This is a genomic window from Paracoccus sp. DMF (genome assembly GCF_004407025.1).
GTDB classification, from domain to species: domain Bacteria; phylum Pseudomonadota; class Alphaproteobacteria; order Rhodobacterales; family Rhodobacteraceae; genus Paracoccus; species Paracoccus aminovorans_B.
On sequence record NZ_SOKV02000018.1, the window covers coordinates 1 to 56,366 of the forward strand.

50 protein-coding genes and 1 tRNA gene (1 of these 51 running past the window's edge) are annotated in these 56,366 nt (G+C 68.4%); 18 read left to right on the forward strand and 33 right to left on the reverse strand.

What is annotated here, in order from left to right; all coding sequences use genetic code 11:
* Window positions 1–110: 110 nt before the first annotated feature.
* The 3 genes from E3D03_RS11195 to E3D03_RS11205 all read right to left on the reverse strand — a co-directional run bounded on the left by E3D03_RS11195 (window position 111) and on the right by E3D03_RS11205 (window position 3,836).
* Complete coding sequence (locus E3D03_RS11195) at window positions 111–791, reverse strand: D-lyxose/D-mannose family sugar isomerase (RefSeq protein WP_263567035.1); 681 nt, start codon at window positions 789–791, stop codon at window positions 111–113.
* Between the two features lie 100 nt (window positions 792–891).
* Complete coding sequence (locus tag E3D03_RS11200) at window positions 892–3,027, reverse strand: malate synthase G (protein ID WP_263567036.1); 2,136 nt, start codon at window positions 3,025–3,027, stop codon at window positions 892–894.
* 167 nt (window positions 3,028–3,194) lie between these two features.
* Entirely contained in the window at window positions 3,195–3,836 is a 642-nt protein-coding gene (locus E3D03_RS11205; protein ID WP_263567037.1) for a hypothetical protein, read from the reverse strand.
* Window positions 3,837–4,011: 175 nt separating this feature from the next.
* Here E3D03_RS11205 and pepN point away from each other — a divergent pair, with 175 nt between their 5' ends.
* Both pepN and E3D03_RS11215 read left to right on the forward strand, forming a co-directional pair.
* Window positions 4,012–6,555 carry an aminopeptidase N gene (pepN, locus tag E3D03_RS11210; protein ID WP_263567038.1) on the forward strand — a complete coding sequence of 848 codons (2,544 nt, stop codon included), beginning with the start codon at window positions 4,012–4,014 and terminating at the stop codon, window positions 6,553–6,555.
* A 53-nt stretch (window positions 6,556–6,608) separates the two neighbouring features.
* Window positions 6,609–7,514, forward strand: a complete 906-nt coding sequence (locus tag E3D03_RS11215) for a 1-acyl-sn-glycerol-3-phosphate acyltransferase (protein WP_062560665.1) — start codon at window positions 6,609–6,611, stop codon at window positions 7,512–7,514.
* Between the two features lie 144 nt (window positions 7,515–7,658).
* Here the strand turns inward: E3D03_RS11215 and proB are convergent, their stop codons facing one another.
* Together proB and obgE are read right to left on the reverse strand one after the other, a co-directional pair.
* Window positions 7,659–8,771, reverse strand: a complete 1,113-nt coding sequence (gene proB / locus E3D03_RS11220) for a glutamate 5-kinase (RefSeq protein WP_263567039.1) — start codon at window positions 8,769–8,771, stop codon at window positions 7,659–7,661.
* Window positions 8,759–9,790, reverse strand: coding sequence for a GTPase ObgE (obgE, locus tag E3D03_RS11225; protein WP_263567040.1), 1,032 nt, complete (start codon window positions 9,788–9,790; stop codon window positions 8,759–8,761). Before obgE ends, proB begins: the two co-directional genes overlap by 13 nt.
* Before the next feature lie 120 nt (window positions 9,791–9,910).
* Between obgE and E3D03_RS11230 the strand changes: the two genes are divergently transcribed.
* The 4 genes from E3D03_RS11230 (at window position 9,911) to eno (ending at window position 13,861) form a co-directional block, all read left to right on the forward strand.
* A complete protein-coding gene (locus E3D03_RS11230; RefSeq protein ID WP_062560667.1) occupies window positions 9,911–10,249 on the forward strand; it encodes a DMT family transporter in 339 nt (112 codons plus the stop codon).
* Between the two features lie 54 nt (window positions 10,250–10,303).
* Complete coding sequence (locus E3D03_RS11235; protein WP_263567041.1) at window positions 10,304–11,719, forward strand: protein adenylyltransferase SelO; 1,416 nt, start codon at window positions 10,304–10,306, stop codon at window positions 11,717–11,719.
* 15 nt (window positions 11,720–11,734) lie between these two features.
* Entirely contained in the window at window positions 11,735–12,514 is a 780-nt protein-coding gene (locus E3D03_RS11240) for an endonuclease/exonuclease/phosphatase family protein (RefSeq protein ID WP_263567042.1), read from the forward strand.
* A gap of 69 nt (window positions 12,515–12,583) precedes the next feature.
* Window positions 12,584–13,861 (forward strand): phosphopyruvate hydratase, encoded by a 1,278-nt coding sequence (eno, locus tag E3D03_RS11245; RefSeq protein WP_263567043.1) that lies wholly within the window; start codon window positions 12,584–12,586, stop codon window positions 13,859–13,861.
* Between the two features lie 48 nt (window positions 13,862–13,909).
* On the opposite strand, the gene E3D03_RS11250 is transcribed toward eno, so the two are convergent.
* The 3 genes from E3D03_RS11250 to cysS are packed head-to-tail and all read right to left on the reverse strand — an operon-like array spanning window position 13,910 to window position 18,019.
* Window positions 13,910–14,758 carry a squalene/phytoene synthase family protein gene (locus tag E3D03_RS11250; protein WP_263567044.1) on the reverse strand — a complete coding sequence of 283 codons (849 nt, stop codon included), beginning with the start codon at window positions 14,756–14,758 and terminating at the stop codon, window positions 13,910–13,912.
* Window positions 14,755–16,371, reverse strand: coding sequence for a citramalate synthase (gene cimA / locus E3D03_RS11255; RefSeq protein WP_263567045.1), 1,617 nt, complete (start codon window positions 16,369–16,371; stop codon window positions 14,755–14,757). Before cimA ends, E3D03_RS11250 begins: the two co-directional genes overlap by 4 nt.
* A gap of 28 nt (window positions 16,372–16,399) precedes the next feature.
* Window positions 16,400–18,019 carry a cysteine--tRNA ligase gene (gene cysS / locus E3D03_RS11260; protein ID WP_263567046.1) on the reverse strand — a complete coding sequence of 540 codons (1,620 nt, stop codon included), beginning with the start codon at window positions 18,017–18,019 and terminating at the stop codon, window positions 16,400–16,402.
* Window positions 18,020–18,175: 156 nt separating this feature from the next.
* Here cysS and E3D03_RS11265 point away from each other — a divergent pair, with 156 nt between their 5' ends.
* The gene (locus E3D03_RS11265; protein ID WP_263567047.1) at window positions 18,176–18,517 is read left to right on the forward strand and encodes an MmcQ/YjbR family DNA-binding protein; all 342 of its coding nucleotides are present in this window, start codon (window positions 18,176–18,178) and stop codon (window positions 18,515–18,517) included.
* Window positions 18,518–18,601: 84 nt separating this feature from the next.
* Here the strand turns inward: E3D03_RS11265 and E3D03_RS11270 are convergent, their stop codons facing one another.
* The 6 genes from E3D03_RS11270 to rmuC form a co-directional block, all read right to left on the reverse strand.
* Window positions 18,602–19,069 carry a pore-forming ESAT-6 family protein gene (locus E3D03_RS11270; protein WP_062562202.1) on the reverse strand — a complete coding sequence of 156 codons (468 nt, stop codon included), beginning with the start codon at window positions 19,067–19,069 and terminating at the stop codon, window positions 18,602–18,604.
* A 97-nt stretch (window positions 19,070–19,166) separates the two neighbouring features.
* Window positions 19,167–20,264, reverse strand: coding sequence for an ABC transporter ATP-binding protein (locus E3D03_RS11275; protein ID WP_263567083.1), 1,098 nt, complete (start codon window positions 20,262–20,264; stop codon window positions 19,167–19,169).
* A gap of 56 nt (window positions 20,265–20,320) precedes the next feature.
* Window positions 20,321–21,127 (reverse strand): ABC transporter permease, encoded by an 807-nt coding sequence (locus E3D03_RS11280; RefSeq protein ID WP_263567048.1) that lies wholly within the window; start codon window positions 21,125–21,127, stop codon window positions 20,321–20,323.
* Window positions 21,124–21,993 (reverse strand): ABC transporter permease, encoded by an 870-nt coding sequence (locus E3D03_RS11285; protein WP_062560674.1) that lies wholly within the window; start codon window positions 21,991–21,993, stop codon window positions 21,124–21,126. The genes E3D03_RS11280 and E3D03_RS11285 overlap by 4 nt, the downstream gene beginning before the upstream one ends.
* 93 nt (window positions 21,994–22,086) lie before the next feature.
* Complete coding sequence (locus E3D03_RS11290) at window positions 22,087–22,509, reverse strand: secondary thiamine-phosphate synthase enzyme YjbQ (protein WP_263567049.1); 423 nt, start codon at window positions 22,507–22,509, stop codon at window positions 22,087–22,089.
* A gap of 62 nt (window positions 22,510–22,571) precedes the next feature.
* Window positions 22,572–24,020 carry a DNA recombination protein RmuC gene (gene rmuC, locus E3D03_RS11295; RefSeq protein WP_062560676.1) on the reverse strand — a complete coding sequence of 483 codons (1,449 nt, stop codon included), beginning with the start codon at window positions 24,018–24,020 and terminating at the stop codon, window positions 22,572–22,574.
* A 141-nt stretch (window positions 24,021–24,161) separates the two neighbouring features.
* Between rmuC and E3D03_RS11300 the strand changes: the two genes are divergently transcribed.
* Entirely contained in the window at window positions 24,162–24,710 is a 549-nt protein-coding gene (locus tag E3D03_RS11300) for an NADPH-dependent FMN reductase (RefSeq protein WP_263567050.1), read from the forward strand.
* 71 nt (window positions 24,711–24,781) lie between these two features.
* Here the strand turns inward: E3D03_RS11300 and rpoD are convergent, their stop codons facing one another.
* From rpoD to E3D03_RS11315, 3 genes are all read right to left on the reverse strand, one after another.
* Entirely contained in the window at window positions 24,782–26,761 is a 1,980-nt protein-coding gene (gene rpoD / locus E3D03_RS11305; protein ID WP_263567051.1) for an RNA polymerase sigma factor RpoD, read from the reverse strand.
* Between the two features lie 150 nt (window positions 26,762–26,911).
* Entirely contained in the window at window positions 26,912–28,837 is a 1,926-nt protein-coding gene (gene dnaG / locus E3D03_RS11310) for a DNA primase (RefSeq protein WP_263567052.1), read from the reverse strand.
* A 154-nt stretch (window positions 28,838–28,991) separates the two neighbouring features.
* Window positions 28,992–29,576, reverse strand: a complete 585-nt coding sequence (locus tag E3D03_RS11315; protein WP_263567053.1) for a TetR/AcrR family transcriptional regulator — start codon at window positions 29,574–29,576, stop codon at window positions 28,992–28,994.
* A 100-nt stretch (window positions 29,577–29,676) separates the two neighbouring features.
* On the opposite strand from E3D03_RS11315, the gene E3D03_RS11320 reads away from it, so the two are divergent.
* Together E3D03_RS11320 and E3D03_RS11325 are read left to right on the forward strand one after the other, a co-directional pair.
* Window positions 29,677–30,027, forward strand: coding sequence for a hypothetical protein (locus tag E3D03_RS11320; protein WP_263567054.1), 351 nt, complete (start codon window positions 29,677–29,679; stop codon window positions 30,025–30,027).
* A gap of 10 nt (window positions 30,028–30,037) precedes the next feature.
* Window positions 30,038–31,201, forward strand: a complete 1,164-nt coding sequence (locus tag E3D03_RS11325; protein ID WP_062560682.1) for an alpha-hydroxy acid oxidase — start codon at window positions 30,038–30,040, stop codon at window positions 31,199–31,201.
* A gap of 12 nt (window positions 31,202–31,213) precedes the next feature.
* Here the strand turns inward: E3D03_RS11325 and E3D03_RS11330 are convergent, their stop codons facing one another.
* On the reverse strand, window positions 31,214–32,212 hold the full coding sequence (locus E3D03_RS11330; RefSeq protein WP_263567055.1) for an acyltransferase: 999 nt from the start codon (window positions 32,210–32,212) through the stop codon (window positions 31,214–31,216).
* Window positions 32,213–32,393: 181 nt separating this feature from the next.
* On the opposite strand from E3D03_RS11330, the gene E3D03_RS11335 reads away from it, so the two are divergent.
* The 3 genes from E3D03_RS11335 (at window position 32,394) to gluQRS (ending at window position 35,290) form a co-directional block, all read left to right on the forward strand.
* Entirely contained in the window at window positions 32,394–33,005 is a 612-nt protein-coding gene (locus tag E3D03_RS11335) for a 50S ribosomal protein L25/general stress protein Ctc (RefSeq protein WP_263567056.1), read from the forward strand.
* Between the two features lie 105 nt (window positions 33,006–33,110).
* Entirely contained in the window at window positions 33,111–34,463 is a 1,353-nt protein-coding gene (gene trmFO, locus E3D03_RS11340; RefSeq protein WP_263567057.1) for a methylenetetrahydrofolate--tRNA-(uracil(54)-C(5))-methyltransferase (FADH(2)-oxidizing) TrmFO, read from the forward strand.
* Window positions 34,451–35,290 (forward strand): tRNA glutamyl-Q(34) synthetase GluQRS, encoded by an 840-nt coding sequence (gene gluQRS, locus E3D03_RS11345; RefSeq protein WP_263567058.1) that lies wholly within the window; start codon window positions 34,451–34,453, stop codon window positions 35,288–35,290. Before trmFO ends, gluQRS begins: the two co-directional genes overlap by 13 nt.
* Here the strand turns inward: gluQRS and hisI are convergent.
* Window positions 35,279–35,638 (reverse strand): phosphoribosyl-AMP cyclohydrolase, encoded by a 360-nt coding sequence (hisI, locus tag E3D03_RS11350; protein ID WP_263567059.1) that lies wholly within the window; start codon window positions 35,636–35,638, stop codon window positions 35,279–35,281. The two genes, gluQRS and hisI, sit on opposite strands and share 12 nt — an antisense overlap.
* 60 nt (window positions 35,639–35,698) lie before the next feature.
* Here hisI and E3D03_RS11355 point away from each other — a divergent pair, with 60 nt between their 5' ends.
* On the forward strand, window positions 35,699–36,136 hold the full coding sequence (locus E3D03_RS11355; RefSeq protein ID WP_263567060.1) for an iron-sulfur cluster assembly scaffold protein: 438 nt from the start codon (window positions 35,699–35,701) through the stop codon (window positions 36,134–36,136).
* 359 nt (window positions 36,137–36,495) lie between these two features.
* Here E3D03_RS11355 and recG read toward each other — a convergent pair whose 3' ends face one another.
* The 4 genes from recG to E3D03_RS11375 form a co-directional block, all read right to left on the reverse strand.
* Complete coding sequence (gene recG / locus E3D03_RS11360) at window positions 36,496–38,610, reverse strand: ATP-dependent DNA helicase RecG (protein WP_263567061.1); 2,115 nt, start codon at window positions 38,608–38,610, stop codon at window positions 36,496–36,498.
* A complete protein-coding gene (ligA, locus tag E3D03_RS11365) occupies window positions 38,586–40,982 on the reverse strand; it encodes an NAD-dependent DNA ligase LigA (protein WP_263567062.1) in 2,397 nt (798 codons plus the stop codon). Before ligA ends, recG begins: the two co-directional genes overlap by 25 nt.
* 116 nt (window positions 40,983–41,098) lie before the next feature.
* Window positions 41,099–41,815: a response regulator transcription factor CtrA gene (gene ctrA / locus E3D03_RS11370; RefSeq protein WP_263567063.1), complete on the reverse strand. Its 717-nt coding sequence runs from the start codon at window positions 41,813–41,815 to the stop codon at window positions 41,099–41,101.
* Between the two features lie 83 nt (window positions 41,816–41,898).
* Complete coding sequence (locus E3D03_RS11375; RefSeq protein WP_263567084.1) at window positions 41,899–42,183, reverse strand: DUF1153 domain-containing protein; 285 nt, start codon at window positions 42,181–42,183, stop codon at window positions 41,899–41,901.
* Window positions 42,184–42,348: 165 nt separating this feature from the next.
* On the opposite strand from E3D03_RS11375, the gene mnmA reads away from it, so the two are divergent.
* Entirely contained in the window at window positions 42,349–43,518 is a 1,170-nt protein-coding gene (gene mnmA / locus E3D03_RS11380) for a tRNA 2-thiouridine(34) synthase MnmA (protein WP_263567064.1), read from the forward strand.
* Window positions 43,519–43,527: 9 nt separating this feature from the next.
* Here the strand turns inward: mnmA and E3D03_RS11385 are convergent, their stop codons facing one another.
* A complete protein-coding gene (locus E3D03_RS11385; protein WP_263567065.1) occupies window positions 43,528–43,935 on the reverse strand; it encodes a SufE family protein in 408 nt (135 codons plus the stop codon).
* A 163-nt stretch (window positions 43,936–44,098) separates the two neighbouring features.
* Between E3D03_RS11385 and E3D03_RS11390 the strand changes: the two genes are divergently transcribed.
* A complete protein-coding gene (locus E3D03_RS11390; protein ID WP_263567066.1) occupies window positions 44,099–44,581 on the forward strand; it encodes a hypothetical protein in 483 nt (160 codons plus the stop codon).
* Between the two features lie 918 nt (window positions 44,582–45,499).
* Here the strand turns inward: E3D03_RS11390 and E3D03_RS11395 are convergent.
* From E3D03_RS11395 to E3D03_RS11420, 6 genes are all read right to left on the reverse strand, one after another.
* Window positions 45,500–46,045: a GNAT family N-acetyltransferase gene (locus tag E3D03_RS11395; RefSeq protein WP_017997858.1), complete on the reverse strand. Its 546-nt coding sequence runs from the start codon at window positions 46,043–46,045 to the stop codon at window positions 45,500–45,502.
* 111 nt (window positions 46,046–46,156) lie between these two features.
* Complete coding sequence (gene rpmA, locus E3D03_RS11400) at window positions 46,157–46,429, reverse strand: 50S ribosomal protein L27 (protein WP_026155066.1); 273 nt, start codon at window positions 46,427–46,429, stop codon at window positions 46,157–46,159.
* A gap of 12 nt (window positions 46,430–46,441) precedes the next feature.
* The gene (rplU, locus tag E3D03_RS11405; protein ID WP_263567067.1) at window positions 46,442–46,825 is read right to left on the reverse strand and encodes a 50S ribosomal protein L21; all 384 of its coding nucleotides are present in this window, start codon (window positions 46,823–46,825) and stop codon (window positions 46,442–46,444) included.
* 188 nt (window positions 46,826–47,013) lie between these two features.
* Window positions 47,014–48,078, reverse strand: coding sequence for a CaiB/BaiF CoA transferase family protein (locus E3D03_RS11410; RefSeq protein ID WP_263567068.1), 1,065 nt, complete (start codon window positions 48,076–48,078; stop codon window positions 47,014–47,016).
* A gap of 18 nt (window positions 48,079–48,096) precedes the next feature.
* Window positions 48,097–48,172, reverse strand: a tRNA-Val gene (locus E3D03_RS11415).
* A 45-nt stretch (window positions 48,173–48,217) separates the two neighbouring features.
* Complete coding sequence (locus E3D03_RS11420) at window positions 48,218–49,084, reverse strand: NAD(P)-dependent oxidoreductase (protein ID WP_263567069.1); 867 nt, start codon at window positions 49,082–49,084, stop codon at window positions 48,218–48,220.
* 129 nt (window positions 49,085–49,213) lie between these two features.
* Between E3D03_RS11420 and E3D03_RS11425 the strand changes: the two genes are divergently transcribed.
* On the forward strand, window positions 49,214–51,667 hold the full coding sequence (locus tag E3D03_RS11425; protein ID WP_263567070.1) for a penicillin acylase family protein: 2,454 nt from the start codon (window positions 49,214–49,216) through the stop codon (window positions 51,665–51,667).
* Between the two features lie 73 nt (window positions 51,668–51,740).
* A complete protein-coding gene (locus tag E3D03_RS11430) occupies window positions 51,741–52,688 on the forward strand; it encodes a nucleoside hydrolase (RefSeq protein ID WP_263567071.1) in 948 nt (315 codons plus the stop codon).
* 187 nt (window positions 52,689–52,875) lie between these two features.
* Here E3D03_RS11430 and E3D03_RS11435 read toward each other — a convergent pair whose 3' ends face one another.
* The 3 genes from E3D03_RS11435 to rseP all read right to left on the reverse strand — a co-directional run.
* Entirely contained in the window at window positions 52,876–53,565 is a 690-nt protein-coding gene (locus E3D03_RS11435) for an OmpH family outer membrane protein (protein ID WP_263567072.1), read from the reverse strand.
* Complete coding sequence (bamA, locus tag E3D03_RS11440; protein WP_263567073.1) at window positions 53,565–55,901, reverse strand: outer membrane protein assembly factor BamA; 2,337 nt, start codon at window positions 55,899–55,901, stop codon at window positions 53,565–53,567. The genes E3D03_RS11435 and bamA overlap by 1 nt, the downstream gene beginning before the upstream one ends.
* A gap of 103 nt (window positions 55,902–56,004) precedes the next feature.
* Window positions 56,005–56,366, reverse strand: the end of a protein-coding gene (rseP, locus tag E3D03_RS11445) for an RIP metalloprotease RseP (protein ID WP_263567074.1). 964 nt of this gene lie beyond the right edge of the window; the window shows 362 of its 1,326 coding nt (coding positions 965–1,326); the start codon falls outside the window, past its right edge; its stop codon occupies window positions 56,005–56,007.

Below are 56,366 nucleotides of genomic sequence, written 5' to 3' on the forward strand. Positions count from 1 at the left end.
CAATGCGCCGATCTTCACGAGGCGACCTCCCTGTTAGAGCTAGCAGCGATCTCTTAGCATCGCGCAACAATCTTTCACAAGAGCGCGAGGGCGCGGCTCATCCGTAAATGTTACGTAGCGTCGGAATCGTAATCGCTGACTAGCAGGTGGGTCGGCGGCTCGTCCTCGACGACATGGGCGAAGCGGCCGATGGGGGCGGCGAAGATATTGTCGGTCAGGTCGTCGTTCACGGTCGAGACCTCGCCGATCAGCACCGGCCCGCCCTCGGCCCAGAACTCGTGCCAGTCGCCCGGGCGCAGGGTGACGGATTCTCCGGGCGAAAGCCGCAGCACGCCGCCGGGCGCGATTTCGCGCGCGATGCCGTCGCAATCGACGCGGACGGGCGCGCGCCGGTCCATGCGCCCCTGCCCGTCCGAGCCGCAGAGCCGGATCGCCAGCACCGCGCCCGAGCGGTTGATGATATCCTCGGTCTTGATGGCATGGGTATGCATCGGGCTGATCTGGTTTTGCTGGCTGATCAGCAGCTTCTCGGCATAGACCATGCCCCTGCCCGCCTGCAGATCGGCCAGCCGGCCGTTGCGCAGCGTGAACAGGAACAGGCCCAGCCGGTCGAAATCGCCCTGGCCGTAATCGGTGATGTCCCAGCCCAGCCTTCCCTTGCGGATCGCCGGGGTGGCGCGGGCGCGGAACTCTTCGGGCGACCAATGCGCGAAGGGCGGCAGGTGGAAGCCGGCCCCGGCGATCATCTCGGCCGCCTCGGCCATGATGCGGTTGATGCGCGAACGCTGCATGTCATTCCCTCCCCCGGTGCCCTTGCGGCCGATGCCGGCATGAAAAGGCCTGCCCGATGCGAAGGCAAGGGGCAGGCTGCGGCTTGATCGCAGATCGGGATCAGGCGGCTTTCTGCTCGGCCTTGGCTTGCAGGCGGCGGGCGTGCAGCACCGGCTCGGTATAGCCCGAGGGCTGGACCCGGCCTAGGAAGACCAGGTCGCAGGCGGCCTGGAAGGCCACGCCGTCATAGCCCGGCGCCATCGGCCGATAGGCCGGGTCGCCTGCGTTCTGGCGGTCCACCACCAGCGCCATCTTGCGGAAGGCGTCCATGACCTGGCCCTGGGTCACGATGCCATGATGCAGCCAGTTCGCCAGCGCCTGGGCCGAGATGCGCAGCGTCGCCCGGTCCTCCATCAGCCCGATGTCGTGGATGTCGGGCACCTTGGAGCAGCCGACGCCCTGGTCCACCCAGCGCACCACATAGCCGAGGATGCCCTGGCAGTTGTTTTCCAGCTCGCGGGCGATTTCCTCGTCGCTGTAGTTGCGGCCGCCGGCCAACGGGATGGTCAGCAGGTCGTCGAGCCGCGCGGGCCGCTTCAGCGCCGCGATCTCGGCCTGGCGGGCGTGGACATCGACGCGATGGTAATGCGTCGCATGCAGGGTCGCGGCCGTCGGGCTGGGCACCCAGGCGGTATTGGCGCCGGCCATGGGATGGGCGATCTTCTCGGCCAGCATCTCGGCCATGCGGTCCGGGATCGCCCACATGCCCTTGCCGATCTGCGCGCGGCCGGAAAGGCCGCAGGCCAGGCCGATGTCGACGTTGCGATCCTCATAGGCCGAGATCCAGGGCTGGCCCTTCATCTCGCCCTTGGCGAGCATGGCGCCCGCCTCCATCGAGCTGTGGTATTCGTCGCCGGTGCGGTCCAGGAAGCCGGTGTTGATGAAGGCCAGCCGGTGCTTCGCGGCGCGGATGCATTCCTTGAGGTTGGCGCTGGTGCGGCGTTCCTCGTCCATGATGCCCAGCTTGACGGTGTGGCGCGGCAGGCCCAGCACGTCCTCGACATGATCGAAGATCGCGCTGGCGAAGGCCACTTCCTCGGGGCCGTGCATCTTGGGCTTCACCACATAGATCGAGCGGGTGACGGAGTTCGCGCCCCGGTCGAGGTCGCGCATGGCGCAAAGCGTGGTGACCATGGCGTCGAGCAGCCCCTCGAACACCTCGTTGCCGTCGCGGTCCAGCACGGCGGGGGTGGTCATCAGGTGGCCGACGTTGCGCACCAGCAGCAGCGCCCGGCCCTTGGCGGTGACGGTCGCGCCGTCCGGCGCGGTGAATTCCACGTCCGGGTTCAGCCGGCGGGTAAAGCTCTTGCCATTCTTCTGAACCTCTTCGGCCAGCGTGCCGTCCATCAGGCCCAGCCAGTTCGCATAGGCCAGCGTCTTGTCCTCGCCATCGACGCAGGCGACGGAATCCTCGCAGTCGATGATCGCGGACAGGGCGGATTCGATGACGATGTCGGAAATGCCGGCCTTGTCCTGCCCGCCGACCGGAGTCGCGGCGTCGATGACGATGCGGATCAGCAGGCCGTTGTTGCGCAGGAAGATGCTGGCGGGGCTGGCGGCATCGCCGATATGGCCGGCGAATTTCGCCGGATCGCGCAGCGCCGGGACCAGCGCGCCGTCCTTGACCGACAGCGCCTCGATGCCCGCCCAGGACCCTTCGGTCAGCGGCGCGGCGGTGTCGAGGAACTCGCGGCCCCAGGTGATCACCCGGGCGCCGCGGGTGGCGTCATAGCCCTTGGCCTGCGGCAGGTCGCCCATGGCATCGGTGCCGTAGAGCGCATCGTAAAGGCTGCCCCAGCGGGCGTTGGCGGCATTGAGCACATAGCGCGCATTGGTGATCGGCACCACCAGCTGCGGGCCGGCGATGCGGGCAAATTCCGGATCGGTCGCCGGGGTCTCGATCTGGAAATCCTCGCCCTCGGGCACCAGATAGCCGATCTCGGTCAGGAAATCACGGTATGCATCGGCATCCGCCGGCTGGCCGCGATGCGCGATATGCCAGGCGTCCAGCGCCGACTGGATCTCGTCGCGCTTGTCCAGCAGCGCCCGGTTCTTCGGCCCGAAATCGTGGATCAGCGTCGAGAGCCCTTCCCAGAAGCGGCGCGGCTCGACGCCGCTGCCCGGCAGCGCGTGATCGTTGATGAAGCTGGCCAGGGTCTGATCGACCCGCAACCCTGCCTTTTCGACGCGGCCCATCGCAGTTCCCTTTCCGTCTGTCAGTCGATTTGGTGCACCGTGGTATGCCAAAGCCGAGCAGCATTCAACCGGGCTGGGTTTATCCGAAAGCTATATTCACAGTTGCGCCAAAATTGAAAATCCGCCGCCCGGGATGCGGGCGACGGAAGCGATGCAAAGCCTTGCGATCAGTTGGTCGAAGGCGTGGTCGTGGTGTCGGTGCCGGCCGGCGGCGGGGTGGTCGGCGCGGTGGTCGCCGGTTCCTCGACCGAGACCGCGTCGTCCATCGCCTCGCCGGCGTTCTCGACGGCCTGGCCGGCGGCATCGGCCGCGCTATCGGCCGCGTTGGTCGCGGCATCGGCAGCCTCGCCCGCGGCATTGGCGGCGTCATTCGCCATGTCCTCGGCAGCCTCGGCGGCGTCCTGGGTGGCGTCGGTCACGGCGGCTCCGGCCGCTTCGCCGGCGTTCTCGGCGGCGGTAGCGGCCTCGCTCGCGGCCTCGCCGGCAGCGTCGGCCGCATTCTCGGCCGCGGCCGCGGCATCGTCGGCGGCAGCCTCGGCCTCGGCGGCCGGGGCGGTCGTGGTGGCGGTATCCGCCGGCGCGGTGGTGCTGGTGTCGGCCGGCGCGGTCGTGGTCACGGCGGCATCCTCGCCGGTGGTCGCGACCTCGTTGCGGCCCATGAAGTATTGCAGCACGAAATAGGCGATCGCCAGGGCCAGCAGGATGCCGATGATCAGCGGCAGCGGCGATGCGCGGCGCTCGACCGGTTCGACATAGGTTTCGGGCTTGCCGGCCGGGCGCTGGGGATCGTTCGGGTCGTAATTGGCCATCGGGAGTTCCTCGTTTTCGGGGTCCGGGTTCTTGTCTTCCGGTCTTTGCGACGACATGGCCAAGGGCAATCTGCACCCCGGGTTGCGAGCCGGCGCTTCCCGCACTAACACTTGGGTTTCGCACAAGTTCCCCTGTGCCAGCGATTTTTTTCACCTGCGGAAAGGTGCCTGGGCCATGACCGTCACGCAATATCTCGCCGACTGGCGTCCCTATCCCTTCGCGATCGGCGAAACCCGGCTGGAATTCGACCTTGCGCCGCGCGCGACGCGGGTGCGCTCGCAGATCGACTTCCGCCGCAGCGGTCCGGGCGATCTGGTGCTGGACGGCGCCGGGCTGAAGACCCTGTCGCTGGCCCTGGACGGCAAGCCGCTGGACCTCGGCCTGGCCGGCGCGGACCGCCTGATTATCCCCGCGGCCGACCTGCCCGACGCCTTCACCTTCGAGGCCGAGGTCGAGATCGACCCCGAGGCGAATACCGCGCTGGAGGGGCTTTACCTGTCGGGGGGCATGTTCTGCACGCAATGCGAGGCCGAGGGCTTTCGCCACATCACCTGGTATCCCGACCGCCCCGACGTGATGGCGCCCTTCCGCGTCACCATCAACGCGGACCAGCCGGTGCTCTTGTCGAACGGCAACCCGGTCTCGCAGGCGCCCGGCCGCGCGGTCTGGGTCGATCCCTGGCCGAAGCCGGCCTATCTGTTCGCGCTGGTCGCGGGCGACCTGCGCGCGATCCCGGACAGTTTCACCACAATCTCGGGCCGCAAGGTCGCCCTGAACGTCTGGGTGCGCCCGGGCGACGAGTCCCGCGCGGGCTATGCCATGGAAAGCCTGATCCGCTCGATGCGCTGGGACGAAGAGGCCTATGGCCGCGAATACGATCTCGACGTGTTCAATATCGTTGCCGTGGACGATTTCAACATGGGTGCGATGGAGAACAAGGGGCTGAACATCTTCAACTCCAAGCTGGTGCTGGCGACGGCCGAGACCGCGACCGATGGCGACTATGAGCGCATCGAGGGCGTGATCGGCCATGAATATTTCCACAACTGGACCGGCAATCGCATCACCTGCCGCGACTGGTTCCAGCTGTGCCTGAAAGAGGGGCTGACGGTCTTCCGCGACCAGCAGTTCACCAGCGCCATGCGCTCGGCCGCGGTCAAGCGCATCCAGGACGTGCAGACCCTGCGGGCGCGCCAGTTCCGCGAGGATGCCGGCCCGCTGTCGCACCCGCCGCGCCCGGATCACTACCAGGAAATCAACAACTTCTATACCGCCACGGTCTATGAAAAGGGCGCCGAGGTCATCGGCATGCTCAAGCGGCTGGTCGGGGACCAGGGCTATGCAGCGGCGCTGGACCTGTATTTCGCCCGCCACGACGGCCAGGCCTGCACCATCGAGGACTGGATCAAGGTCTTCGAGGATGCCACCGGGCGCGACCTCACGCAGTTCAAGCGCTGGTATACCGACGCCGGCACGCCGCGCCTGACGCTCTCCGAGGACTGGCAGGACGGCGCGCTGACCCTGAACTTCCGGCAGGAAACCGCGCCGACGCCGGGCCAGCCGCAGAAGCCGCCGCGCGTCATTCCCATCGCCATCGGCCTGATCGGCCCGAACGGCGACGAGGTGCTGCCGACCACGGTGCTGGAGATGACCGAAGCCGCGCAGAGCTTCCGCTTCGACGGCTTGGGCGCGCGGCCGGTGGTCTCGCTTTTGCGCGGCTTCTCGGCCCCGGTGACGGTCGCGCGCGAGATCACGGCGGAGGAGCAGGCGCTGCTTCTGGCCCATGACACCGACCCTTACGCGCGCTGGCAGGCCGGGCACGACCTGGCGCTGGACGCGCTGATCGCCGCGGCGCAAGGGGCGCAGGCCGGTGCCGGCTTCAGCCGCGCGCTCGCCGGGCTCTTGGACGATGCCGAGGCCGACCCGGCCTTCGCCGCGCTGTGCCTGGCGCTGCCGGGCGAGGAAGAGATCGCCACCACCATCGCCGCCCGCGGCGCCACCCCCGACCCCGACGCGATCCACGCCGCGCGCGAGGCGCTGGCCCGCGACATCGCCGCCGCGCATGAACCCGCGCTGGCCCGGCTTTACGAGGCGATGGCCGACGCCGGCCCCTATCGCCCGGATGCCGAGGGCGCGGCCCGGCGCAGCCTGCGCCTCGCCTGCCTGGGTTATCTCAACCGCCTCGACACCGGCGCCCGGGCCGAGGCGCTGTTCGACGCGGCCGGGAACATGACCGAACGGCAGGGCGCGCTGGAAAGCCTGATCGCCGCCGGCCGCGACAGCCGGGCGCTGGCCGATTTCGCGCGGGAATTCGCCGAAAACCGGCTGGTGATGGACAAGTGGTTCATGGTCCAGCCGCTGCGCGCCGCGCCCGGTCGGGCGGTGGCGCGGGCGCGGGATCTGGCGGCGCGGCCGAATTTCGACTGGAAGAACCCGAACCGCTTCCGCGCGCTGATCGGCGGGTTGACCGCGAACCATGCCGCCTTCCACGCGGCGGACGGCTCGGGCTATGACTTCGTCGCGGAATGGCTGATGCGGCTCGACCCGGTAAACCCGCAGACCACCGCGCGCATGTCCACGGCCTTCGAGACCATCGCGCGCTACGACGCCGCCCGGCAGGCCCATGCCCGCGCCGCGCTGGAACGCATCGCCGCCCTGGACGGGCTGTCGCGCAATACCAGCGAGATGGTTACGCGCATCCTTGCCGGTCTGGCATGAGCCTTGACGAACCGCTCTTGCGGGCATCCGGAGCGCACGGCAATACTGCCGGCATGGATGCCCGCGAGGACATGACCCAACGCCTTGATCCGCTGATCGCCGAGCGGGCGCCATGGCTTTTTTCCGGCCGCTGGCATCACGCCGCGGCGCGCCGGGCGCTGATGTGGCTCTTGCGCTATCCGCGCACGCTGGATCTTGCCGCCGAATATCGCGACCTGCCCACCGACGAGATCATGCGCCGGCTGGCGACGCTGATCGTGCGCGACCTGCAGGTCGAGGGGCTGGAGCAGATCCCCGCCACCGGCCCGGCGCTGATCGTGTCGAACCACCCGACCGGCATCGCCGACGGCATCGTGCTGAACGCGGTGATCGCGGCGGTGCGCGACGACCTGTTCATCTATGCCAACCACGACATCCTGCGCATCCTGCCGCAGTTCGAAAGCCTGGTGGCGCCGGTCGAATGGCGGATCGACAAGCGCAGCCACGCCAAGACCCGGGCGACGATGGACTATACCCGCGCGGCGCTTGAAAGGGGCCGGATCGGGCTGATCTTCCCCTCGGGCCGGCTGGCAAAGCGCCGCGGCTTGCAGCTGGACGAACGGCCCTGGATGGCCAGCGCGGCGATGATCGCGCGGAAATTCGACGTGCCGGTGATTCCGCTGCGCATCCGGGCGCGCAATTCGGCGCTGTTCTACCTGCTCGACGCGATCCACCCGACGCTGCGCGACGTGACGCTGTTCAACGAGGTGCTGAACAAGGCCGGCCAGCCCTTCCGCGTCACCGTCGGCGCGCCGATCCTGCCCGCTACCCTGCCCAGCCGCAGCGAGGACAGCATCGCCGCCCTGCGCGACGCGGTTCTGGCCCTGCCCGCCCCGGGCGCCGGTGCCGCGCGGCTGTCGCAGCTGCGCCGGCTGTCTCAGGGCCGGCATGCGCTGGTCAAGGCGCGGCCGATCGACTAGGCGCAGTTCTCGCGGGCGTCGCCGTCGCAGGGTATTTTCAAAACGGAAAGAACAAGAAGCAAGCACCCCAGGCTTCAGACTTTCCGTTTTCCAAATACCCCGGCAAGGGCGACGTTCCGCTGCGGCGGCATGATACGCGGCGCGTCACACCACCATGTCGTCGCGATGGATCAGCGCGGCGCGGCCGGGATAGCCCAGGATCGCCGGGATCTCGTCGCTGCGGTGGCCGGCGATGGCGCGGGCCTCGGTCGAGGCATAACGCACCAGGCCCGAGGCGAGCCGCGCGCCGTCATGGTTCAGCACCACCACCGGATCGCCACGGCCGAAGCGGCCGGCGACGGCGGTGACGCCGGCCGGCAGCAGCGACTTGCCCTGCCCCAGTGCCCGGGCCGCGCCGGCGTCGACGGTGATCTCGCCCTTGGGCTTCATGGCCGCGATCCAGCGCTTGCGCGCCGCCTGCGGGTCGGTGTCGGGCAGGAACCAGGTCACGCGCGCCCCCCCTGCCACCGCCGCAAGCGGGTTCAGCACCGAGCCCTCGGCGATGGCCATGGCGCAGCCGCCGGCGACCGCGGTCCGCGCCGCCATCAGCTTGGTCTTCATGCCGCCTTTCGACAGGCCCGAGATCGGGTCGCCGCCCATGGCCTCGATTTCGGGGGTGATCTGCTCGACCACCGCCAGGTGCCGGGCGGTCGGGTCGGTCTTGGGATTGGCGGTATAGAGCCCGTCCACGTCCGAGAGCAGCAAGAGCTGGTCCGCCCCGCAGGTCACCGCGATCTGCGCCGCCAGACGGTCGTTGTCGCCGAAGCGGATCTCGTCGGTGGCCACGGTGTCGTTCTCGTTCACGATCGGCACCGTGCCGAGGCCCAGGAGCGTCTGCATCGTCGCGCGGCTGTTGAGATAGCGGCGCCGGTCGGTGGTATCGTCGAGCGTCACCAGCAGCTGTGCGGTCTTGACGCCATGCGGGGCCAGCGCCTCTTCATAGGCGCGGGCCAGGCGGATCTGCCCGACCGCTGCCGCCGCCTGCGACTGTTCGACCCGCAGCGGGCCGGCCGGCAGCTCCAGCACCAGCCGCCCCAGCGCGATGGCGCCCGAGGAGACCAGCACCACGTCCGTGCCCCGCGCCCGCGCCTCGGCCACGTCGTCGCAAAGCGCGCGCAGCCATTCGGTGCGCAGCCCGTTGCCATCGACCAGCAGCGCCGAGCCGATCTTGACCACCAGCCGCTGCGCCCGGTCCAGTTCGGGGATCAGGGCTGCCACGGCTTGTCTTCCTCGGCCACGGCCGGCCCGCGCGAGGGCAGGATCTGCGCCCAGAGCGCGCGCAGCACCTCGGGCACGCCCTGGCGCGAGACGCCAGACATCAGCAGCACCGGCCCGCCGATCTCGGCTTCCAGCGCGGCCTTGCGCTCGGCCAGGGTCTCGGCGTCCAGCGCGTCGATCTTGTTCAGCGCCGTCACCCGCGGCTTTTCGGCCAGGGCCGGGGAATAGGCCTGAAGCTCGGTCAGGATGGTGCGGGCGTCCTGGGCCACGTCCTCGGCGGTGCCGTCGATCAGGTGCAGGAGCACGCGCGAGCGTTCGACATGGCCCAGGAACTGGTCGCCAAGGCCGCGGCCCTCGCTCGCGCCTTCGATCAGGCCGGGAATGTCGGCCATGACGAATTCATGCCCGTCGATGCCGACCACGCCCAGGTTCGGGTGCAGCGTGGTAAAGGGATAATCGGCGATCTTGGGCCGCGCGTTCGACACCGCCGCAAGGAAGGTGGATTTCCCGGCATTGGGCAGCCCGACAAGGCCCGCGTCGGCGATCAGCTTCAGCCGCAGCCACAGCGTGCGCTCGATGCCCTCCTGCCCCGGATTGGCATTGCGCGGCGCGCGGTTGGTCGAGCTCTTGAAATGCAGGTTGCCGAAACCGCCGTTGCCGCCCTTGGCCAGAAGCACGCGCTGCCCGGGTTCGGTCAGGTCGGCGATCACGGTTTCCTGGTCCTCCTCCAGGATCTCGGTGCCGACGGGCACGCGCAGCACGATGTCGTCACCGCTGGCGCCGGTGCGCTGCGCGCCCATGCCGTGCTGGCCCGACCTGGCGAAGAAATGCTGCTGGAAGCGGAAGTCGATCAGCGTGTTCAGCCCGCCCACCGCCTCGGCCCAGACGTCGCCGCCTCGGCCGCCGTCGCCGCCATCCGGGCCGCCGTATTCGACGAATTTCTCGCGGCGGAAGGACACGCAGCCGGCGCCACCCCCGCCCGAGCGGACATAGACCTTGGCGAGATCGAGGAATTTCACGGGCAGCACCTCTGGGATTGGCAAGTCACCGGGATAGTCAGATCGCGACCCGGGTTCAAGGGCGGCGTGACTTTCCGCCCCGCGCCGGCTTAGATGGGGCCAGATTCGCCGGAGCCGCCCATGCCGATCAGCACCTATGCCACGCTTTTCACCGCCATCACGCTGGAGGTCATCGGCACGACCTTCCTGCAACGCAGCCAGCAGTTCACCCAGCTCGTGCCGACGCTGGCTATGGGGCTGTGCTATGCGGCCTCGTTCTATTTCCTGTCGCATGCGCTGCGCAGCATGCCGCTGGGCATCGCCTATGCGATCTGGAGCGGGCTCGGCATCGTGCTGGTGTCGCTGATCGGACTGGTGGGCTTCGGCCAGAAGCTGGACCTGGCTGCGGTGATCGGTCTTTCGCTGATCGTCGGCGGCGTGGTGGTGGTCAACCTGTTCTCGAACAGCGTCTCGCATTGAGCGGGCCTTAACTTTTCCGCAAGGAAGGCTAGATAATGTCGAAAGGAGGGTCCGATGATCCACTTCGACAACAGCTATGCCCGGCTGCCCCAGGGCTTCTTCACCCGCACCCATCCGACGCCGGTGCGCGATCCGCAGCTGGTGGCGCTGAACCGTCCGCTGGCCGAACGGCTGGGCCTGGATGCCGATTGGCTCGCCGGCCCCGAGGGCATCGCCATGCTGGCCGGCAACGCCCTGCCCGAGGGCGCCGAGCCCATCGCCCAGGCCTATGCCGGCCACCAGTTCGGCGGTTTCGTGCCGCAGCTGGGCGACGGCCGCGCCGTGCTCTTGGGCGAGGTGGTGGCGCCGGACGGCGCGCGCTTCGACATCCAGCTGAAGGGCGCCGGGCCCACGCCCTTCTCGCGCCGGGGCGACGGCCGGGCCTGGCTGGGGCCGGTGCTGCGCGAATACCTGGTCAGCGAATTCATGGCGGCCTGCGGCATCCCGACCACGCGGGCGCTGGCCGCCGTCGCCACCGGCGAGCAGGTGATCCGCGAGACCCTGCTGCCCGGCGCGGTGCTGACCCGCGTTGCCGCGAGCCATATCCGCGTCGGCACCTTCGAATTCTATGCCGCGCGCGGCGACCGCGACCGGCTGCAACTGCTGGCCGATCACGTCATCGCCCGGCACTATCCGGCTGCGGCCGACGCCGGCGAACTGCTGGAGGCCGTAGTGGCGCGGCAGGCCGCGACCATCGCCGGCTGGATGGCGCTCGGCTTCATCCACGGGGTGATGAACACCGACAACATGGCGGTCTCGGGCGAGACCATCGACTATGGCCCCTGCGCTTTCATGGACGAATACCGGCCGGACAAGGTGTTCTCCTCGATCGACGCCCATGGCCGCTATGCCTGGCGCGAGCAGCCGAACATCGCGGTCTGGAACCTGGCGCAGCTCGCAAGCTGCCTGGTGCCGCTGATGGGCAATGACGATGCCGCGGTCGAGCGCGCGACCCGCATCGTGCACGGCTTCCCCGAGATCTATCAGCGCGAATGGCTGGCCCGCTTTGCCGCCAAGCTGGGCATTTCCGATCCGCGCCCCGAGGATCGCGCCCTGGTCGAGCGCCTGCTGACGCTGATGGCCGAGGCGCGGGCGGATTTCACCCGCAGCTTCGACGGGCTGTCGGACGGCGTGGCGCGGGCCGAGCTCGCCGATCCGGCCGGTTTCGACGCCTGGGTCGTCGACTGGCAGGCCCGCATCGCCGGGCTCGCGGATGCCCAGGCGGTGATGGCCGCGGCCAATCCGCGCCGCATCCCCAGGAACCACCGCATCGAGGCGGTGATCGCCGCCGCCCGAGACGGCGACTATGCACCGTTCCACGCGCTTGACGCGGCGCTGCGCGAGCCCTTGCAGGATCGCCCGGAATGGGACAGCTTTGCCCTGGCGCCGCGGCCCGAGGAACTGGTCCAGCGCACCTTCTGCGGCACCTGAAGAACGACAGGCCCCATGGCGAAAAGTCCCGACCATCTGCGACTGGCCAGCTATAACCTGCACAAATGCCGCGGCATGACCGGCCCGCATGCGCCCGAACGCAATCTTGCCGTGATCGCCGAGCTCGGCGCCGATGTCATCGCGCTGCAAGAGGTCGATTTCCGCTTCGGCGCCCGGCCCGAGGCGCTGCCGCGGGCGCTGATCGAGCGCACCACCGGCATGGTGCCCGCGCCCTTTCTCGGCACCGGCGAGAATTCGCTGGGCTGGCACGGCCAGACCATCCTTCTGCGCCCCGAACTGCGCGACAAGGCCGAGATCCGCCGCCTGCCCCTGCCCGGGATCGAGCCGCGCGGCGCCTTGGTGCTGCGCCTGCCCGGGCTGACGGTGGTGGCGATGCACCTGGGCCTGATGCGTTCCTCCCGCCGGGCGCAGCTGTCGCGCATCATCGCCCAGGCCCGGCGCATCGGCCACGACCGCATGGTGCTGACCGGCGATTTCAACGAATGGCACGATTCGCGCGGGCTCGAGGCGCTGGAGCCCTTGCGCATCGTCACCCCCGGCCCCAGTTGGCCCGCGCCGTTTCCGCGGCTGCGCTACGACCGTTTCGCCATGTCGCGCAGCATCGAGCTGCGGGATTGCGGCGTCCTTGACAGCGACATGGCCCGGCAGGCCTCGGACCACCTGCCGGTCTGGGCCGACCTGGTGGTCGATGCGCATGAGGACGTGCCGCGCGGCTATCGCCCGGCCCGCATCACCTCGCGCATCCCCGGCGAGGATGATGCCGCAACGGAATAATGGCGCTTTTCCGGGCCGGCCCGCTCGGCTAAACAACGCCCAACCATTGTCACGAGAGGGACGGAAGCCATGACGGCCATCATCGACATCTTTGCGCGCGAGATTCTGGACAGCCGGGGCAACCCGACGGTCGAGGTCGACGTGACGCTGGAGGACGGCACCATGGGCCGCGCCGCGGTGCCCTCGGGCGCCTCGACCGGCGCGCATGAGGCGGTGGAAAAGCGCGACGGCGACAAGGCGCGCTACATGGGCAAGGGCGTGCTGGAGGCGGTCAATGCGGTCAATGGCGAGATCGCCGAGAACCTGATCGGCGAGGACGCGACCGACCAGATCGGCATCGACCGGCTGATGATCGAGCTCGACGGCACCCCGAACAAGGGCCGCCTGGGCGCCAATGCCATCCTGGGCGTGTCGCTGGCCGCCGCCAAGGCCGCGGCCGAAGCCTCGGCGCAGCCGCTCTACCGCTATGTCGGCGGCACGGGCGCGCATGTGCTGCCGGTGCCGATGATGAACATCATCAACGGCGGCGAACATGCCGACAACCCGATCGACATTCAGGAATTCATGATCATGCCGGTTTCGGCGGAGAACATCCGCGAAGCCGTGCGCATGGGCTCCGAGGTGTTCCACACGCTGAAGAAGGAACTCTCGGCGGCGGGTCTCGCCACCGGTGTCGGCGACGAGGGCGGCTTCGCGCCGAACCTCAGCTCGACCCGCGACGCGCTGGACTTCATTCTGAAGGCTATCGAAAAGGCCGGCTACGCGCCCGGCGACGACATCATGCTGGCGCTGGACTGCGCCTCGACCGAGTATTTCAAGGGCGGCAAATACGAGATGAAGGGCGAGGGCAAATCCCTCACCCCCGCCGAAAACGTCGCCTACCTGGAGGCGCTCTGCAACGACTACCCGATCCTGTCGATCGAGGACGGCTGCTCCGAGGACGACTGGGACGGCTGGAAACTGCTGACCGAGCGCCTGGGCGACCGCGTGCAGCTGGTCGGCGACGACCTCTTCGTGACCAACCCGGCCCGCCTGGCCGAGGGCATCGCCAAGGGCTGCGCCAACTCGCTGCTGGTGAAGGTGAACCAGATCGGCACGCTGACCGAGACGCTGGACGCGGTGCGCATGGCCGACCGCGCCCGCTATACCTCGGTGATGTCGCACCGCTCGGGCGAAACCGAGGACGCCACCATCGCCGACCTGGCCGTGGCGACGAACTGCGGCCAGATCAAGACCGGCTCGCTGGCGCGCTCGGACCGGCTGGCGAAATACAACCAGCTGATCCGCATCGAGGAAATGCTGGGCGCCTCGGCGGTCTATGCCGGGCGCTCGATCCTGCGCGCCTGATCGGCAGCGCCGGAAAACAAGCAAGGGCGGCGCGCAAGCCGCCCTTTTTCATATCCACCAGCGATGGGTCAGGGCGAAGCGCGTCAGGGCCAGCCGCTTGCGGAACTCCGACACCTGCGCCCCGGCCAGGGCCTCGATGCCGCGCGGCGCCGCCTCCAGCACGGCCTTTACCTGCGCGCCCGGAAACAGCACCGGCGCCAGCGCGCGCGGCACCGCGCGCCGCCCGGCCCGCGCCTCGGCCAGCTTCGCCCGCGCCATGCCGGCAATCTCGGCCAGCACCGGCGCCGAGGGCTGCCAAAGCCCCAGTCCCAGCCCCTGCAAGGCCGGCAAAGCCGCAAGCCAGGCAACCAGCCCTGCCCCCTCGGCTTGTGCTGCAATCACCTCCCCGACCGGATTTCTTTCTTGGACAAATATCCCACGGGGGTCCGGGGGTGTGAAACCCCCGGCAGCAACCCGGGCAGCCAGAGCGGGCGTCGCCGCCTTCGGCCCATCGAGGGCCTCGGCGGCGAACAAGACCAGCGGCACCGCCGTTTCCCGCACATAGGCCGCGACCGCTTCAGGCCCGCCATGCGGCTCGCGCGCCGCATCGCGCCGGCGCGGCTCGGCCAAACCGGCAAAGGCGCCGGCCCGATCGCCCCAGGCCTCGGCCAGCGGCGTCAGCAATTCATGCGACGGGCGCTGGCCCTGCCCGATCGCCTCCAGCCGCTCGATCCACCATTGCAGCCGCATCTCGGCGATCAGCGGCTCGTTCGAGGCCAGCGGCGCCCGCGCCAGCTCCAGGTTCAGCGCATAGAGCGTCAGCAGCTTCGGCCGCGCCTCGACCGGGGCCAGCAGGCAGATGCCGAAGCGCTCGGGGTCATGGGCGCGCAGGTTTTCGGCGCAGGCGTCAAGGCTCATGCCGGACCGACCCCGTCGCGGATCAGCTTCCAGCGGATCGCGTCGACCAGCGCCTCGAAACTGGCATCGACGATATTGGGCGAAACGCCGACCGTGGACCAGCGGTTGCCATGGCCGTCGGCGCTGTCGATGATGACGCGGGTCGCGGCATCGGTGCCGCCGCCGGTGATGCGGACGCGGAAATCGACCAGATGCATGTCGTCGATGGCGGCCTGATAGGGGCCCAGATCCTTGGCGAGCGCCCGCCACAAGGCGTTGACCGGGCCGCGATCCTGCCCTTCGCCATCCATGCTTTCGCTGACCGAGAGCATGCGCTCGCCGCCGATCTCGACCACCACCACCGCCTCGGAAACCGAGATGCGTTTTCCCAGCGCGTTCGTCCTGCGCTCGACGGTGACGCGATAGCGCTCGACGTCGAAGAATTGCTGCATCCGTCCCAGTTCGGCCAGCGCCAGCAACTCGAAACTGGCCTGCGCGCCGTCATAGGCATAGCCCTGATCCTCGCGCGCCTTGACCAGGTCCAGGATCCGCGCCAGCGCCGGGTCGTCGCGGGCGATCTCGATCCCGGCATCCGCCAGACGCGCACGCAGGTTCGACTGCCCGGCCTGGTTCGACATCGGGATCACCCGCTCGTTGCCGACCGCAGCCGGCTCGACATGCTCATAGGTCGCCGGATTCTTCAGGATGGCGCTGGCATGCAGCCCGGCCTTGTGGGCAAAGGCCGAGGTGCCGACATAGGGCGCGGCACGCGCCGGCGCGCGGTTCAGGATCTCGTCGAGCCGGCGCGAGATCCGGGTCATCTCGGAAAGCCCCGTCAACCCGGTCTCATAGGCCGAGGCATAGGGTTGTTTCAGCAAGAGCGTCGGGATCAGCGTCGTCAGGCTGGCATTGCCGCAGCGCTCGCCAAGGCCGTTCAGCGTGCCCTGGATCTGCCGCGCCCCGGCATCGACGGCGGCCAGCGTGCAGGCGACCGCGTTGCCGGTGTCGTCATGGGTGTGGATGCCCAGGCGCTCGCCCGGGATGCCCGCCGCGATCACCGCGCGCGTGACCTGCCCCACGCGGTCGGGCAGCGTGCCGCCATTGGTGTCGCACAGCACCAGCCAGCGCGCGCCCGCCTCCAGCGCCACCCGCAGGCAGCGGATCGCGTAATCCGCATCCTCGGCATGGCCGTCGAAGAAATGCTCGGCATCGAACAGCGCCTCGCGGCCCTGGGCCACCAGATGCGCGACCGAGGCGCGGATGTTCTCGAGGTTCTCCTCCAACGTGATCCCCAGCGCCTCGCGGACGTGAAAGGGATGGGTCTTGCCGACGATGCAGACCGCCGGCGTCCCCGCATCCAGCACCGCCGCCAGCACGTCGTCGTTCTGGGCCGAGCGCCCGGCCCGCTTGGTCATGCCGAAGGCGGTCATGGTTGCGCGGGTCGGGGGCGCCGCGGCGAAGAAATCGCTGTCGGTCGGATTGGCCCCCGGCCAGCCACCCTCGATGTAATCGACGCCCAGGCTGTCCAGCATCAGGGCAATCTCGGCCTTCTCGGCGGCCGAGAACTGCACGCCCTGGGTCTGCTGCCCGTCGCGCAGGGTGGTGTCGTAAAGGTAAAGTCGCTCGCGCGGCATCGGGGTGCCTCTCTGGCTGGCTAATTGGCTACTCCGATTGCTCTAGCAACCGGAGAACGTCCCGCTTCAAGTCTTCAATCGAAAACTCCCATGCTATATCGGCTTTATTTTGCATATCACTATTAGAAAAACCCATGGAGTAACCATGTATACCGGTTCCATCTATATTAATTCCTACTCCGAGGCGCGAGGAGATATCGAGAAAATGAAATAGAGTTTTTTGATCTTTTTCTTTATAGAGACGTATAGCCTCATTATATCTCGCCCTTCCTAGGAGACCCTTGGAAAAAAATCCAAAAGTTCCCTCGGGACGATCGTGGACCTCAACGCCGAGGAGATTAAGTTGGACTCGGATCCAGTCAGCAATATCCCAGCGTTTCTTAGACCGCAGCATAGAACGCAAATTCAACATATCTCGGATATGAGGATTTTCGTTAAAACCGGCGGTCGACCACGAGAACCAATCTCCCATGCTGTCGGTCAAAAGCCCCAACAAACCGGCCGAACCTTTGAGCGCAGCTCCGTTTCCGTCATCAGCCAAGCGATGCAATTCAAAAATCGCTTGAGCGGTATTGAGATCATCACCTATAGCATCCAAAACTGATGGATGGATTGTTCCTGGCCCCTTCACAGAAGAAATGCTTGCTCGCCATCTCTCCAAAGTCCCTTGCGCCTCGCGCGCCTTCTCGGCCGTCCAGTCCATCGGCTTGCGGTAATGCGTGGACAGCAGCACGAAGCGGATCACCTCGCCCGGGATGCCCTGGTCCAGCAAATCGCGCACGGTGAAGAAATTGCCCAGGCTCTTGGACATCTTCCGGCCCTCGACCTGCAGCATCTCGTTATGCAGCCAGACCCGGGCGAACTGCCCGTGCGGATGCGCGCAGCAGCTCTGCGCGATCTCGTTCTCGTGATGCGGGAATTGCAGGTCGATGCCGCCGGCATGGATGTCGAAGCTCTCGCCCAAGAGTTCGTAGGACATGGCCGAGCATTCGATATGCCAGCCCGGCCGGCCGCGGCCCCAGGGGCTGTCCCAGCCCGGCAGATCGCCGTCCGAGGGTTTCCACAGCACGAAGTCCATCGGGTCTTCCTTGAAGGGCGCGACCTCGACCCGCGCCCCCGCGATCATGTCGTCGACCGAGCGGCCCGAGAGCTTGCCGTAATCGGCATAACTCCGCACCCGGAACAGCACATGGCCGTCCTTGGCATAGGCATGGCCGCTTTCGATCAGCTGGCCGATCATGCGCTGCATCTGGTCGATGTAGTCAGTGGCGCGCGGCTCGTGATCCGGGCGCGCGGCGCCAAGCGCATCCATGTCGGCGTGATACCAGCCGATGGTCTCTGCGGTGCGCTGGCGGATCAGTTCCTCCAGCGTGCCCGGCGCGCCGGCCTCCTTGCGGGCCAGCGCGGCCGCGTTGATCTTGTCGTCCACATCGGTGAAATTGCGCACATAGGTCACCTGCTCGGCGCCATGGACATGGCGCAGCAGCCGCACCAGCACGTCGATCACCACCACCGGCCGGGCATTGCCCAGATGCGCGCGGTCATAGACCGTCGGGCCGCACAGATACAGCCGCACGTTCTGCGGGTCCAGCGGCTGGAAATCCTCTTTCCGGCGCGTCTTCGTATTCGTCAGCCTGATCTCGACCATGACTTCCCCTTTGCGGGCGTCATCCGGTCAATCTGGAACCGCCCGCCTGAAATTTCAGCCGGTAATGATGCAGCGGAGGGCGGCGGTTCTCACCTTCATGCGCCTGCCTTAACGCATTGTCTTGCCTCTGCCAAGAGAGGCTGCGACACTCGCGCCATGAGCCGCGAACTGGTGAACGAGATCTGCGCCGCCCAGCCCGGGGCCGAGTGGTCGGACCCCTGGGGCGGTGGCCATGATTGCTGGAAGATCGGCGGCAAGAGCTTTGCCGTGACCGGCGCCACCAACGGTCTGGTCTCGGTCAAGACCGACAGCGCCGAGACGGCGCGCTTCCTGATCGAGACCGGTGTGGCCGAGCGCGCGGCCTGTCTGCATGCAAGCTGGGTGGCCCTGCCGCTGGATTCGGCGCCGGACGAGCTGGCGCATCGCATTCGCCATTCCTATCGGCTGGTGCGCGGCGCGCTGCCGAAAAAGACCCAAGCCACGTTGCCGCCGCTCTAGCCGTCGACGGCCGGCCCCTGCCCCTCGCGGATCGGGACCGGCCGCAAGCCGGGGACCGCTGGCCCCCGGTTCACGAAACCGGGGTCAGGCCGGCACTTGCGAGGCGAGCTGCTGCAACAGCGCGTCCATCTGCTTGCAGAGCGCGTCCTCGGTGGTGTTCTTTTCCTTGGCGGCATCGGCAAGGGTGCGCTCGACCCCCATGGCCGATACGGTGCCTTCCTTGCCCTTGGCCTCGGCCGCATCGCCCTTGGCGGTATCGCCGGCCGGGATCATCGCCAGAAGCTTGGTCTGGGTCTCGACCGCCTTGGCGTCGATATAGCCCTTGTCCTGGCAATAACCCAGCACGCCCAGCTGGTTGCGGGCGCTTTCATAGGCGGCGCCGCTGTCCTGCGCGGCCGGGGCCGGCGCGGTGGCGGCCGGGGCTTCGGCCGTGGCCGCGGGGGCCGGGGTGGTGGGGGTCGCCGCCTCTTGCGCCAGGGCGCCGGCGGAAAGGCCGGCCACGGTCAGGGCCGACAACAGGGCCACGCGGAATGTTGCGGAACGTGCGATCATCTCGATCTCCGTCTGTTGCATTGTGCGGGGACTGTGGCATGGGCGGCGCCGGGCCGCAAACCGGCTCGGCGGAATGCCGCGGCTGGGGTCGGGCGTTTCAGCGGAAAAGCACCAGCGAGCCCGGCGACCAGCTCACATTCGCGCGCGTGCCCACGTCCTGCACCTCGCGGCCGAAGACGTTGCGCATGGCGATGCGGACCGGCCGGGCCTGGCCGTCGAACCCGGCCGAGCCGTCCAGCCGCACGTCGTAATAGGTCATGTCGCCGTAATAGACGACCTCGTCGACGACCCCCTCGGCGACCCGGGCCTGGCCCGGCGCGCCGGCCGAGACCAGCGACACCGCCTCGGGCCGGAAGCCGACCGAGGGGCCGTCGTCGCCGGGATCGGCATGGCTGACATTCGCCGCCGGGATCTCGACCCGGCCGAGGCCGGGCACCTCGACCTCGACCCCCGAGAGCGTTTCGCCCAGCACCCGCGTCGGCAGGAAGTTCATCACGCCGATGAAATTCGCCACCCGGCGGCTGGTCGGGCGGGCATAAAGCGCCTCGGGCCCGTCGAGCTGGGCGATCTGGCCCTCGAACATCACCGCGATGCGGTCGGACATGACCAGCGCCTCTTCCTGGTCATGGGTGACGAGGACGAAGGTGATGCCGACCTGGCGCTGCAACTTGATCAGCTCGACCTGCATCTGCTCGCGCATCTTGCGGTCCAAGGCCGACAAGGGTTCGTCCAGCAGCAGCACCTTGGGCTTCAGGATCAGCGCCCGGGCCAGCGCCACCCGCTGGCGCTGCCCGCCCGAGAGCGCATGGCTGGCGCGGGCGCCGTAGCCCTTCAGGCCGACCATGGCCAGCGCCTCCTCGACCGCGGCTGCCTTTTCGACCTTGGAGCGCGGATCGCGGCGCAGGCCGAAGCCGACGTTCTCGGCCACGGTCAGATGCGGGAAGATGGCATAGGACTGGAACACCATGTTCGTGGGGCGGCGGTTCGCCGGCACCCCCTCCATGTCCTGGCCGTCGATCAGCACCACGCCCGAGGAAATATCCTCGAACCCGGCGATGGTGCGCAGAAGCGTGGTCTTGCCGCAGCCCGAGGGGCCGAGCAGCGAAAAGAACTCGCCGGCGCGGATGGTCAGGTCGATGCCGCGCAGCGCGTGATAGTCGCCATAGTATTTCTGCACCTGCCGGCATTCGATCATCGGCTTGGCTCCGGCCATGGCGGCGCGATGAGCGGCGGTGGTTTTCTGGCTCTGGCTCAAAGGAAGCCCCCCGTGTCCTTGGCGCCGGTCTTCGCGATGCCGCGACGGCGGAAATATTCTGCGACGGTCAGAAGCAGGATCGACATCACCACCAGCACCGTCCCCAGCGCCATGATCATCGGGATCTGCTTCGGGAAGCGCAGCTGGCTGAAGATATAGGTCGGCAGCGTCGGCTCGTTCCCGGCCAGGAAGAAGGCGATGATGAATTCGTCCAGGCTGATGGTGAAGCTCATCAGCAGCGACGAGATGATCCCCGGCATGACCAGCGGCAGGATCACCAGCCGAAAGGCGCTCCATCGCGTCTCGCCCAGGTCATAGGCGGCCTCCTCCAGCGAACGGTCGAGCGAGTTGAAGGCCGTGGACAGGATCACCGTCGCATAGGGCATGCAGATCAGCGTATGGCCCAGCATCACCGTCAGGATGCTGAGCTTGACCCCGACGGAGAGCAGCACCACCAGAAGCGAGATCGAGACGATGATCTCGGGCAGGACCAGCGGCAGCATGATCAGCCCCATGATCGGCCCCTTGGCGGGAAACGCGAACCGGGTCGAGGCGCGGGCGGCGAAGATACCGAGGCAGGTGGCGAAGACCGAGGAGCAGACCGCGATGGTCAGCGAATTCAGCAGCGCCCGGCGCAGCGAGGCATTCTCGGCCATCTGGGCGAACCATTGCGTGGTGAATTCCTTCAGCGGAAAGGCGATGATCGTGCCCGAGTTGAAGGCAAAGACCGGCAGCAGCAGGATCGGCGCATAGAGGAACAGCAGATAGGCGATCGCATAGGCGCGCAGCCCCCCGCCCTTCATTGCCGCACCTTCAGGAAGCGGCGGTTCAGCGCCACGAAGACCAGCGACAGCAGCGCGACGATCAGCATCGCGGTGACCGCCAGCGCCGAGCCCATCGGCCGGTTGTCCTGGTCCAGCATCTGGCTCTGGATCATGTTGGCGATCATCGGGATCTTGCCGCCGCCGATCAGCGCCGGGGTGACATAGTCGCCGATGGTCGGGATGAAGACGATCAGCGCCGCCGCCACCACGCCCGGCATGGCCAGGGGCAGCGTCACCCGCCAGAAGGTCATCGCCCGGCTTTCGCCCAGGTCGCGCCCGGCCTCCAGCAGCGAGCGGTCGATCTTTTCCAGCGCGATGAAGATCGGCAGGATCGCGAACGGCGCATAGGCATGCGCCAGCGTCAGCACCATCGAGTTAACGTTGTAGAGGATGAAGGTCAGCGGCTGCTCGATGATGCCCAGCGACTTCAGCCCCGAGTTGATGACGCCGTTATAGCCCAGGATCACCTTCCACAGGAACACCCGGATCAGGTAGCTGGTCCAGAAGGGAATGGTGATCAGGAACAGCCACATGGACTTCTTGCGCGGATCGACCGCGAAGGACAGGAAATAGGCCACCGGAAAGGCCAGCACCACCGTGACCAGCGTCACCAGCGCCGCGACGCCCAGCGAGCGCAGCATGATCTTGTGAAAGATCGGGTCGGACCAGACCGCGCGGTAATTCTCCAGCGTGAATTCGCGGATGACGGTCAGGTAGCCGTCCTTGAAGAAGGAATAGGCCAGGATGGTCAGGAGCGGCGCCGCCAGCACCAGCACCGCATAGCCCAGCGGCGGGGCGATCAGGCCCAGCCCCTGCGCCGCTTGTGATCGGTTTCCTGAAGCCATGCCTTGCCCCGGTTGCTTGCCCGTTTGTTACGCAGGTTTTCACAACAAACAATTAAGGGGAAGCGATTTTCGGTCGGTTCTCCACAGCTTTCGTCAGCCTGCCTGAAACTTGACCAGCACCTCGCGGCGATGCGGGGCGCGGCGATGCTCGACCAGATAGATGCCCTGCCAGGTACCAAGCGCCATGCGCCCACCCACGACCGGGATCGACAGGCTGACTGGCAGGACCGCCGCCTTCAGATGCGCGGGCATGTCGTCGGGGCCCTCGGCGCGATGGGTCAGCCAGGCCATCGACGGGTGATCGGCCAGCGGCGCGATGCGGTCGAGCCAGCCCAGCAGGTCGCGCTGCACGTCGGGGTCGGCATTCTCCTGGATCAGCAACGAGCAGGAGGTATGGCGGACGAACACCGTCAGCACGCCCTCCCCGGCGCCGACCTGGCGCAGCCAGCCGGCGATCTCGCGCGTGATCTCGTGGCAGGCGGGGCCATGCGTGGCGAGGGTCAGGACCGTCCTCATCGCCGCCCTCTGGCGACGGCCGGGCGCAGCCTGGCCTTCTTTGTTTCAAAAATACCCAAAGCCTACTCCGCCGCCTCGTCGGGCGCTTCCAGCATGGCGCCGTCATGGTCGAGCCCCAGCCGCTTCTGGGTGCGGGCGCCGAGTTCGCGCAGCATCTCGGCCTGGCGGATGACGTTGCCGGGGCCGCGCGTCAGCCGGTCGAGCGCGGTGGCATGGCTCTTCTGCGCCCGCTCCAGCGCCGTGCCGACATCCTCGATGGCGCCGACGAAACCGTGCAGCTTGTCGTAAAGCTGGCCGGCGCGGGCGGCGATCTGCATGGCATTCGATTCGCGCCGCTCGACGGTCCAGATGTGATCGACGGTGCGCAGTGTCAGCATCAGCGTCGTCGGCGTGGTCAGCCCGACCCGGTTCTCCATGGCGAAACGCGCAAGGTCGGGATCGACCCGCAGCGCCTCGGAAAAGGCGCCCTCGACCGGGACGAACATCAGCACGTAATCGACCGCGCCCTCGTCCAGCGCCTGATAGCCCTTGGCGGCCAGGCCGGTGACATGGCCGCGCATCGCGGCGACATGCCGGCGCAGCGCCGCCTCGCGCACCAGCCCGTCCTCGGCATTCACCGCCTCTTCATAGGCGTTCAGCGACACCTTGCTGTCGATCACCAGGATCTTCTTCTGCGGCAGCTTCACGATCACGTCCGGCCGCCACAGCTTGCCGTCGCCGTCGCGGTGGCTGGTCTGGGTCAGGTAATGCGTACCGGAAAGCAGGCCCGAATCCTCGAGGATGCGCTCCAGGATCATCTCGCCCCAGGCACCGCGCTTCTGGCTGTCGCCCTTGAGCGCCCGGGTCAGCGCCACCGCCTCGCGCGAGATGTCCTCGGAACGCTTGTGCAGATATTCGATCTGTTCGCGCAGCCGGGCGCGCTCCTCGTCGGTGGCCTTGTTGCGGGCCTGCAGCTCGGTCTGGAAGCGGTGCACCTGGTCGCGGAACGGCGTCAGCAGCGCGGAAAGCTGCTCGCCATGCGTCTTTTGCATTTCGCTGCCCTGGGTCTTCAGCGTCTCATGCGCCATCAGCCGGAACTGGCCGGTCATCTCCTCGCGCAATTCGCGCAGGGTGGCGAGATCGCGCTCGGCCGCCTCGCGGTCCTTCTCGGCGGCCAGCCGGGTCTCGGCCAGCATGCGCTCCAGCCGCGAGACCGACTGGCGCTCGCCATGCAGCGCGTCGGTCAAGGCGTCGCGTTCCTCGATCAGCTCGCGCATGCGCTGGCCCAGGCCCTCGGCGCGGGTCTCCAGCCGGCTCGCGGCCAGCAGCTGATCGCGCAGCTGGGCCGCCTCGGCCTCCAGCCGCGCCAGCAGCGCCGATTCGCGCGCCGCGGACGCCTGCGCCGAACGCCGGGTTCGCCACAGCTGAACGAAGCACAGGGCCAGCGCGGCCAGCGCCACCGCCAGGGCCGCGCGCAGGTTGCCCGAATTCGCCAGCCAATCGTGCAATTTCACCGCCATGTCCTCGGGCATCCGCGCCTCGCTGTTTCGCGCCCCGGCGGGCGCCCGGCGCGACTGTTCACCTTTTCCCCCATGATTGCAAGCCGCACGGGTCTTTCATCCCGCCGCCGCCGCGCCTAGCTTCTGGCCACAAACCGTCAAAGGAGATCAGGCATGGCCAAGTCCGTCGCCGTCATCGTCGGCTCGCTGCGCAAGGAGTCGATCAATCACAGGCTGATGCTCGCGCTGCAAAACCTGGCCGGAGACCGGCTGCAGTTCCACCCGCTGCATATCGGCGACCTGCCGCATTACAACGAGGAACTCTGGGCCGAGCCGCCGGTCCCGGTGCTGCGGCTCAAGGATCGGGTCGAGCATTCCGACGCGGTGCTGGCGATCACGCCGGAATACAACCGCAGCTATCCGGGCGTGATCAAGAACGCGCTGGACTGGGGCACCCGGCCCTATGGCGAGAATTCCTGGAAGGACAAGCCGGCGGCGATCACCGGCGCCTCGCCCGGGGTCATCGGCGCCGCCGTGGGCCAGGCCCGGCTCAAGACCGACATGCTGGCCGTCGGCATGGTGATGATGCCCACGCCCGAGGCCTATATCCAGTGGAAGCCCGAGGCCTATGCCGCCGACGGCCAGGTCACCGACGCAACGACGGCGAAATTCCTCGGCGGTTTCGTCGACGCCTTCGCGGCCTGGATCGAGAAGCACGGCTGAGCCGCGACCGATCCAAAGCGAAGCGGCCGCGCTTGCCCGGCGCGGCCGCTTTTCAGTTCGCGATAAGCGCCTTACTGGTCCAGGAAGGACCGCAGCTTGCGCGACCGCGAGGGGTGCTTCAGCTTGCGCAGCGCCTTGGCCTCGATCTGGCGGATGCGTTCGCGGGTGACGCTGAATTGCTGGCCGACCTCTTCCAGCGTGTGGTCGGTGTTCATGCCGATGCCGAAACGCATGCGCAGAACCCGCTCTTCGCGCGGGGTCAGGCTGGCCAGCACCCGGGTCGTGGTTTCCTTGAGGTTTTCCTGAATGGCGCTGTCCAAGGGCAGCACGGCATTCTTGTCCTCGATGAAATCGCCCAGCTGGCTGTCTTCCTCGTCCCCGATCGGGGTTTCAAGGCTGATCGGCTCCTTGGCGATCTTCATCACCTTGCGGACCTTTTCCAGCGGCATCTGCAGCTTTTCGGCCAGTTCCTCGGGCGTCGGTTCGCGGCCGATCTCATGCAGCATCTGGCGGCCGGTCCGGACCAGCTTGTTGATCGTCTCGATCATGTGGACCGGGATGCGGATGGTGCGGGCCTGATCGGCGATGGAGCGCGTGATCGCCTGCCGGATCCACCAGGTCGCATAGGTCGAGAACTTGTAGCCGCGCCGATACTCGAACTTGTCCACGGCCTTCATCAGGCCGATATTGCCTTCCTGAATAAGATCAAGGAATTGCAGGCCCCTGTTCGTGTATTTCTTGGCGATCGAGATCACCAGACGCAGGTTCGCCTCGACCATTTCCTTCTTGGCCTGACGCGATTCCTTTTCGCCGCGCTGGACTTGCGACACGATGCGGCGGAATTCCTCGATATCGACGCCGACGTGCTGGCCGACCATGGCCATGTCGCCGCGCAGCTGTTCGACCTGCGGGCGCGAACGCTCGAACAGTGCCTGCCAGCCGCGACCCTTGTGCTCCATCATGCGCTCGACCCAGGTCGGGTCCAGCTCGCTGCCGCGATAGGCGTCGATGAATTCGCGGCGGTTGATGCGGGCGCCGTCGGCCAGCTTGACCATGCCCGAGTCGATGGTGACGATGCGGCGGTTGATGCCATAGATCTGATCGACCAGCGCCTCGATCCGCGCATTGTGCAGGTGCAGTTCATTGACCAGCCCGACGATGCGCGAGCGCAGCACCTGATAGGCCGATTCCTGCGCGGCCGAGAAGGTGCCATCCTCGTTCAGCGTGGCGGACATGCGGTTGTCCTGCATATGCGCCAGCTCTTCATAGCCCTGCGCAATGGCCTCCAGCGTCTCCAGCACCTTGGGCTTCAGCGAGGCTTCCATCGCGGCCAGCGACAGGTTCTGGCCGTCATCGTCCTCTTCCTCGTCGTCGCGGCCGATGGGATTGCCGTCGGCATCCAGCTCTTCCTCATTCGAGGGGGCGGCGTTGCTGGCGGCGGGGGCGGCGGTGTCGAGCACCTCCTCATCCTCGCCCTCCTCGTCCATCGAGCGGCCGAAGGTGGTTTCCAGATCGATCACGTCGCGCAGCAGGATGTCTTCGTCCAGAAGCTCCTGCCGCCACAGCGTGATGGCCTTGAAGGTCAGCGGGCTTTCGCAGAGCCCCGCGATCATGGTGTTGCGGCCGGCCTCGATGCGCTTGGCGATGGCGATCTCGCCCTCGCGCGACAGCAGCTCGACCGAGCCCATCTCGCGCAGATACATGCGCACCGGGTCGTCGGTGCGGTCCAGCTTTTCGGTCTCGGTGGCGGCGACCGCGATCTCGCGCGAGCCCGAGCCGGTGGCCACGACCTCGCCGCCGGTTTCGCCCTCTTCGGCGTCCTCGTCGGTTTCGACCACGCGGATGTCCATTTCGGACAGCATGGACATCACGTCCTCGATCTGGTCCGAGCTGACCTGCTCGGGGGGCAGCACCGCGTTCAGCTGGTCATAGGTGATGAAGCCGCGCTCACGCCCTTCGGCGATCATGCGCTTGACCGCAGCCTGCGACATGTCCAGCGAGTGATCGTCGTCCTTGGTGTCGGGCTTCTGGTCGTCGTCGTTGGCTGCCATGCTGGCTCCCTTGAGGCAGTGATTCGCGAATCGGCGAATCGGGATCGGCTATCGGTCGGTTCTAGCGCGAGTCGCAGGCGAATCAAAGCCTGCGGCCCGGCCCCGGACCGGGGTGATTCGAAGCGGGCGATTCGGCCCCTCCGACCCATTTCAGCGGCGCGGCTTGCGCCAGATCTCGTTCTTCAGCGCCGCATCCAGGATGGCCCGGAAGGCGTCGCTGTCCTCGCCCAGGTCCGACAGGTCGGCCAGCGAGGGATGGTCGGCCTGCTGGCGGGCGCGGGCGGATTGCGCCATGCGCCAGGTCAGACCCTCGTCGGCCAGACCCTGGATCTCGGCCTCGGCGCGGGCGATTTCCTCGCGCGCGGCGCGGCGGGCCTCGATGCGGTCGAGCGCATTGGCAAGGATGCCGGCGGCGGCATCGCCGTCATGGGGGCGCAGAATCGCCGGGGCCGCCCTCACATGGGGCTCGGCGAGGATCGATTCAAGGGCGCGCTGGCCCGCCTGGGAGGGGGTGCCCGAGAGCAGGTCGTGGATCAGCGCGGCGCGGTCGGGGTCCTGCGGCTCCAGCCGCTCCAGCCGCGATTCGACCGGGCCGATGAGGTCGGGATGGGTGGCGCAGATCGCCAGCACCATGGCCTCGATCAGCAGTTCGGCGTCATGCTCGCCGGCCTCGGGCGAGGACAGGCGCGAGGCCCGGGTCGGCGCCGCCGGCGCCACCGGCAGCGCCGGCCGCATGCCGCGCGGCTGCCAGCCGGCCTGCGCGGGCCGCGCCTGGGCGGCATCGCGGCGCCGGTTGCCGAACAGCTCCCATTTCAGGTTCTTCAGCGTGGCGAAATAATGGTCGCGCGTGTCCTTGTCGGGGATCCGCGCCACCGCCTCGCCAAGCGCCTTGTCCAGCGCGGCGCGGCGTTCGGGGCTGTCGAAGACCCGGCCCTCGGTCTCGCGCCGCCAGAGCAGGTCGACCAGCGGCCGCGCCTCGTCCAGCACCGCCGCCATGGCGCCGGCGCCGCGGGCGCGGATCAGGTCGTCGGGGTCCAGCCCCTGCGGCAGGAAAGCAAAGCGCAGCGCCTGCCCCGGCCCGGTCATCGGCAGCGCCAGGTCGATCAGCCGCATCGCCGCGCGCAGCCCCGCGCTGTCGCCGTCGAGCGCGATCACCGGCTCGGGCGAGATGCGCCACATCAGCCGCAGCTGGTCTTCGGTGATGGCGGTGCCCAAGGGCGCCACCGCGCCTTCGAAACCGGCGCGGACCAGGGCGATCACGTCCATGTAGCCCTCGGCCACCACCAGCGGCTTGCCCTTGGCCACTGCCGCGCGCGCCGGTCCGGCGTTGTAGAGGTTGCGGCCCTTGTCGAAGAGCGCGGTTTCGGGCGAGTTCAGGTATTTGGCGCGGGCGTTCGGGTCCATGGCCCGGCCGCCGAAGGCGATGCAGCGGCCGCGGCCGTCGCGAATCGGAAAGATGATCCGGCCGCGGAAACGGTCGAAGGGCGCGCCGCCGCCGTCGGGCTTGGCCGCGAGTCCCGCCTCGACGATCAGCGCCTCGGCGATACCCTTGCTGCGCAGCGCGTTGAACAGGCCCTGGCGCTGGTCGGGGGCGAAGCCGATGCCGAATTGCTCGCAGGCGGCGGGGTCGAGGCCGCGCCGGGCGAGATAGGCGCGCGCCTGTTCGGCCGCGGCCATGCCCAGTTGCATACGGAACCAGCGCACCGCCTGTTCCATGACCTCGACCAGTTCGCTGCGGCGGTCGGCGCGCTGCACCTGGCGCGGGTCGCGTTCGGGCATCTGCAGGCCGGCCTCCGAGGCGAGCAGCTCGACCGCCTCGAGAAAGCCCATGCCCTCGGCCTCGCGCAGGAAGGTCAGGGCGTCGCCTTTGGCGTGGCAGCCGAAGCAGTAATAGAAGCCCTTCTGGTCATCGACGTGGAAGGAGGCGGTCTTTTCGCCGTGGAAGGGGCAAGGCGCCCACCAGTCGCCCTTGGCCTGATTCGAGCGGCGCAGGTCCCAGGTCACCTTGCGCCCGATCACGCGCGACAAAGGCACGCGGGCGCGGATCTCGTCGAGGAACTGGGGCGGAAGGCTCATGCCGTCTTATATCCGGCTTGGCCCGGGGTTGAACAGGCTTGTGCGCGGCGCTGCGTCCGGGGGGCGCCGCCCCCCGCGCCTCTGCGGCCCCTCGATGGGGCCGCAGAGGCGTCCCCCCGGGGTATTTGGAGAGCGGAGAAGGGCTGGGCGCGGGTCAGGCGCCCACCGCGCCGCGGACCAGTTCCCAATAGACCGCCGCGACGCGGTCCTGGTCCAGGCGGCCGCCTTCGCGATACCAGTTGGTGATGCCGGTCAGCATGGCGATCAGCGCCATGGTGGCGAGACGCGAATCGGGGATGCGCATGCTGCCCTGGGCCATGCCGGCGATCAGGATCGCCTCGAGCGCATCCTCGTAGCGGCGGCGCAGCGCGGCGATCTCGGCGCGGTTGTCGGCTTCGAGGTTGCGCAGCTCCATATAGGACAGGAACACCGCCTCGGGCCGCTCCAGGCTGGTCTGGATGTGGAAGCGCAAAAAGGCCTGCAGCCGGTCGAGCGCCGGGCGTGCCGGGTCGTCCTGCCAGGCGGCCAACAGCTCCTCCATATGGCCGCGCAGAAGATCGGCCAGCAACGCCTGCTTGTCGGGCGTATAGGCGTAGAGCGCGCCGACCTGCAGGCCGACCTCGGCCGCGATCTGGCGCATCGAGACGGCGGCATAGCCGTGGCGCGCGAACAGATTGCGCGCCGCGTCGCGGACCAGCGGTCCGGTGATCTCTGCCCTGGAGCCCTGCCTGCGTGCCATGATGCCTTCTAGGCAGGGACGCCCGGCAAGGAAAGAGCGCATCTTGTCCCGGCGGCCCGGCCGGGCCTATGGTGCGGCCCGAAGCAGCAGGGGAAACGGCATGAGGCTGGCCGGCATCATCGGCATCGCGGCGCTGGCGGCGCTGGCGGGTTGCGAGGACGGGCGCGACTATCCGGCGCTGATGCCGACCGAGCAGGTGCTGGCCCAGCCCGCCCTGCCCGGCCATGCCGCGGATGCCCTGCGCGACCCCGGTGCCGCGACCGGGGCGCTGGCCGCCCGCGGCGCGGCGCTGGCCGGGCGCGGCGGCGGCGGCAGCGTCGCCGATGCCGCGGCGCTGGAGGGTCGCGCGGCCGCGCTGCGCACCCGCGCCAAGGCGCTGTCGCAGCGTTCTCTGGACGATGCCTGCCCCGAGGATCAGCCCGATTGCGCCGCCCCCGCGGCGCCAGAATAAGGAAAGCCCCATGCCGGTCATCACCTGCATCGACGACCTCAAGGCGATCTATCGCCGGCGCGTGCCGCGCATGTTCTACGACTATGCCGAGAGCGGCAGCTATACCGAGGGCACCTTCCGCGAGAATTGCTCGGATTTCCAGCGCATCAAGCTGCGCCAGCGCGTCGCCGTCGACATGACGAACCGCAGCACCCGCAGCACCATGATCGGCCAGGACGTCGCCATGCCGGTGGCGCTGGCGCCGGTCGGGCTGACCGGCATGCAATCCGCCGACGGCGAGATCAAGGCCGCCCGCGCCGCGCGCGATTTCGGCGTGCCCTTCACGCTGTCGACCATGTCGATCTGCTCGCTCGAGGACGTGGCGCAAGAGGTGCCGCATCCGTTCTGGTTCCAGCTTTACGTCATGCGCGACCAGGAGTTCCTGGAGGCGATCATCGAGCGGGCCAGGCGCGCCGGCTGCTCGGCCCTGGTGCTGACGCTGGACCTGCAGATCCTGGGCCAGCGCCACAAGGACCTGAAGAACGGCCTGTCCGCGCCGCCCAAGCTGACGCTGCCGGTCATGCTGGACCTGGCGACGAAATGGCGCTGGGGCATCGAGATGCTGCAAACGAAGCGCCGCTTCTTCGGCAATATCGTGGGTCACGCCAAGGGCGTCGGCGACACCTCCTCGCTGTCGAGCTGGACCGCCGAGCAGTTCGACCCGCAGCTCGACTGGGACAAGATCGCCCGCATCCGCGACCTCTGGGGCGGCAAGCTGATCCTCAAAGGCATCAACGATCCCGAGGATGCCCGCATGGCCGCGGGCTTTGGCGCCGATGCGATCATCGTCAGCAACCACGGCGGCCGGCAGCTGGACGGCGCGGTGAGTTCCATCCGCATGCTGCCCGAGATCGTCGCGGCGGTCGGCGACCAAGTCGAGATCCACATGGACAGCGGCATCCGCTCGGGCCAGGACGTGCTGAAGGCGCTGGCGCTGGGGGCGCATGCGACCCATATCGGCCGCGCCTTCATCTATGGGTTGGGCGCCATGGGCCAGGCGGGCGTGACCGCGGCGCTGGAGGTGATCCAGAAGGAGCTGGACATCACCATGGCGCTGTGCGGCGAACGCGATGTCAGGAACCTCGGCCGCCACAACCTGCTGTTGCCGCCGGACTTCCTGACCCCTTGGGCGTGACGCGCCCGGGCCTCAGGGCTGGGCGGTGTCGCGGCCGTGGTCGTGGTGGCGATGCGCCGGCTTGCCGAAGCCCGGGATCGGCAGGCGCTGCAACAGCAGCGCCACCAGCGTCGGCAGCCCGACCGCGAACAGCATCAGGTCCATGAGATGGGTGAATCCCAGCGCATGCGCGAGGTGCAGCGCCAGCACATGCATGAAATAGATCCCGGCCGAGATCGGGTCCAGCCGGATCGGCGGCGCCGGCAGCCGCGTGCCCAGCGTGGCGATGAACAGCGCCGGCGCCGCGATATAGGAGCTGGCCGGGATGTCCAGCATCACGTCGTCGGTCCAGCGCGCCTGCACCAGCCAGGCCTCGATCATCAAAAGCCCGAGCCCGCCGATGGTCAGCGACAGCACCAGCCAGCGCGGCGGCAGCCCCTGGGTTCCCAGCCGCGCCACCCGCCGGCCGCAGAGATAGCCGATGGTGACGAAGGGGAAGCACATGAACAGCCCGTTCGAGAACTTCTTCACCCCGATCTGCGCCACGCCCGACAGCGCCATGTATTGCAGCGTCACGCCGATCACGGCGCAGACCAGCGCCGCGCCCAGCAGGATGCGGTATTCATAGGCCGGCGCCAGCACCCGGCCCAGGGCGCGCAGGATCAGCAGCAGCGCCCCGGCGACCAGGATCCCGGCCATGAACCACAGGTGGAAATAGCCCCAGAGCAGTTCCTTGACCAATGAGACCAGGCCGTGGATCTCGTTCAACCAGAACGGGAAATAGACCGCCATCCAGAACAGGTAGAGCGCCAGCACGCGCCACAGCCACTTGACGCCCTTGCCGCGCGCCACCGCCGAATAGAGGAAATAGCCCGCGACGATGCAGAAAACCGGCACCATGACCCGCATCAGCCCGTTGCCGATCAGGAACAGCCGCGGCGTCATGTTGGTCTGCAGCCAGTAGGTATGGGCAAAGGCCACCAGCACGGCCAGACCCAGCTTGAGATAGTCGAGAGAATGAATACGATGCAATTTTGAAACGCCCCGGCACCTCTGGCGATGCATGAGGCTTCGGATGCGTTGTGGCAAGCGAATTCCCGCCTATGGCGATCATTTTTCGTGCTTCACATCGCGCCCCGTTCGGGATATAGGCGCGGCTTCGGCCATGCACCCTTGGAGGATGGCCGCGAACGCTTAGCAAAGGAATAGCAAAATGGCCAAAGAGATCCCGGATCTGGTGGCCGAGGCACGCGCGGGGACAGGCAAGGGGGCCGCCCGCCAAGCTCGCCGCGAAGGCAAGGTGCCCGGCATCGTTTATGGCGACGGGAAAGACCCGCAGCCGATCCAAATCGAGTTCAACTCGCTGCTGACCAAGCTGCGCGCCGGTCGCTTCCTGTCCACGCTGTGGAACCTGAAGATCGAGGGCCAGGACGACGTGCGCGTCGTTTGCCGCGGCGTCCAGCGCGACGTGGTCAAGGACCTGCCGACGCATATCGACTTCATGCGCCTGCACCGCAACACCCGGGTGAACCTGTTCATCCACGTGACCTTCGAAGGCCACGAAGCCTCGCCGGGCCTCAAGCGCGGCGGCACGCTGGTCGTGGTGCGCCCCGAGGTCGAGCTGGTGGTGACCGCGTCCGAGATCCCGGATCACATCACCGTGGACCTGACCGGCAAGCAGATCGGCGACACCATCCACATCAGCGACGTGACGCTGCCGGCCGGCGTCAAGCCGACCATCGACCGCGACTTCGTGATCGCCAATATCGCCGCGCCCTCGGGCCTGCGCTCGGAAGAGAACGAGGAAGCCGCCGCCGAGGCCTGATCTGGGGCTGACGGCTAGGCATCGGGCGGCATCCCCAGCGGATGCCGCCCTTTCTCATGCCGCCCGGCGATGCTATGAGGCGCGCCTGACGCGAAGGGGGTGAAGATGGAACCGATCCACATCATCGGCGCGGGGCTGGCCGGCTCCGAGGCCGCCTGGCAGATCGCCCGCGCCGGCGTGCCGGTGGTGCTGCACGAGATGCGGCCCCAGGTCGAGACCTTCGCCCATCGCACCGGAGATTGCGCCGAGATGGTCTGCTCGAACAGTTTCCGCTCGGACGACGACCAGATGAACGCGGTCGGGCAGCTGCATTGGGAAATGCGCGCGGCGGGCGGGCTGATCATGGCCATGGCCGACCGCCACCGCCTGCCCGCCGGCGGCGCGCTGGCCGTGGACCGCGACGCCTTTTCCGCCGCCGTGACCCGGGCCCTGCGGGACGAGCCGCTGGTCAGCTTCACCCCGGGCGAGATCGCCGACCTGCCGACCGACGGCCGCTGGATCGTCGCCACCGGCCCCCTGACCTCGCCCGCCCTCGGCCAGTCGATCCTGCAGGCCACCGGCGAAGGCGCGCTGGCCTTCTTCGACGCCATCGCCCCCATCGTCCATGCCGAGACCATCGACATGGCGGTCTGCTGGCGCCAGAGCCGCTATGACAAGGGCGAGACCGAGGAAGAGCGCACCGCCTATATCAACTGCCCGATGACGCGCGAGGACTACGAAGGCTTCATCGACGCGCTGCTGGCGGCGGAGAAGACCGAGTTCCACGAAGGCGAGACCGCCGGCTATTTCGACGGCTGCCTGCCGATCGAGGTCATGGCCGAGCGCGGCCGCGAGACCCTGCGCCACGGCCCGATGAAGCCGGTCGGCCTGACCAACGCCCACAATCCCGCCGAAAAGCCCTATGCGGTGGTGCAGCTGCGCCGCGACAATGCGCTCGGCACGCTCTACAATATCGTCGGCTTCCAGACCAAGATGAAATACGGCGCGCAAGTGGATGTTTTCCGGCGCATTCCCGGCCTGGAAAACGCAAGTTTTGCCCGGCTGGGCGGCATCCACCGCAACACCTTCCTGAATTCGCCGCGGCTGATCGACGACCGGCTGCGGCTGCGCGCCCGCCCGAACCTGCGCTTCGCCGGCCAGGTCACGGGCGTCGAGGGCTATGTCGAATCCGCGGCCATGGGCCTGCTGGCCGGCCGCATGGCCGCGGCCGAGGCGCTGGGACACGACCTGGTCCCGCCACCGCACACCACCTCGATGGGCGCGCTGGTCAACCACATCACCGGCGGCGCCGATGCCAGAACCTTCCAGCCGATGAACGTGAACTTCGGCCTCTACCCGCCGCTGGATGCGATGCGCGGCGGCCGCAAGGGGCGCAAGGACCGTTATCCGGCCTATACCGACCGCGCCAAGGCGGATTTCCAATCCTGGCTGGCGGCCCAACAGCCTTGGAAACAGTAACCCGCTTCGCCCCTTCGCCGACCGGGCCGCTGCATCTGGGCCATGCCTTTGCCGCCCTGACTGCCGCGCGGCTGGCCGACCCCGGGCGCTTCCTGCTGCGGATCGAGGACATCGACCAAAGCCGTTGCCGCCCGGAATACGAGGCGATGATCGCCGAGGATCTGCACTGGCTCGGCCTCGACTGGCCGCTGCCGGTGATGCGCCAATCCGAACGCCTGTCCGCCTATCAGGCCGCCTTGGACCGGCTGGCGGCGCTTGCCCTGACCTATCCCTGCCAATGCCGCCGCGCCGACATCCGCTCCGCGCTTTCTGCCCCGCAAGAAAGCGTGATCGGTCCCGATGGCCCGGTCTATCCCGGCACCTGCCGCCACCGCAGCATGGCCGAGACCGGGCCCGAGGACGCGATCCGCCTGAACGCCGCAGCCGCTTTCGCCCATCTTGGCGCGGACGAAATCGCCTTCGAGGACGAAAACATCGCCCCCGGCATGCCGCACCGCCTGACGGCCGAGGATTTCATCAGCGGCGTCGGCGACGTGGTGCTGGCCCGGCGCGGCATGGGCACCAGCTACCACCTTTCGGTGGTGGTGGACGATGCCGCGCAGGGCATCACCCTGGTGACGCGCGGCAAGGATCTGTTGGATTCCACATGGATCCACGTTCTTCTTCAGAAGCTGCTGCAGCTTCCGACGCCGCGCTATCACCACCACCGCCTGATCCGCGACGCCAGCGGCAAGCGCCTCGCCAAGCGCGACGACGCCCGCGCCCTGCGCCTCTACCGGGCCGAGGGCGCGACGCCGGAGGACATCCGCCGCATGCTAGGTCTCTAGGGGCGCCATGATCACCACCTCGGTCGCGTCCCGCACGGCGGTATAGAAGCAGGACCGCCGATTGGTGTGGCAGGCCGGCCCGGTCTGCTCGACCAGCAAGAGCAGGCAGTCGCGGTCGCAGTCTACCCGCATCTCGACCAGCCTCTGGACATGGCCCGAGCTTTCGCCCTTGGTCCAGAACGCCTGACGCGAGCGGGACCAGTATGTTACACGACCATCCTCAAGCGTTTTCGCGACGGATTCGGCATTCATCCAGGCCATCATCAGCACCTCGCCGCTGCGATGATCCTGGGCGATGGCGGGGATCAGCCCGTTCGCATCGTATTTCAGGCTGGCGGGATCGAACATCGGCTTTCCTTTCGGCTTGGCGATGCCTATCTAGACCCGACGGCAGCAAGGGAAAAGACCATGTCCGACAGCGACCTGATGCAGCTCTACTCGCGGCGCATCCTCGCGCTGGCCTCGGACATCCCGCATCTGGGCAAGCTGGCCGCGCCGACCGGCAGCGCGCACAAGCGCTCGCCGCAATGCGGATCGTCGGTCACGGCGCATGTCGCGATGCAGGACGGCCGCATCGCCGATTTCGGACAAGAGGTGCGCGCCTGTGCCCTGGGCCAGGCCTCGGCCGGCGTGCTCGGCCGCAGCGCCCTCGGCCGCTCGCGCGCCGAGATCGCCCGCGCCCGCGACGAATTGCAAGCCATGCTGAAACAGGACGGCCCCGGCCCCTCGGCCCCGTTCGAGGAACTCGAGGCGCTGCTGCCCGCGCGCGAATTCCCGAACCGCCACGCCTCGATCCTGCTCGCATGGGAGGCGCTGCTCGGCGCCATCGACGCCTCGTCCAGCTGAGGCTTTCTCCGTTTTCCAAATACCCCCGCCGGAGGCATCGTGACCGCGCAAGCCGCAGCACCGCCGGCACATGAAAAAGCCGGCCCTTCGCGGGGCCGGCCAGTTGCGCGCATGATCGTCCGGGGGAAATCGCGGCACCCAGGCGAAGGGGCCGCCATCAGCGCGGGGCAGTGAGGGATCAGGCTGCCAGGATCGAGGGCAGCGAAAACAGGATGATGGCCGTCACGGAAATGGCGACGGTGCCCAGAAGGTCGGACAGGGATTCGCGGGTCATAGGCGTTCTCCACGGTTTGTTTATACTTTGTTCTCATCAATGCGGAACAAAGTAAAGAACTTTTTAAGAACATCCGGACCTGTGCCTAGCCGGCGGTGATCAGCCGCACCGCGCGGTCCTGCTCCATCAGCCACAGCAGCAGCCGGATCGCCTGGCCGCGCGGGCTCTCCATGCCCGGGTCGCGCTCCAGGAAGGCCTGCGCATCCTTGCGCGCCAGCGCCATCAGCGCGCCCTGGCGCTCCAGGTCGGCGATGCGAAAGCGCGGCCGGCCGGATTGCGCGGTGCCGATCACGTCGCCCGCGCCGCGCATCGCCAGGTCTTCCTCGGCGATACGGAAGCCGTCCTCGGTCTCGCGCAGGATGCCCAGGCGGCGGCGGCCGGTCTCGGACAGCGGCTCGTGATACATCAGCAGGCAGCTCGAGGCCCCGCTGCCGCGCCCGACCCTTCCGCGCAGCTGGTGCAGCTGCGCCAGGCCGAAGCTCTCGGCGCGCTCGATGACCATGATCGTCGCCTCGGGCACGTCGACCCCGACCTCGATCACCGTGGTCGCGACCAGGATCCGCGCCCGGCCGGCAGCGAAATCCGCCATGGCGGCGTCGCGTTCCTCGGGCGGCATCTGGCCGTGGACCATGCGCACCTCGGCGCCAAAGCGGGCGCGCAGCTCCTGGAAGCGGGCCTCGGCGGCGGTCAGGTCGACCGCCTCGCTTTCCTCGACCAGCGGGCAGACCCAATAGGCCCGCGCGCCGCCCTGCAGAGCGCGGTCCAGATGCGCCAGAACCTCGGCCATGCGGCCGTCCGGCACCACCGTGGTACGCACCGGCTGGCGCCCTGCCGGCTTTTCGTCCAGCACCGACAGGTCCATGTCGCCGAATTGCGCCAGCGCCAGCGAGCGCGGGATCGGCGTCGCCGTCATCACCAGCATGTCGGGCGGCAGGTGGTTGCCCTTGGTGCCCAGCTCCATGCGCTGGTTGACGCCGAAGCGATGCTGCTCGTCGATGATCGCCAGCCGCAGGTCGTGGAACTCGACCGATTTCTGGATCACGGCATGGGTGCCGACCAGGACGTCGATGCGGCCCATGGCCAGGTCGGCCAGGATATTGGCCCGCGCATCGCCCTTGTCGCGGCCGGTCAAGACCTCCAGCCGAATCCCCGCCAGCTGCGCCAGCGGCTCCAGCGCGCGGAAATGCTGTCGCGCCAGGATCTCGGTCGGCGCCATCAGCACGCCCTGCCCGCCCGCCTCGACCGCGACCAGCAGCGCGAGGAATGCGACCAGGGTCTTGCCGGCCCCGACATCGCCCTGCAACAGCCGGTTCATCCGCCGCGGCGCGGCCATGTCGCCGGCGATTTCGTCGACCGCGCGGCGCTGCGCCCCGGTCGGCGGCCAGGGCAGTCCGGCCAGCACCCGCTCTCGCAAGCGGCCGTCGCCCTGCGTCGCCAGCCCCGCCTGCCGGCGGCGGTCGCGGCGCAAGAGCGCCAGCGTCAGCTGATGCGCGAAAAGCTCGTCATAGGCCAGCCGCGCCCGCGCCGGATCGGTCGGCGACAGCCCCTCGGGCCCCGAGGGCGCATGGGCCTGCGCCAGGGCGGCATGCCAATCCGGCCAGCCCTCGCGCGCAAGCAGGCCCGGGTCGATCCATTCCCCGGCCACCGGCAGTTTCGCCAGCGCGCCGCGCACCGCCTTCTGCACCCCCCCCTGCGTCAGCCGGCCCGAGAGCGGATAGACCGGCTCGAATTCCGGCAGGGGCGGGCCGTCCTCGGTGCCGATATGGTCGGGATGCACCATCTGCGCCATGCCGTCGAACAGCTCAAGCTTGCCCGAGACCAGCCGGCGCGCGCCCGCCGGCAGCTGGGTCTCGATCCAGTCCTTGCGGGCATGAAAGAACACCAGCTGCAGATCGCTGGAGCCGTCCGAGCAATGCACCCGCCACGGCCGGCCCTTGCCGCTGGGCGGGCTGTGACGCTCGACCCGGACCAGCAGGGTGACGATCTCGGGCGGCCGGGCGTCGGCCAGCCGGGCGATGCGGCGGCGGCGGATGCCGGAATGCGGCAGGGTCAGCACCAGGTCGCGCAGCCGGGTCGCGCCCATCTGGGCAAAGCTCTCGGCGGCGCGCGGACCGACCCCGGGCAGGGTCTCGACGCCCGCGAACAGGGGAAACAGCGCCTCGGGCCGGCCGGGCTTCACCGCTGCGCGATCGCCAGCCATTCGTCCTCGTCGATGACCTTGATGCCCAGTTCGGCGGCCTTCCTGGCCTTCGATCCCGCGCCCGGGCCGGCGATCAGCAGGTCGGTCCGGGCCGAGACCGAGCCCGCGACATGGGCGCCAAGCGCCTCGGCCCGGGCCTTGGCCTCGGCGCGGGTCATCTTCTCCAGCGTGCCGGTAAAGACCAGCGTCTTGCCGGTGATCTCGCTGTCGGTGGCGCGCGCCTCGGGCGGCAGCACCGTCAGGAAACCCGCCAGCCGGTCGATGGCGGCGCGCTCGGCGGGGTTGGCAAAGGCGTCCGACAGCGACATGGCAAGCGTCGGGCCGACGCCATCGGCGGCGATCAGGTCGGCCCAGGCCGCGGCGCTTTCCGGCGACAGCTCGACATGAGCCAGAAGCGCGGCCCGGGTTTCGGCAATGCGGGCGCGGCGGTTTTCGGCCTGGGCAGCGGCGCGTTCGGCCTGAGCGGCCTCATCGGCCTCGCGATGCACCAGCGCGGCGGGGCGCGACAGGTCCAGCGCCGTTTCAAGGGCCTGCCAGCTGCCGTAATGCCGCGCCAGATCCTGGGCCGCAACCTCGCCGACATGGCGGATGCCAAGCGCGAAAAGCAGCCGCAACAGCGGGATCTCGCGCCGCTTCTCGATGGCCTGGAAAAGGCCCGCGGCGCTTTTCTCGCCCCAGCCCTTGATCTCGGCCAGGCGCGTGCCCGACAGCCGGGCCAGGGCCGCCGCAGCGCCGCCCGAAAGATGCAGCCGGTCGATGCCAAGCGAGAGCAGCAGTTCCTCATCGGCGTCGCCGCGGCTATCCGCCCGCATCTTGGCGCCCTCGGCATCACGCCGGGCCAGGGTAAAGATATCCGCGGGCTCGGCGATCCAGCCCAGGCGATAGAACAGCTCGACCTGCTTGGCACCCAGCCCCTCGATGTCGAAGGCGGCGCGCGAGACGAAATGGCGCAGCTTTTCCACCGCCTGCGCCGGGCAGATCAGCCCGCCGGTGCAGCGGCGCACCGAGTCGCCCTCTTCCCGGATCGCGGGCGAGCCGCATTCCGGGCAGCGGTCGGGAAAGACATAGGGCACGGCCCCCGCCGGTCGCTTGGCCAGGTCGACGTCCGCGACCTTGGGGATCACGTCGCCGGCGCGATAGACCTCGACCCAGTCGCCGATGCGGATGTCCTTGCCGCCGCGGATCTCGCTGCCATCGGCACCGCGGCCGGCGATGTAATCCTCGTTGTGCAAGGTCGCGTTCGAGACCACGACCCCGCCCACCGTGACGGGCGTCAGCCGCGCGACCGGGCTCAGCGCCCCGGTGCGGCCGACCTGGATGTCGATGGATTCGAGCCGGGTCCAGGCGCGTTCGGCCGGGAATTTGTGCGCCAAGGCCCATCGCGGCGTGGTCGAGCGCATACCCAGCCGCGCCTGATAGCCGAGGTCGTTGACCTTGTAGACCACGCCGTCGATGTCATAGCCGAGCGTGGCGCGCATCTGTTCGATCTCGGCCCAGGCGGCCAGCATCTCGGCGACGGAACGGCAGATCCGGGTCAGCGGATTGATCTGGAAGCCCATCGCGGCAAGGCGCTGGACCGCTTCGAACTGGGTCGCAGCGAGGGGTTCGCTGATCTCGCCCCAGGCATAGGCAAAGAAGCGCAGCGGCCGGGCGGCGGTGATCGCCGGATCCAGCTGGCGCAAGGAACCGGCGGCGGCATTGCGCGGGTTGGCGAAGACGCGGCCGCCCTCGGTCTGGTTCAGCCGCTCGAAATCCGCGTGCGACATATAGACCTCGCCGCGGATCTCCAGCACCTCGGGGAAATCGCGGCCGGCGAGCACCTGCGGAATATCCGCGATGGTGCGGGCATTGGCGGTCACGTTCTCGCCCACCGCGCCGTCGCCGCGGGTCGCGGCCTGGACCAGCCGCCCGCCTTCGTAACGCAGCGACAGGGACAGGCCGTCGATCTTGGGCTCGGCGGTGAGTTCCAGCGCGGCATCGGGGCCGAGGTTCAGGAACGAGCGCACCCGCTGCACGAAGGCCTGCACGTCATCGGCGGCAAAGCCGTTTTCCAGCGACAGCATCGGCAGACGGTGCATGACCTTGGCAAACCGGCCGTCCGGCGCGGCACCGACCTGGGCCGAGGGGCTGGCCTTGGCGGCAAGATCGGGGAAACGGGTCTCGATCTCCAGCAGGCGGCGCTTTTTTGCGTCATAATCGGCGTCGCTGATGAAGGGCGCATCGTCGCGGTGATAGGCCTGGTTCGCACGGTCCAGGACATCGGTCAGCGCGGCGATCTCGGCCTGGGCCGCGGCCCGGTCCAGCGTCTCGACCGGCTGCGGCGATGGCGATTCGGCCCTGTCCGCGGCCTGGTTCTCGTCCTCTGCGGTCATCGCGCCCTCCGCCAGCCTGCCTGCCCCGCCGGGCCTGTCCGAAAGACGGTGATACCGGGGCCGGGGCCGGATTGTCCAGCGCCCGACCCGGGTTCAGGCTGGTAACGCCACGCGGATCAGGCGCGCAGCGCCAGGCGCTCGGGGTTCTGCATCTCGGCCACCGGGTCGCGCAGGACATAGCCCCTGCCCCAGACGGTCTCGATATGGCTTTCGCCGCTCATCGCCGCCGCCAGCTTCTTGCGCAGCTTGCAGACGAAGACGTCGATGATCTTCAGCTCGGGCTCGTCCATGCCGCCGTAGAGGTGGTTCAGGAACATCTCCTTGGTCAGCGTCGTGCCCTTGCGCAGGGTGAGCAGTTCGAGGATCTGGTATTCCTTGCCGGTCAGGTTCACCGGCCGTCCCCCGACCTCGACCGAGCGCGCGTCGAGGTTCACCACCATCTCGCCGGTGCGGATCACCGATTGGCTGTGCCCCTTGGAGCGGCGGATGATCGCCTGGATGCGCGCCACCAGTTCGTCGCGGTTGAAGGGCTTGGTCATGTAGTCGTCGGCCCCGAAACCGAAGCCGCGCAGCTTGCTTTCGGTATCGTCCGAGCCGGTCAGGATCAGGATCGGCGTGTCGACGCGCGACATGCGGATCTGGCGCAGCACCTCCATGCCATGCATGTCGGGCAGGTCCAGGTCCAGCAGGATCAGGTCGTAGTCGTAGAGCTTGGCAAGGTCGATCCCCTCCTCGCCCATGTCGGTGCGATAGACGTTGTAGCTCGCGTGGGTCAGCATCAGCTCGATGCTGCGCGCCGTGGTCGGATCATCCTCGACCAGAAGAATTCGCATAATATGTCCCCTTGCCAACCATCTGACTGGTAAAATTTCCGCGCAAAAGGTTAATATCACGTTACCGAAGATACCGGCAAATGTTATTCAACCTGGGGTTGTCGAAATTTTTGCAGCTGGGTGATCTTCAGCGCGTTGCGGCCATGGCGGCGAAAGGCCTGCATCCAGGCATCGAACTCTTCTCCGGTCAGGCCATAGCGGCGAATCGCCTCCTCTCGCGACAAGAGCCCGTATTGCACGGCATCGACGACGGCGGCCTTGCGGCTGGCGACCCAGCGGGTCTGTGGCGACGGCAGGTCGGCCAGCGTCAGGATGCTGCCGTCGGGCAGGGTCGCGGTGCGCGGTCCGGGGGCTTTTCTCAAAAACATCGGCAAGTTCCTGTGATCCTTGCCTTGTTGTGGCGCAAACTTCTTAAATCCCGGTGAAGTCACGCCGGGTTTTCCCGGCCTGCCCTTGAGAAACCCGGGAATTTTCCTATAAATGTAGGCAACAACGCCGCCCGTCTTCGCGCGCGGCCGCGACAAGGACGATCCATGACAGCGCCCCGCCCGAACTTGCGCCCCGACGCGCCGGACATGACCATGAATTCGCTGGGCTTTGCCAAGCCGCCGGCGCAGACCCGCGTGGTCGTCGCCATGTCGGGCGGCGTCGACAGCTCGGTCGTGGCGGCAATGCTGGCGGCGCAGGGCTATGACGTGATCGGGGTGACGCTGCAGCTTTACGACCATGGCGCGGCCCTGGCGAAAAAGGGCGCCTGCTGCGCCGGGCAGGACATCCACGATGCCCGCCGCGTGGCCGAACGCATCGGCTTTCCGCATTATGTGCTTGATTACGAAAACAAGTTCCGGGAATCGGTGATCGAGGAATTCGCCGATGCCTATCTGGCCGGCGCCACGCCCGTGCCCTGCATCCGCTGCAATGAGCGGGTGAAATTCCGCGACCTGCTGCAGACCGCGCGCGAGCTCGACGCCGATTGCATGGCGACCGGGCATTACATCCGCCGCTTCGACGGTCCGGCCGGGGCCGAGCTGCACATGGCCGCCGACCCGAACCGCGACCAAAGCTATTTCCTGTTCTCGACCACGCAGGAGCAGCTGGATTTCCTGCGCTTTCCGCTGGGCGGCCTGGCCAGCAAGGCCGAGACGCGCGCCTTGGCGGCGCAATACCGGCTCGCGGTGGCGGACAAGCCCGACAGCCAGGACATCTGCTTCGTCCCGAACGGCGACTATGCCAGCGTGATCGAGAAGCTGCGCCCCGGCTCGGCCGATCCGGGCGAGATCGTGGACATGGACGGCAATGTGCTGGGCACGCATCGCGGCGTGATCCATTACACCATCGGCCAGCGCCGCGGCCTGGGCATCGGCGGCCTCGGCGATCCGCTCTATGTCCTGCGGCTGGAGCCCGAGACGCGGCGGGTCGTCGTCGGCCCCAAGCAGGCGCTGGCGACGAAGATCGTGCCGGTGACCGAGGTGAACTGGCTGGGCGACGCGCCCTTCGAGGGCGAGATCGCCATCACCGCCCGCATCCGCTCGACCCGGCCGCCGCGGCCGGCAATCCTGCGCGTGACCGGCGAGCGGCGCGCCGAGGTCGAACTGCTGGCCCCGGAAGAAGGCGTCAGCCCCGGCCAGGCCTGCGTGTTCTATGCCACCGAGGGCAGCCGCGTGCTGGGCGGCGGCTGGATCTCGCACCGGCGCGGCGGCTGACAGTCGGGTTCAGGCCGCCGCGGCCAGCAGCCGGATGCGCTCGACCATGGCGCGCAACCCGTTGGACCGCTGCGCCGAAAGATGTTCCTCCAGCCCCAGCCGGCCAAGCTCGGCGCTGGCGTCGATCGCCGGCACCTCGCGCACCGGCACGCCGGAATAAAGCGCGTGCAGGATGGCGATCAGCCCGCGCACGATCAGCGCATCGCTGTCGCCCTGGAAGTCGAACCTGCCGCCCTCGATGCGGGGCATGATCCAGACCTGGCTGGCGCAGCCCTCGACCTTGGTCGCCGGCACCTGCAGCGAGGCGTCCATCGCCGGCATCGCCTTGCCCAGTTCGATGACATGGCGATAGCGCTCTTCCCAATCCTCGAGGAAATCGAAGGTTTCGGCGATGTCTTCAAAGGCGGGCGTGGCCATGGCGCTTCCTTTCCGCAAGGCCGCGGGTGGGCGGCCGGTGATGGCATAGCGCGCGGCGCCGACAAGGTCAAAGAGGCTTTCACCGCCGCGCGACTTGCCCTATCACTGCGCCAACGAGACCAGGGACACGGGGGCAGCACTCATGCGGACGGGAACTTTGGGCATGCTTGCCTGCGCGGCTCTGGTGCTGGTCGGCTGCGGCCGCATGGGCGACAGCAGCTGGAACCCGATGCGCTGGGGTGGCGCGCAGCAGCCGCAAAGCCTGGCGCCCGAGGGCGGCTATCCGACCAGCACGAACGACGGCCGCGTGCCGCTGGCCCATGTCACCAGCGCGAAATGGGATCCGATGTATGAGGGGCGGCTGCTGATCGTCACCGGGCTTGGCGCCAGCAAGGGCTGGTGGGACGTGGCGCTGGTGACCGAGGTGCCGATGCCGCCGGGCCGGATCCGCCCCGACGAAAACGGCGTGCTGCGGCTGCGGCTGGTCGGCAAGCCGCCGCTGCCCGACACCTTCGCCGCCGCCAACCCGCCGAATCCGGCCAGCGACACCATCACCGCCGCCCTGACCATTCCCAACGCGGTGCTGCCCAGCCTGCGCGAGGTGGTGATCTCGGGCGCGGGCAATGCGGTGACGCTGCGGCCCTGACGCTGCGGCCCCGAGGGTTTCTTCGTTCTGAAAATACCCATGCGAACCGCGCCAAAGGGCCGGGGCGAACGAGCCCCCATGCAAGTGGAATGGCGCCCTCCAGCTGAGCCTGCGATCGGACGCAGCTCAGCAGCACTGTCAACGCCCAAACAGCCTTATCAAGCGCCGCGGCCGAATGCGCCTGCAAACCGCGTCGCACAGCCGGGTCCCGCTAAACCTTGCAAAACGCAAGGTGCGTCCCATCGTGCGCGCATGTCCGGCACCTTCGGCCCGTCCGGTGCCGAGCAGCTTGCCAAGCATCCCCCCGCTCTCAGCGGCGAACCTCGCGCTGCAAAAGCACACGCTCGCTGCTTGTTCCATCAGCCATGGCGCGCGACTGGGCCCGCCTTGCGCACCTTTGGTTCAGGTCTCATGCGGCACGCGCTGCCCTCCTGCTTCCCGCATCGCCGGGGCCTGCGCAAACCCCCGCGCTGCGAAAAAGCGTTCGCTGTGTCCTTCATCGGCCAGGCGCGCGACGTGCGCCTCTGGCCATGTCTCAAGCGGCACGCGGCACCAATCCGCTTAGCTCGGGCATGAGAAGGCGCCTGACCCGCGGACAGATCCTCGCGTTACGAACACCTCTCGATGCGTCTCCGGGGATGATGGCTCGCGACGAAACCGTCTGCCCGCCTTGGCGCATGTCTCAGCCGGTGCGCTCTTCAACCCCGCCGCTGACCCCAAGCACGAGACCGCGCCAGCAAACATGCGTGCAGGAAAGGTCCATCCCGCTGCCGGATGTCCGCCGGTCATCGCAGGCCACCGAAACCGTCCTGCAAACGCCGATCCAGATCGGCCCCGCTTCACACCGACCCGGCCGCGCCCTGGCGCCAAGCAAAAGGCCCGCCGCAAAGGCGGGCCTTTACCCCAGGATTGCGCCGTTCAACCCATCTTGCGCAGATAGGTCCAGGTCGGCACCCGCGCATCGCGCGCCACCGACCAGCTTTCCGCATCGCCCAGATATTCGAAGCCGCAATTGGTCAGCACCCGGGCCGAGCCGGGATTATCCTGGAACGCCTCGGCAAAGAGCGTGCGCGAGCCATGCGGATTGGCCTCGACCAGCGCCGAGACCGCCTCGGTCGCGAAGCCGGTGTTCCAGAAGCCGGCACCGACCCAGAAGCCCAGCTCCGACTGCTCCTGGTCGATGCGGGTCAGCGAGACCACGCCCAACAGTTCGGCCAGCTTGTTCGTCGAGCCGTCGATGGCCCAGACATCCTCGTCGCGATCCGCGGCCATGGCCCGGCGCACATAGGATTCGGCCGCGCCCGGCGGCAGCGGATGCGGGATCGAGCGCGTGCCCTCGGCCACCCGGCGGTCGGCGGTGTAATGCGCGATCAGCCCGGCATCCGACATGCGCAGCGGGCGCAGCACGAACCGTTCGGTGGTGATATCGACCTGCCGCGCATCCGAGGCGATCAACTCGTTCATGTCACTTCTCTCCCCCATTCCTCGAAAACATATGGGTGCTGCACGCCGAAACGCGAAGGGGACCGGCCTGCGCCGATCCCCCTTTTTTAGCACCAGAGTGTTAAAATCGGCTTACTCGGCAGCCTCGAGATTGGCGGGCAGCACGGAGATATAGGTGCGGCCCTTGAGGCCCTTGCGGAAGCTTACCTGGCCATCGGCCAGCGCGAACAGCGTGTGGTCGCGGCCCATGCCGACGTTGGCGCCGGCCCACCAGGTGGTGCCGCGCTGACGCACGATGATGTTGCCGGCAACGGCCTGCTGGCCGCCGAACAGTTTCACGCCAAGACGACGACCGGCCGAATCGCGACCGTTGCGGGACGAACCGCCTGCTTTCTTATGTGCCATGGGTCAGTCTCCTCAGTTGGCGGTTTCGACGTGGTCATGGCGACGCGCGATGCGCGCACCGACGGCGGCCTTGACGTCGGTCTTGTCGCCGCCGTTTTCCAGCAGGTCGGTGATGCGGACCAGGGTCAGCTGCTGGCGATGGCCGCGCGTGCGCTGCGAGGAATGCTTGCGGCGGCGCTTGACATAGGTGATGACCTTGTCGGCCTTGATGGTGTCGATCACCTCGGCCTGCACGGCGGCACCCGCCACCAGCGGCGCGCCGACGGTCGAGCCGATCATCAGCACGTCGTTGAACTGGATCTTGTCGCCGGCTTCGGCGTTCAGCTTTTCGACGCGCAGCACGTCACCGGATTGGACCCGGTATTGCTTGCCGCCCGTCTTGAGAACTGCGAACATTCGCTTCTTCCTTGTTCTGCCGCGTCCTTCGGCCCCTGCGGCGCAGGAGTTCGTGGGGTCGGCCCCCGCCTTCGGACAGCGCACCCGTCGATTGGGTGAGGTTCAAAATAACGCACCGGCAACGGGCGCCTGCCCGGCCGGTCGCGGGTATATCGCGGATTCGGCCGCGCAAGTCAACAGGAATGCCGTCACCGCGCCCATGCCGCCCGCGCCTCGGCCAGCGACAGCTGCCGGCCCGGCCGCAGCGCACCGGGTGTCTCCGACAGCCGCGGTGCCGGCGCCGGCTCGCTGCCGTGAAAGGTGCCGCGCGCGACATTATGCGGATGGCGCGGCGCCTCGTCCAGCGACAGCACCGGCGCCGCGCAGGCGTCCGAGCCCTCCAGCACCGCCGCCCAGTCATCGCGCGAGCGGGTGGCGATGCGGGCGGCCAGCGCCGCGCGCAGCGCCGGCCATTGCGCCGGATCGACCCGGTCGGGCAGCGTGGCCGGATTCAGTTCCAGCCGCCGCAGCAGTTCGGCCCAGAACTGCGGCTCGATGGCGCCGATGGCCAGGAAGCCGCCGCAGGCGCAAGCATAGCAGCCATAATAGGGCGCACCGCCGTCCAGCAGGTTCGCCTGCCGCGCATCCTGCCAGAGGCCACCCGCCCGCAGGCCCGAGATCATCGCCATCAGATGCGCCACCCCGTCCGAGATCGCCGCATCGACCACCTGGCCGCGCCCGGTCTCGCGCGCCGAGAGGATCGCCGCCAGCATGCCCGCGACCAGATACATCGAGCCGGCGGCAAAATCCCCGACCAGGTTCAGCGGCGGCACCGGATGCGCCGCCGGGCCGATGGCATGCAGCGCCCCGGTGATGGCGATATAGGTCAGGTCGTGCCCCGCCGAATGCGCCAGCGGACCCGCCTGCCCCCAGCCGGTCATGCGGCCATAGACCAGCCGCGGATTCTCCGGAAAATCCCCGGGCCCGAGGCCGAGCCGTTCCATCACCCCCGGCCGCATGCCCTCGATCACCGCATCGGCGCCGGCGATCAGCGCATGCGCGGCGGCCCGGCCTTCGGGGGATTTCAGGTCCAGTTCCAGCCAGTCGCGGCCGCGGTCCAGCACATCGCGCTCGAGCCCGAAGATATGGCGGGCGCCGGGCCGGGTGATGCGCAGCACCTGCGCGCCGTGATCGGCAAGCCACATGGCCGAGAAGGGCGTCGGGCCAAGCCCGGCGATCTCGACGATGCGCAGGCTGGAAAGCGCGCCGCTCATGCGGAAAACCGGGGGGTATGGTGGGCGGTGAGGGACTCGAACCCCCGACATTCTCGGTGTAAGCGAGACGCTCTACCAACTGAGCTAACCGCCCCCGCGTCGGCTGATAGCCCGAGCCGGCGGCACTTGGCAAGCCGGCTCATTTGCGCAGCCGCGCGATCAGCGACGAGGTGTCCCAGCGCCCGCCGCCCATGTTCTGCACCTCCTTGTAGAACTGGTCGACCAGCGCCGTCACCGGCAGGGTCGCGCCGGTCTCGTCGGCGGTAGCCAGGCAGATGCCCAGGTCCTTGCGCATCCAGTCCACCGCGAAGCCGAAGTCGAAGCGGTTCTCGGCCATGGTCTGGTGGCGGTTCGCCATCTGCCAGCTGCCGGCGGCGCCCTGGCTGATCACCTCGACCACCGAGGCGATGGAAAGCCCGGCCTTCTCGGCGAAATGCAGCGATTCCGACAGGCCCTGCACCAGCCCGGCAATGGCGATCTGGTTGCACATCTTGGTCAGCTGCCCGGCGCCCGAGGGGCCCATCAGCCGGCAGATCTTGGCATAGGCGGCGATCACCGGGGCGGCGCGGGCGTAATCCGCCTGCGTGCCGCCGCACATCAGCGAAAGCTGGCCGTTCTCGGCCCCGGCCTGCCCGCCCGAGACCGGCGCATCGACGAAGCCGATGCCCGCGCCCGAGGCGACCTCGGCCAGTTCGCGCGTCACCGCCGCCGAGACCGTGGTGTGATCGACGAAAACCGCGCCCGCCGCCATGCCGGCAAAGGCGCCGGCCTCGCCCAGGCAGACCTGGCGCAGGTCGTCGTCGTTGCCGACGCAGGCCATGACGAAATCGGCGCCCGTCGCCGCCCCTCGCGCGGTCTCGGCGGCGCGGCCGGCGTGGCAGGCGACCCAGGCCTCGGCCTTGGCGGGGCTGCGGTTCCAGACCGTCACCTCATGCCCGGCCGCGGCCAGATGGCCCGCCATGGGAAAGCCCATCACCCCAAGTCCCAGAAATGCAACGCGCGCCATCACTTTCTCCGCTTCCATGTGAAAGGCGCGTTGATCCGGCCCGCGCCCTGTCCTATTCACCCCGATGAATTCCACCACGAGGCGCAAGGGTCAACCTCTGCGCCCAAAACCTCGGGACAGCACCGCGCCATGGTGACAATTTTCCGCTGGCTTGTGCGCCTGACGGTCGGGCTGATCCTGCTGGCCCTGGCGCTGGTGGTGCTGGCCTGGTATTTCGCCATCCGCTCGCTGCCGGATTACGACGGGCGCTACGAAGTCGCGGGCATCTCGGCCCCGGTCGAGATCGTGCGCACGACCGAGGACGTGCCGCATATCTTCGGCAAGACCGACCGCGACGTGTTCTTCGCCCTGGGCCTTGCCCATGCCCAGGACCGGCTGTTCCAGATGACCGTGCTGCGCCGCGCGGCGCAAGGGCGGCTGGCCGAGATCTATGGCCCGGGCGCGATCCGCGCCGATGACCTGGCGCGGCGGCTGGGGCTTTACCGCAATGCCCGCGCCTCGCTTCAGGCGCAGGACCCGCAGACGCGCGAGGCGCTGCAGGCCTATGCCGACGGCGTGAACGCCTGGATCGGCCAGGTGAACCTGGGCGCGCGCGGCCGCGGCGCGCCGGAGTTCTTCCTTTATCCCGAGGACATCTCCTATTGGGAGCCGGCGGATTCGCTGGCGGTGCTGAAGCTGCTCGCGGCCTCGTCCACGGTGCAGATGCGGCGCGAGATCCTGCGCGCCCGGCTGTCGCTGGCCGACCCCGCGCGCGGGCAGGACCTGGTCGCCGAAGCCGGCGAGCCGCCGATGCCTTCCTATGCCGGGCTGTTCCCGGGCGCGCGCTTCACCGGGCCCGAGCGCGGCACCGGGCCGCAGGACTGGACGGCGACGCTGGCGGGCTATCTTGCACCCTCGGCCGGGGCCTCGGCCAATGGCTTCGCGGTGGCGCGCGGGCGCACGGCGGCGGGCGGCGCCCTGCTGGCCAATGATCCGCAATTCGCCCTGACCGCGCCGGGCCTGTGGTATCTGGCCCGGATCGAACTGCGCAGCGGCGGGGTGATCGGCGGCACCATCCCGGGCATCCCGGCCATCCTGTCGGGGCGCAACACCCGGCTCGCCTGGGGGATCACGCCGGCGCAGATCGACGACCAGGACCTGCTCATTGAAGAGGTGCAGCCCGGCGACGCCGGCCGCTATCGCGGCGTGGATGGCTGGACCGAATTCACCACCCGGCGCGAGACGTTGAGGATTCGCGGCGCCGCGCCGCAGACCATCACCCTGCGCGAAACCGCGAACGGCCCGATCATCCCGGCGGCGCATCTGGACCTTGCCACGGTGCTGCCCGCGGGCCATGTCGCCGCCCTGTCCTGGACCGGCGGCTTCGGCGAGGACCGCAGCATGAGCGCGCTCATCGGGCTGATGCAGGCGCCCGACCGGGCCGGCGCCGCGGCGGCGCTGCGCGACATGGTCGCGCCTGCGATGGTGGTGACGCTGGCCAATGCCCAGGGCGTGGCCGAGGTGCTGGCCGGCGCCCTGCCCCGTCGCGCGCCCGCGCACCAGACCGCCGGGCGCATGCCCGCGCCGGGCTGGATCGCGCAGAACCGCTGGCAGGGCCAGGGGCCGGCGCCCGAAAGCCTGGCGCAGATGGACCCGCCGGGCGGCATGGTCGCCTCGACCGGCGCCGCGGCGCCCGGCCAGGGCTTGGGCCATGACGGCGCCGACGGCTATCGCCAGGCGCGGCTTGCGCATCTGATCCAGTCGCGCGAGGTGCATTCCCGCGACAGCTTCATCGCCGCGCAGAACGACATCGTCAGCCCCATCGCCCGGGCGCTGCTGCCGCTTGTCGGGGCCGATCTGTGGTTCACCGACGAGCCCGCCGCGCAGGGCACGCCCGAGCGCCTGCGCCAGGACGCGCTGGGGCTGCTGGCGAATTGGGACGGCGCCATGAACGAACACCTGCCCGAGCCGCTGATCTATGTCGCCTGGATGCGGGCCTTGCAGGACCGGTTGCTGCGCGACGACCTCGGCCCCCTGGCCGACGACCTGACCGAGCTTTACCCGCGCTTCATCGACCGCGTGTTCCGCAACCTGGGCGGCGCCGGCGTCTGGTGCGACATCCGCCAGTCGGCCCCGGTCGAGACCTGCGCCCAGATCGCCCGCCAGGCGCTGGACGCGGCGCTTCTGGATCTGTCGGCGCGTTTCGGTCCCGACCTTGCCAGTTGGCGCTGGGGCGACCTGCACCGCGCCCGGCACGTCCATCCGGCGCTCGGCGACATGCGCGGCCTGTCCTATATCGTGAACCTGATCCAGCCGACCTCGGGCGGCGAAAGCACCATCGCGCGGGCCGGCATGCTGGGCCATGGCCGCAATCCCTGGCTCAACGTCACCGGCGCGGCCTATCGCGGCGTCTACGACCTGGCCGATCCCGACAGCTCGGTCTTCGTGATCTCGACCGGCCAGTCGGGCCACCCGCTGTCGCGCCATTACGACGACATGGCCGAGCTGTGGCGGCGCGGCGAATATGTCGGCATGTCGCTGGACCCCGACCTGGCGCGTGCCGCCGCGACCGGCATCACCCGGCTGGAACCGGCCCCGAACTGAGGCGCGCACTGACCCCCTTGCATCTTCCGCGGCAGCGGGCTTCCCTCGCGCCACGATACCGCAGGAGAGACGCATGGCCCGCAAGATCATCATCGACACCGACCCGGGCCAGGACGACGCCGTCGCCATCCTGCTGGCGCTGGCCAGCCCCGAGATCGAGGTGCTGGGGCTGACGGCGGTGGCCGGCAACGTGCCGCTGCATCATACCCAGCGCAATGCCCTCGTGCTGTGCGAGCTGGCCGGCCGGCCCGACCTGCCGGTTTACGCCGGGGCCGAGGCGCCGCTGTCGCGCCCGCTGGTCACGGCCGAGCATGTGCATGGCAAGACCGGCCTCGATGGCGTCACCCTGCCCGACCCGACCATGGCACTGACCCCCGGCCATGCCGTCGATTTCCTGATCGAGACCCTGCGCCGCGAGCCCGCCGGCACGGTGACGCTGGTGCCGATCGGGCCGCTGACCAATATCGCCATGGCCTTCCAGCGCGCGCCCGACATCATCCCGCGCGTGCAGGAGATCGTGCTGATGGGCGGCGCCTATTTCGAGGTCGGCAACATCACCCCCACCGCCGAATTCAACATCTATGTCGACCCCGAGGCTGCCAGCCTGGTCTTTGCCGCCGGCGCGCCGCTGACGGTGATGCCGCTCGACGTGACGCACAAGGCGCTGACCAGCCGGCCCTGGGTCGAGCAGATGCGCGCCATGGGCCGCATCGGCCAGGCCATCGCCAGCTGGACCGATTTCTTCGAACGCTACGACCGCGAGAAATACGGCAGCGAGGGCGCGCCGCTGCACGACCCCTGCACCATCGCCTGGCTCTTGGCGCCGCAGCTGTTCTCGGGCCGGTTCATCAATGTCGAGATCGAGACCCGGGGCGAATTCACCCTGGGCATGACCGTCGCCGACTGGTGGCGGGTCAGCGGCCGCACGCCGAATGCGACCTTCATCCGCGACGTCGATGTGAAGGGCCTTTTCGAGCTCCTGACCCGGCGTATCGGCGAGCTGGACCGCCGGCTGGGCTGATCGGGGCCCCTGTCTCTGAAGAATGCCTGCATCCGGCGCCGCATCCAGGTCCATCCCGCTGCCGCCGGCTCCAGCTTGGCCGTCAGCAGGACGGTCCTGAAGCAAACCGCGATGGCCAACCCAGGGTCGAGGCGGCGGGCCACGGTGCCTTATGCAGCATGAAAGTCGTGCCGCCGCGGCTGTGGACCTAGTCGGCCGGCGCGGAGGGTTCGGGTGCGGTGTCCGACGGCTCGGCCGGCTCTTGCGGCGCGGGCAGGTTCGGGCCCTGTTGCAGCGGGCCGGCGCCGATCTCGCTGTCGATGCGCTGGATCAGCGCCTCGGTCACGTCGATGGATTGCGCCGCGACCAGGATCGCGCGCTTGTCCAGCACCGCGACCGCGCCGCGCTCGCGCATCAGCGCGGCCAGCACCGGCAGCATCGCCCGGGAAAACGCATAATATTCATCGGCGGCGCGCTTGTTCAGCTCATCCGCCGCGGCCTCGCGCTGGCGGCGCACCTCGACCGCGCGCTTGTCGAACGCCTCGGCCTGCTTGCGGAATTCATCGGCGGGCATGGTCTGGCGCAGCAGGGTCAGCGACTGCTCCTCGGCGGCGAACTGGTTGGCCAGCCGGTCGTTCTCGGCCGCGATCTCCTGGCCGCGCTGTTCCAGCTCGGCCTTGACGCGCTGGCCCCATTTCGTGCCGGCGTAAAGCGCCTCCTGGTCCAGCGTCATCACCGGCAGCACGCCCTCGCCCCGGGGCTCGGGCGCATCCACGACCAGCGGCGCGGCCGAGGGGCCGCCGGCCAGCGGCGCCACCGTCGTTTGCGCCAGCGCGGCCGGCGGGCCGGCCAGCAGGACGGCCAGCCCGAGCAGCGCGACCTGACGCCCCGCCCGCATCAGAACTTGGTCGAGATGGTCAGGTCGAAGGCCTGTTCCTCGTCGTAATCCTCTTTCTTCAACGCTTTGGCGAAGTTGAAGCGCAGGGGACCGATCGGCGTGGTCCAGAACAGCGAGGCCCCGACCGAGGCGCGGATATGCATGCCGTCATCGACCGGCGTGTCGAAGGCGCCGATCTTGTTGTCCAGCCCCCAGACCGAGCCGGCATCGGCAAACAGGCCGCCCTTGATGCCATATTCCTCGGGCAGGCCCAGCGGGAATTGCAGTTCCGTGCGCAGCGCCCAGAAATAGTTGCCCCCCAGCGCGTCCTCGTTCGGCGCGGCCAGGTCGCGCGGACCCATGCCGTTCGGCTCGAAGCCGCGGATCTTGCCGTTGCCGGTATAGCGGTTCAGGAAGCGGCTGTTCTGGTCGCCCAGCATATGCACGGCGCCGGCCTCGAATTCGGCCAGCATGGTGACGCTTTCGCGCCAGGCCCGGCTTTCGACCCCGGCGTAAAGCGAGCTGGTGACCGATTTCACGTCGCCGCCGACGCCGGCGAAGTCCTGGCTGAAGCGCAGCCGATAGCTGGTCAGCGGGTCCAGCCCGGCAACGCGGCTGTCATAGCTATAGGTATAGCCAAGCGCCGAGGTGAAGAAGCCGCCCTGCTCGTTGTAGAGGATCGGCGAGGAGCCGGTATCCTCGCCGGTCTCGGGGTCCACGCCATACAGTTCCACGTCATAGAGCGTGTCCTTGCTGAGCTTGTAGCGCAGCTCCAGCCGGCCGTTTTCCGAGATCGGGAACTCCATCCCGGTCTGGAAGCCGACGGTGCGGGTGTTGTAGTCCGAATTCAGCCGGTCGGTGGTGTTGTACCAGGTCTGGAAGCGCGCCTTCAGGTCGCGGCCCAGGAAATAGGGCTCGACGAAGGTGAAGCCCGAGCTTTTCGTGCCCGAGCCGGTGGCAAAGGACAGGTCCACCTGCTGGCCGCGGCCCAGGAAGTTCTTTTCCGACAGCGAGGCGTTGAAGCCGACGCCGGTCGAGACGCCGTAGCTGACGCCGAAGTTCAGGCTGCCGGTCGGCTGTTCCTCGACGTTCACATCGACGATGACCTGCTCGGGCGAGGTGCCCTGCCGGCTTTCGGCCTGCACGTCCGAGAAATATCCCAGCGCCCGCAGCCGTTCGGCCGAGTTGCGGATCTCGCGCGGGTTGAAGGGGTCGCCTTCGACCGTGGCGAACTGCCGGCGGATCACCTCGTCCAGCGTCGTGGTGTTGCCCTCGATGTCGATGCGCTCGACAAAGACGCGCTGGCCGCGGGTCAGGGCAAAGGTCAGGTCCAGGGTCTGGTTGCGCTCGTTGCGGGTGATGCGCGGCTCGATATTGACGAAGTCGAGCCCCTTGCGCAGCGCCAGCGCCTCCATGCGGCGGATGGTGGTGTCGATGATGGTCGGGTTGTAGACCGCACCGCGCTTGACCCGGTTCTGCGCCGCGAATTCGCCGGCATCGACGCCGGGGATCTCGCTCACCGTGTTCACGGTGCCGAAGGTATAGCGCGGGCCTTCCTGGATCTGGAAGGTGATGTAGAAGGCGTCGCGTTCGCGGGCCAGCTCCGGCGCCACCGCCTGGACCTTGAAATCGGCATAGCCGCGCGAGCGGTAGAAATCGGTCAGCAGCTTTTCATCGACCGGCAGCCGGTCGGGCGCGAAGGTGTCGCGCTTGATGAAGGTGCGCAGGACGCCGGCCTGCTTGGTCTGCAAGACGTTGCGCAGCCGGCGGTCGGAAAAGGCGCGGTTGCCGACGAAGCCGATGCGCTCGATCTCGGTCACCTTGCCCTCGGCCACTTCGAAGACCAGGTCGACCTGGTTGCTGCCGCGGCGAATGATGCGCGGATCGACGCGGGCGGCCAGGCGGCCTTCCGAGGCATAGACCTGGCTGATCGCGGCGGCATCGGCCTCGGCCTGGGCCGGGGAATAGACGCGGCGGGCCTTGGACTTGACGATCTCGGCCAGGTTCTCGTCCTTGAGGCGCTTGTTGCCCTCGAAGGAGATGACGTTGATCGTCGGATATTCGGCAACGCGCACCACCAGCGTGCCGCCCGAGGGCACCAGCTCGACCTTTTCGAACAGGCCCGAATTCTGCAGCCGCTGCATGGCGTCGTTCAGCGCGCCGCCCGAGACATCCTGGCCGCGCGGCAGATCCAGATAGGACAGGATCGTCGCCGGTTCGATCCTCTGGTTGCCCTCGATGCGGACATTGCTGAAGACATAGGCCGAGGCGGCACTCGCCACCAGGCCGACGGGCGCGGCCACAGCCAGCGCCGAGATCAGCGCCAGCGCGCCCTTGCCGAGTTTCCTGTCCGTCATCGCCGCCCCTCGCGCGTAATGCATGGCCCGGCGGGTTGGCCCCACCGGATTTGTTCCGATGGATACAGCGAAGCGGGCGGGACTGTCAAAAGCCCATGCCGGCTCAGGGGCAGAAAAGATCGTTGCTGAGGCCGAAAACCATCAGCGACAGCACCGCAGCCATGCCGAGCGCCGACAGGATGTCGATCACCCGGGCCGAGGGCCGGCGCCGCGCCACCGCCTCGTAAAGGTAGAACATCAGGTGCCCGCCATCCAGGACCGGCACCGGCAACAGGTTCAGGAAGCCGATCGCCGCCGACAGCACGGCGATCCACCAGATGAAATTGCCGCCCCCGGCCGAGGCCGCCTGCCCGGTCGTCTCGGCGATGGAAATCGCGCCGCCCAGGTTGCAGCTGCCGATCTGGCCGGTGACCATGGCCCAGAGCCCCGAGACCGACGAGGCGATGATGTCCCAGGTCCGCGCCG

Bases quoted from the DNA above. Each gene is read 5' to 3' on its own strand.
- E3D03_RS11195 (WP_263567035.1), bottom strand. From the start codon at position 791: ATGCAGCGTTCGCGCATCAACCGCATCATGGCCGAGGCGGCCGAGATG.
- E3D03_RS11200 (WP_263567036.1), bottom strand. From the start codon at position 3,027: ATGGGCCGCGTCGAAAAGGCAGGGTTGCGGGTCGATCAGACCCTGGCC.
- E3D03_RS11205 (WP_263567037.1), bottom strand. From the start codon at position 3,836: ATGGCCAATTACGACCCGAACGATCCCCAGCGCCCGGCCGGCAAGCCC.
- pepN (WP_263567038.1), top strand. From the start codon at position 4,012: ATGACCGTCACGCAATATCTCGCCGACTGGCGTCCCTATCCCTTCGCG.
- E3D03_RS11215 (WP_062560665.1), top strand. From the start codon at position 6,609: ATGGATGCCCGCGAGGACATGACCCAACGCCTTGATCCGCTGATCGCC.
- E3D03_RS11230 (WP_062560667.1), top strand. From the start codon at position 9,911: ATGCCGATCAGCACCTATGCCACGCTTTTCACCGCCATCACGCTGGAG.
- E3D03_RS11235 (WP_263567041.1), top strand. From the start codon at position 10,304: ATGATCCACTTCGACAACAGCTATGCCCGGCTGCCCCAGGGCTTCTTC.
- E3D03_RS11240 (WP_263567042.1), top strand. From the start codon at position 11,735: ATGGCGAAAAGTCCCGACCATCTGCGACTGGCCAGCTATAACCTGCAC.
- eno (WP_263567043.1), top strand. From the start codon at position 12,584: ATGACGGCCATCATCGACATCTTTGCGCGCGAGATTCTGGACAGCCGG.
- E3D03_RS11250 (WP_263567044.1), bottom strand. From the start codon at position 14,758: ATGAGCCTTGACGCCTGCGCCGAAAACCTGCGCGCCCATGACCCCGAG.
- cimA (WP_263567045.1), bottom strand. From the start codon at position 16,371: ATGCCGCGCGAGCGACTTTACCTTTACGACACCACCCTGCGCGACGGG.
- cysS (WP_263567046.1), bottom strand. From the start codon at position 18,019: ATGGTCGAGATCAGGCTGACGAATACGAAGACGCGCCGGAAAGAGGAT.
- E3D03_RS11265 (WP_263567047.1), top strand. From the start codon at position 18,176: ATGAGCCGCGAACTGGTGAACGAGATCTGCGCCGCCCAGCCCGGGGCC.
- E3D03_RS11270 (WP_062562202.1), bottom strand. From the start codon at position 19,069: ATGATCGCACGTTCCGCAACATTCCGCGTGGCCCTGTTGTCGGCCCTG.
- E3D03_RS11275 (WP_263567083.1), bottom strand. From the start codon at position 20,264: ATGATCGAATGCCGGCAGGTGCAGAAATACTATGGCGACTATCACGCG.
- E3D03_RS11280 (WP_263567048.1), bottom strand. From the start codon at position 21,127: ATGAAGGGCGGGGGGCTGCGCGCCTATGCGATCGCCTATCTGCTGTTC.
- E3D03_RS11285 (WP_062560674.1), bottom strand. From the start codon at position 21,993: ATGGCTTCAGGAAACCGATCACAAGCGGCGCAGGGGCTGGGCCTGATC.
- E3D03_RS11290 (WP_263567049.1), bottom strand. From the start codon at position 22,509: ATGAGGACGGTCCTGACCCTCGCCACGCATGGCCCCGCCTGCCACGAG.
- rmuC (WP_062560676.1), bottom strand. From the start codon at position 24,020: ATGCCCGAGGACATGGCGGTGAAATTGCACGATTGGCTGGCGAATTCG.
- E3D03_RS11300 (WP_263567050.1), top strand. From the start codon at position 24,162: ATGGCCAAGTCCGTCGCCGTCATCGTCGGCTCGCTGCGCAAGGAGTCG.
- rpoD (WP_263567051.1), bottom strand. From the start codon at position 26,761: ATGGCAGCCAACGACGACGACCAGAAGCCCGACACCAAGGACGACGAT.
- dnaG (WP_263567052.1), bottom strand. From the start codon at position 28,837: ATGAGCCTTCCGCCCCAGTTCCTCGACGAGATCCGCGCCCGCGTGCCT.
- E3D03_RS11315 (WP_263567053.1), bottom strand. From the start codon at position 29,576: ATGGCACGCAGGCAGGGCTCCAGGGCAGAGATCACCGGACCGCTGGTC.
- E3D03_RS11320 (WP_263567054.1), top strand. From the start codon at position 29,677: ATGAGGCTGGCCGGCATCATCGGCATCGCGGCGCTGGCGGCGCTGGCG.
- E3D03_RS11325 (WP_062560682.1), top strand. From the start codon at position 30,038: ATGCCGGTCATCACCTGCATCGACGACCTCAAGGCGATCTATCGCCGG.
- E3D03_RS11335 (WP_263567056.1), top strand. From the start codon at position 32,394: ATGGCCAAAGAGATCCCGGATCTGGTGGCCGAGGCACGCGCGGGGACA.
- trmFO (WP_263567057.1), top strand. From the start codon at position 33,111: ATGGAACCGATCCACATCATCGGCGCGGGGCTGGCCGGCTCCGAGGCC.
- hisI (WP_263567059.1), bottom strand. From the start codon at position 35,638: ATGTTCGATCCCGCCAGCCTGAAATACGATGCGAACGGGCTGATCCCC.
- E3D03_RS11355 (WP_263567060.1), top strand. From the start codon at position 35,699: ATGTCCGACAGCGACCTGATGCAGCTCTACTCGCGGCGCATCCTCGCG.
- recG (WP_263567061.1), bottom strand. From the start codon at position 38,610: ATGGCTGGCGATCGCGCAGCGGTGAAGCCCGGCCGGCCCGAGGCGCTG.
- ligA (WP_263567062.1), bottom strand. From the start codon at position 40,982: ATGACCGCAGAGGACGAGAACCAGGCCGCGGACAGGGCCGAATCGCCA.
- ctrA (WP_263567063.1), bottom strand. From the start codon at position 41,815: ATGCGAATTCTTCTGGTCGAGGATGATCCGACCACGGCGCGCAGCATC.
- E3D03_RS11375 (WP_263567084.1), bottom strand. From the start codon at position 42,183: ATGTTTTTGAGAAAAGCCCCCGGACCGCGCACCGCGACCCTGCCCGAC.
- mnmA (WP_263567064.1), top strand. From the start codon at position 42,349: ATGACAGCGCCCCGCCCGAACTTGCGCCCCGACGCGCCGGACATGACC.
- E3D03_RS11385 (WP_263567065.1), bottom strand. From the start codon at position 43,935: ATGGCCACGCCCGCCTTTGAAGACATCGCCGAAACCTTCGATTTCCTC.
- E3D03_RS11390 (WP_263567066.1), top strand. From the start codon at position 44,099: ATGCTTGCCTGCGCGGCTCTGGTGCTGGTCGGCTGCGGCCGCATGGGC.
- E3D03_RS11395 (WP_017997858.1), bottom strand. From the start codon at position 46,045: ATGAACGAGTTGATCGCCTCGGATGCGCGGCAGGTCGATATCACCACC.
- rpmA (WP_026155066.1), bottom strand. From the start codon at position 46,429: ATGGCACATAAGAAAGCAGGCGGTTCGTCCCGCAACGGTCGCGATTCG.
- rplU (WP_263567067.1), bottom strand. From the start codon at position 46,825: ATGTTCGCAGTTCTCAAGACGGGCGGCAAGCAATACCGGGTCCAATCC.
- E3D03_RS11410 (WP_263567068.1), bottom strand. From the start codon at position 48,078: ATGAGCGGCGCGCTTTCCAGCCTGCGCATCGTCGAGATCGCCGGGCTT.
- E3D03_RS11420 (WP_263567069.1), bottom strand. From the start codon at position 49,084: ATGGCGCGCGTTGCATTTCTGGGACTTGGGGTGATGGGCTTTCCCATG.
- E3D03_RS11425 (WP_263567070.1), top strand. From the start codon at position 49,214: ATGGTGACAATTTTCCGCTGGCTTGTGCGCCTGACGGTCGGGCTGATC.
- E3D03_RS11430 (WP_263567071.1), top strand. From the start codon at position 51,741: ATGGCCCGCAAGATCATCATCGACACCGACCCGGGCCAGGACGACGCC.
- E3D03_RS11435 (WP_263567072.1), bottom strand. From the start codon at position 53,565: ATGCGGGCGGGGCGTCAGGTCGCGCTGCTCGGGCTGGCCGTCCTGCTG.
- bamA (WP_263567073.1), bottom strand. From the start codon at position 55,901: ATGACGGACAGGAAACTCGGCAAGGGCGCGCTGGCGCTGATCTCGGCG.